The organism is Hydrogenophaga sp. A37 (genome assembly GCF_002001205.1).
Taxonomy (GTDB): Bacteria; Pseudomonadota; Gammaproteobacteria; order Burkholderiales; family Burkholderiaceae_C; genus Hydrogenophaga.
In genome coordinates this window covers 1-41,320 of the sequence record NZ_MUNZ01000114.1, presented here as the reverse complement: position 1 = coordinate 41,320, position 41,320 = coordinate 1, and the positions used below count along the sequence as shown (strand labels likewise).

37 protein-coding genes are annotated in these 41,320 nt (G+C 65.9%); 20 read left to right on the top strand and 17 right to left on the bottom strand.

Annotated features, from left to right (window positions below; all coding sequences use genetic code 11):
* Positions 1-208: 208 nt before the first annotated feature.
* The 5 genes from iolB to iolC form a co-directional block, all read right to left on the bottom strand.
* Positions 209-1,012: a 5-deoxy-glucuronate isomerase gene (gene iolB, locus B0E41_RS14080; RefSeq protein WP_077331786.1), complete on the bottom strand. Its 804-nt coding sequence runs from the start codon at positions 1,010-1,012 to the stop codon at positions 209-211.
* Between the two features lie 16 nt (positions 1,013-1,028).
* The gene (gene iolE / locus B0E41_RS14075; RefSeq protein WP_077331785.1) at positions 1,029-1,955 is read right to left on the bottom strand and encodes a myo-inosose-2 dehydratase; all 927 of its coding nucleotides are present in this window, start codon (positions 1,953-1,955) and stop codon (positions 1,029-1,031) included.
* A gap of 79 nt (positions 1,956-2,034) precedes the next feature.
* On the bottom strand, positions 2,035-3,009 hold the full coding sequence (locus B0E41_RS14070; RefSeq protein ID WP_253194847.1) for a substrate-binding domain-containing protein: 975 nt from the start codon (positions 3,007-3,009) through the stop codon (positions 2,035-2,037).
* Positions 3,009-4,886, bottom strand: coding sequence for a 3D-(3,5/4)-trihydroxycyclohexane-1,2-dione acylhydrolase (decyclizing) (iolD, locus tag B0E41_RS14065; protein WP_077331784.1), 1,878 nt, complete (start codon positions 4,884-4,886; stop codon positions 3,009-3,011). The genes B0E41_RS14070 and iolD overlap by 1 nt, the downstream gene beginning before the upstream one ends.
* A gap of 13 nt (positions 4,887-4,899) precedes the next feature.
* The gene (iolC, locus tag B0E41_RS14060; RefSeq protein ID WP_077331783.1) at positions 4,900-6,855 is read right to left on the bottom strand and encodes a 5-dehydro-2-deoxygluconokinase; all 1,956 of its coding nucleotides are present in this window, start codon (positions 6,853-6,855) and stop codon (positions 4,900-4,902) included.
* Between the two features lie 275 nt (positions 6,856-7,130).
* Between iolC and B0E41_RS14055 the strand changes: the two genes are divergently transcribed.
* The 3 genes from B0E41_RS14055 (at position 7,131) to B0E41_RS14045 (ending at position 10,706) form a co-directional block, all read left to right on the top strand.
* Positions 7,131-8,060: a sugar ABC transporter substrate-binding protein gene (locus tag B0E41_RS14055; RefSeq protein ID WP_077331782.1), complete on the top strand. Its 930-nt coding sequence runs from the start codon at positions 7,131-7,133 to the stop codon at positions 8,058-8,060.
* 70 nt (positions 8,061-8,130) lie between these two features.
* Entirely contained in the window at positions 8,131-9,669 is a 1,539-nt protein-coding gene (locus B0E41_RS14050; RefSeq protein WP_077331781.1) for a sugar ABC transporter ATP-binding protein, read from the top strand.
* Between the two features lie 14 nt (positions 9,670-9,683).
* Positions 9,684-10,706: an ABC transporter permease gene (locus tag B0E41_RS14045; protein ID WP_077331780.1), complete on the top strand. Its 1,023-nt coding sequence runs from the start codon at positions 9,684-9,686 to the stop codon at positions 10,704-10,706.
* A gap of 66 nt (positions 10,707-10,772) precedes the next feature.
* On the opposite strand, the gene B0E41_RS14040 is transcribed toward B0E41_RS14045, so the two are convergent.
* Positions 10,773-11,810, bottom strand: coding sequence for a LacI family DNA-binding transcriptional regulator (locus B0E41_RS14040; protein ID WP_077331779.1), 1,038 nt, complete (start codon positions 11,808-11,810; stop codon positions 10,773-10,775).
* Positions 11,811-11,942: 132 nt separating this feature from the next.
* Between B0E41_RS14040 and B0E41_RS14035 the strand changes: the two genes are divergently transcribed.
* The 4 genes from B0E41_RS14035 to B0E41_RS14020 are packed head-to-tail and all read left to right on the top strand — an operon-like array spanning position 11,943 to position 15,657.
* Entirely contained in the window at positions 11,943-13,031 is a 1,089-nt protein-coding gene (locus B0E41_RS14035; RefSeq protein WP_077331778.1) for a fatty acid desaturase, read from the top strand.
* 31 nt (positions 13,032-13,062) lie between these two features.
* On the top strand, positions 13,063-13,392 hold the full coding sequence (locus B0E41_RS14030) for a MocE family 2Fe-2S type ferredoxin (RefSeq protein WP_077331777.1): 330 nt from the start codon (positions 13,063-13,065) through the stop codon (positions 13,390-13,392).
* Positions 13,385-14,644 carry an FAD-dependent oxidoreductase gene (locus B0E41_RS14025; RefSeq protein WP_077331776.1) on the top strand — a complete coding sequence of 420 codons (1,260 nt, stop codon included), beginning with the start codon at positions 13,385-13,387 and terminating at the stop codon, positions 14,642-14,644. Before B0E41_RS14030 ends, B0E41_RS14025 begins: the two co-directional genes overlap by 8 nt.
* Positions 14,641-15,657: a xylose isomerase gene (locus B0E41_RS14020; RefSeq protein ID WP_077331775.1), complete on the top strand. Its 1,017-nt coding sequence runs from the start codon at positions 14,641-14,643 to the stop codon at positions 15,655-15,657. The genes B0E41_RS14025 and B0E41_RS14020 overlap by 4 nt, the downstream gene beginning before the upstream one ends.
* Before the next feature lie 48 nt (positions 15,658-15,705).
* Here the strand turns inward: B0E41_RS14020 and B0E41_RS14015 are convergent, their stop codons facing one another.
* The 3 genes from B0E41_RS14015 to B0E41_RS14005 all read right to left on the bottom strand — a co-directional run bounded on the left by B0E41_RS14015 (position 15,706) and on the right by B0E41_RS14005 (position 18,535).
* Entirely contained in the window at positions 15,706-16,497 is a 792-nt protein-coding gene (locus B0E41_RS14015) for a TIM barrel protein (protein WP_077331774.1), read from the bottom strand.
* A 106-nt stretch (positions 16,498-16,603) separates the two neighbouring features.
* Positions 16,604-17,614, bottom strand: coding sequence for a Gfo/Idh/MocA family oxidoreductase (locus B0E41_RS14010; RefSeq protein ID WP_077331773.1), 1,011 nt, complete (start codon positions 17,612-17,614; stop codon positions 16,604-16,606).
* 18 nt (positions 17,615-17,632) lie between these two features.
* Positions 17,633-18,535, bottom strand: a complete 903-nt coding sequence (locus B0E41_RS14005) for a sugar phosphate isomerase/epimerase (protein ID WP_077331772.1) — start codon at positions 18,533-18,535, stop codon at positions 17,633-17,635.
* A gap of 107 nt (positions 18,536-18,642) precedes the next feature.
* Between B0E41_RS14005 and B0E41_RS14000 the strand changes: the two genes are divergently transcribed.
* From B0E41_RS14000 to B0E41_RS13985, 4 genes are all read left to right on the top strand, one after another.
* On the top strand, positions 18,643-19,695 hold the full coding sequence (locus tag B0E41_RS14000; RefSeq protein ID WP_077331771.1) for a LacI family DNA-binding transcriptional regulator: 1,053 nt from the start codon (positions 18,643-18,645) through the stop codon (positions 19,693-19,695).
* Positions 19,696-19,796: 101 nt separating this feature from the next.
* Positions 19,797-20,669 carry a MurR/RpiR family transcriptional regulator gene (locus tag B0E41_RS13995; RefSeq protein ID WP_077331770.1) on the top strand — a complete coding sequence of 291 codons (873 nt, stop codon included), beginning with the start codon at positions 19,797-19,799 and terminating at the stop codon, positions 20,667-20,669.
* Positions 20,670-20,834: 165 nt separating this feature from the next.
* Positions 20,835-21,830: an inositol 2-dehydrogenase gene (gene iolG / locus B0E41_RS13990; protein WP_077331769.1), complete on the top strand. Its 996-nt coding sequence runs from the start codon at positions 20,835-20,837 to the stop codon at positions 21,828-21,830.
* A 19-nt stretch (positions 21,831-21,849) separates the two neighbouring features.
* Positions 21,850-22,872 (top strand): Gfo/Idh/MocA family oxidoreductase, encoded by a 1,023-nt coding sequence (locus B0E41_RS13985; protein WP_077331768.1) that lies wholly within the window; start codon positions 21,850-21,852, stop codon positions 22,870-22,872.
* Between the two features lie 57 nt (positions 22,873-22,929).
* Here the strand turns inward: B0E41_RS13985 and B0E41_RS13980 are convergent, their stop codons facing one another.
* Positions 22,930-23,847 (bottom strand): LysR family transcriptional regulator, encoded by a 918-nt coding sequence (locus B0E41_RS13980; protein WP_363351394.1) that lies wholly within the window; start codon positions 23,845-23,847, stop codon positions 22,930-22,932.
* Positions 23,848-23,941: 94 nt separating this feature from the next.
* Here B0E41_RS13980 and B0E41_RS13975 point away from each other — a divergent pair, with 94 nt between their 5' ends.
* Positions 23,942-25,111: a mandelate racemase/muconate lactonizing enzyme family protein gene (locus tag B0E41_RS13975; RefSeq protein WP_077331767.1), complete on the top strand. Its 1,170-nt coding sequence runs from the start codon at positions 23,942-23,944 to the stop codon at positions 25,109-25,111.
* Positions 25,112-25,139: 28 nt separating this feature from the next.
* Entirely contained in the window at positions 25,140-26,114 is a 975-nt protein-coding gene (locus tag B0E41_RS13970; protein WP_077331766.1) for a tripartite tricarboxylate transporter substrate-binding protein, read from the top strand.
* Positions 26,115-26,339: 225 nt separating this feature from the next.
* On the opposite strand, the gene B0E41_RS13965 is transcribed toward B0E41_RS13970, so the two are convergent.
* The 3 genes from B0E41_RS13965 to B0E41_RS13955 form a co-directional block, all read right to left on the bottom strand.
* A complete protein-coding gene (locus B0E41_RS13965) occupies positions 26,340-26,732 on the bottom strand; it encodes a GFA family protein (RefSeq protein ID WP_171984766.1) in 393 nt (130 codons plus the stop codon).
* Between the two features lie 300 nt (positions 26,733-27,032).
* Positions 27,033-27,773 (bottom strand): NAD(P)-binding domain-containing protein, encoded by a 741-nt coding sequence (locus tag B0E41_RS13960; RefSeq protein WP_077331764.1) that lies wholly within the window; start codon positions 27,771-27,773, stop codon positions 27,033-27,035.
* Positions 27,774-27,955: 182 nt separating this feature from the next.
* A complete protein-coding gene (locus tag B0E41_RS13955; RefSeq protein WP_077331763.1) occupies positions 27,956-28,714 on the bottom strand; it encodes an SDR family NAD(P)-dependent oxidoreductase in 759 nt (252 codons plus the stop codon).
* Between the two features lie 117 nt (positions 28,715-28,831).
* On the opposite strand from B0E41_RS13955, the gene B0E41_RS13950 reads away from it, so the two are divergent.
* Both B0E41_RS13950 and B0E41_RS13945 read left to right on the top strand, forming a co-directional pair.
* Positions 28,832-29,428, top strand: coding sequence for a TetR/AcrR family transcriptional regulator (locus B0E41_RS13950; RefSeq protein ID WP_077331787.1), 597 nt, complete (start codon positions 28,832-28,834; stop codon positions 29,426-29,428).
* Positions 29,429-29,593: 165 nt separating this feature from the next.
* On the top strand, positions 29,594-29,806 hold the full coding sequence (locus tag B0E41_RS13945; protein ID WP_253194845.1) for an SDR family NAD(P)-dependent oxidoreductase: 213 nt from the start codon (positions 29,594-29,596) through the stop codon (positions 29,804-29,806).
* A gap of 85 nt (positions 29,807-29,891) precedes the next feature.
* Here B0E41_RS13945 and B0E41_RS13940 read toward each other — a convergent pair whose 3' ends face one another.
* Both B0E41_RS13940 and B0E41_RS13935 read right to left on the bottom strand, forming a co-directional pair.
* Positions 29,892-30,833 (bottom strand): aldose 1-epimerase, encoded by a 942-nt coding sequence (locus B0E41_RS13940; RefSeq protein ID WP_077331762.1) that lies wholly within the window; start codon positions 30,831-30,833, stop codon positions 29,892-29,894.
* A gap of 18 nt (positions 30,834-30,851) precedes the next feature.
* The gene (locus tag B0E41_RS13935; protein ID WP_143433836.1) at positions 30,852-31,790 is read right to left on the bottom strand and encodes an SMP-30/gluconolactonase/LRE family protein; all 939 of its coding nucleotides are present in this window, start codon (positions 31,788-31,790) and stop codon (positions 30,852-30,854) included.
* Positions 31,791-31,969: 179 nt separating this feature from the next.
* Here B0E41_RS13935 and B0E41_RS13930 point away from each other — a divergent pair, with 179 nt between their 5' ends.
* A complete protein-coding gene (locus B0E41_RS13930) occupies positions 31,970-32,785 on the top strand; it encodes an SDR family oxidoreductase (protein ID WP_077331760.1) in 816 nt (271 codons plus the stop codon).
* 12 nt (positions 32,786-32,797) lie between these two features.
* On the opposite strand, the gene B0E41_RS13925 is transcribed toward B0E41_RS13930, so the two are convergent.
* Together B0E41_RS13925 and B0E41_RS13920 are read right to left on the bottom strand one after the other, a co-directional pair.
* The gene (locus B0E41_RS13925) at positions 32,798-34,705 is read right to left on the bottom strand and encodes a hypothetical protein (protein ID WP_077331759.1); all 1,908 of its coding nucleotides are present in this window, start codon (positions 34,703-34,705) and stop codon (positions 32,798-32,800) included.
* A 275-nt stretch (positions 34,706-34,980) separates the two neighbouring features.
* Positions 34,981-35,940, bottom strand: coding sequence for a LysR substrate-binding domain-containing protein (locus B0E41_RS13920; RefSeq protein WP_077331758.1), 960 nt, complete (start codon positions 35,938-35,940; stop codon positions 34,981-34,983).
* Positions 35,941-36,062: 122 nt separating this feature from the next.
* On the opposite strand from B0E41_RS13920, the gene B0E41_RS13915 reads away from it, so the two are divergent.
* From B0E41_RS13915 to mmsA, 4 genes are all read left to right on the top strand, one after another.
* Positions 36,063-37,514 (top strand): aldehyde dehydrogenase family protein, encoded by a 1,452-nt coding sequence (locus B0E41_RS13915; protein ID WP_077331757.1) that lies wholly within the window; start codon positions 36,063-36,065, stop codon positions 37,512-37,514.
* Between the two features lie 47 nt (positions 37,515-37,561).
* Positions 37,562-38,527, top strand: a complete 966-nt coding sequence (locus B0E41_RS13910; RefSeq protein WP_077331756.1) for an ABC transporter substrate-binding protein — start codon at positions 37,562-37,564, stop codon at positions 38,525-38,527.
* A 74-nt stretch (positions 38,528-38,601) separates the two neighbouring features.
* Positions 38,602-39,666, top strand: coding sequence for a multiple monosaccharide ABC transporter substrate-binding protein (gene chvE, locus B0E41_RS13905; RefSeq protein ID WP_077331755.1), 1,065 nt, complete (start codon positions 38,602-38,604; stop codon positions 39,664-39,666).
* Positions 39,667-39,770: 104 nt separating this feature from the next.
* A complete protein-coding gene (gene mmsA / locus B0E41_RS13900; protein ID WP_077331754.1) occupies positions 39,771-41,288 on the top strand; it encodes a multiple monosaccharide ABC transporter ATP-binding protein in 1,518 nt (505 codons plus the stop codon).
* Positions 41,289-41,320: the final 32 nt, after the last annotated feature.

The window sequence follows — 41,320 nt, the reverse complement described above, 5'->3', positions numbered from 1 at the left end:
GCGGCGCAGCCAAGGCTAACGACGTGCTTCAGTCGGACCCGGCTTTCGCACAAGACCTCTACGCCGCAGCCGATCGTCACGAGCTCGCGTAACCCCCCTGCGCCGCTGACGCGGCTTCCCCCCTGGGAGGGGGGACGACGCCAGTGGCCCGGCAAAGCCGGTTCCACGGCGTCTCTGGATCAAGACACGCGCGCCGGAGACGGAGCGGTCACTTCAACATCCATTCGTGTGCCGGGTCGTTCTTGAAGACCCAGAAGCGGTTCGGCCCCGCCATCACGTTCAGGTAGTACAGGTCGTAGCCGTGGGGCGCCACCACCGGGTGGTAACCGCGCGGCACCATCACCACGTCGTGGTTCTCCACCGCGCAGGCCTCGTCCAGGCTGCGGTCGTCGGTGTAGACGCGCTGGAAGGCGAAGCCCTGCGGCGGGTTGAGCCGGTGGTAGTAGGTCTCTTCCAGCAAGGTTTCGGTGGGAGGGGTTTCCTGGTCGTGTTTGTGCGGCGGGTAGCTGCTCGAATGGCTGGCCGGCGTCATCACCTCCACCACCAGCAAATGCGCGGCCGTCGGGTCGTCGTGCGGCAGGATGTCGCAGACGTAGCGCGTGTTCGTGCCCTTACCGCGCACGCTGCGCTTCATCGTCGCCGGGTCGAGCACCCGCACCATGCGGTTGCGCGCATCGGCCGGCGCGCTGCACAGCGCCACCTCGGCCGCCCGCACCGCGCGGATGTGCACCACCTTGCCGGCCGGCACATACACCGCTGCGGGCGACACCTCGTCGAACACGCTGTTGCGTGTGCCCAGGCTGGCGTGGGTTTCACCGTCGATGGTCACGTCCACCGTGCCGGTGAGCACCACCAGACACAGCTCGCGCTCACCGGATTCCACCGCTTCGGATTCGCCGGACGCCAGACGCAGGGCGCGAAAGCCCACGTGCGTCCAGCCGGCGCGCTCGGGGGTGACGTTGACGATCTCGCGCCCGGCGGGCGCGGCTTTGGCAAGCAAAGGACTGACCATGTGAAGCTCCTCGTGTTCAGTTCAGCGAGTCCACCAGGCCGCGCAGGGTCCGGTAGCCCTTCTGCGCGTATTCGTAGCTCGGCGCCACGGCCGGGTCCTGCTCGGCCTCCACCACCAGCCAGCCCTGGTAACCGTTGTCCTTGAGCGTCTTGAGCACGGTGGCGTAGTCGATGCTGCCATCGCCGGGCACGGTGAAGGTGCCGTTGATCACGCCATTCAAGAAGCTCCAGCCGTCGTTGCGCGCCTGGGCGATCACGGGGGTGCGCACGTCCTTGCAGTGCACGTGCACCACGCGCTTCACGTGTTTCTTCAGCAGGTCCACCGGGTTGGCGGCGCCGCCGAAATAGGCATGGCCGGTGTCGAACAGCAGGAAGACCTTGGCCGGGTCGGTCAGCGCCATCAGCTTGTCCACGTCGGCCGGCGACTCGACGTAGGCGCCCATGTGGTGGTGGTAGGCCAGCCGGATGCCGTAGGTCTGGAGCAGGTGTTCACCGAAGGCGTTCAGGCGCTCGGCATAGGCCTGCCACAGCGCGTCGCTGGCGAACTGCGGGCGCTTGGAGACGGGCGTCTCGATCTGCCCTTGCACGGTGCCGGCGCACTCGCCGTAGACCACGACCTTCACGCCGTTGAACTGCAGCTTGCTCATGTGGGCTGTGCAGCGCTCGGCTTCGGCGGCCACGGCCTGGGCGTTGTTCTGCCCCGGCTCCAACTCGGCCAGGAAACCGGAGTACCAGCCCGACACACAGGCCAGGCCGAACTCGTCGAGCTTGGCTTTCAGGCCCGGGCCGTCCTTGGGGAACTTGTTGCCCAACTCAAAGCCTTCGTAGCCGATTTCCTTGCCTTCTTTCAGCGCGGTCTCCAGCAGGGTTTCGCCGCCCAGGGAGGGCAGGTCGTCGTTCATCCATGACAGGGGGTTGATGCCAATGCGGACGTTCCAGCTCATGTGACAGGTGCTTTCTTGAATGGGTTGAGGGGTGAGGGGTGGACGCCAGGCGCCCAAAGGTGGGGCCTGGCGGGCGTGTTCAGTGCGTTGGGGGTCGTGCGTTCAGGCTGGCCGGCGTGACCAGCTCGAACGGCACATTCACGAAACGGGGAACCGGTTGTCTCTTGATCAGCTGGAGCGCGGTGAACACCGCGCTGGCGCCCTGCCCCGCCGCGTTCTGCAGAACGGTCACTTTCAGTTCCCCCGCCTTCATGGAGGCCAGCGCATCGGGGGTGGCGTCGATGCCCGCCACGATGAACCCGGGCGTCCACGCCTTGGCCGCTTTGAGGGCTTCGATCGCGCCGAGGGCCATCTCGTCGTTGTTGGCCACCACGGCATCGAATGTCTTGCCGGTCGCGGCGCTGGTGGCCACGAGGTTGAGGGTGATGTTCCGGGCGCGCACGCGGTCCCAGCTGCCCAGGCGCCTGTCGAGAACCTTGATGCCACGGCAGGCGGGTGTGGCCAGCACGTTGTCAATGTCCTGGGTGCGGGTCCGCGCGGCCTCGTTGGACAGCAGGCCCATCAAGACCACGATGCTGCCCTTGCCGTTCAGCAGGCGGCAAACCTCCTCGGCCTGCAGGGTGCCCGACACCTTTTCGTCGGACGCCACCAGCGCCACGCCTGGGGGCCATTGCTCAAAATCGGCCGGTTTCCGGTTCACGTACACCAGGGGAATCCGGGCCTCGTTGACCATGTGGGTGATCACCCGGGTAGCCTCGGTGTCCACCGGCACCACCACCATGGCGTCGACCCGCTGGGCGACCAAGCTGCGGATCTGGTCGAGCTGCCGGCTCTTGCTGCCCTTGGCGTCTTCGATCAGGATGCTCGCGCCGGATTTCTTGCCAGCGTCCACCACGCCGTCCCTCAACAAGCTCAGGAACGTGTCCTGTTCCGACACGGCAAACCCGATCTTCTGGGCCTGTGCGGCCAGCGGCGCGAGCAGGGCGCTGCAGGCCGCGGCCATCCACATCGCGCGCCGGACCCTGCCCAGCCCGGGAAGAAGCTGGTTGGTCATCACAGGCGCTGCCCGTTCTGCGCGACCACGTGGTTCGCGTGCGCCGCGTTGACCTCAGGGCGGGTGGACACCTCGGGGATCGCGACCTCCCACCAGCAGCCACCGTCGGTGATGCGGTGGTGGGTGGTGTCGATCACGATGACCTGGGTGCGCTTGGCCTGACGGGCCTTCACCATCGCGGCCTTGAGTTCGGCCACGTCTTTCACGTGCACCGCGTCGGCGCCCATGGCGCGCGCGTGCATCGCGAAGTCGATATTGCTGCGCTCGCCGCCTTCGGGCACGCAGTCGTCCAGCATGTTGTTGAAGCTGGGGCTGCCGGACTTGAGCTGCAGGCGCTCGATGCAGCCGTAGCCCCGGTTGTCCAGGATCACGACGATCATCTTCTGGCCCAGCAGCAGCGAGGTCGCCAGCTCGGAGTTGGCCATCATGTAGGAGCCGTCGCCCACCATGACGATGGACTCCTGCCCGGGCCGGGCCATCTTCACGCCCAAGCCGCCGGCCACCTCGTAGCCCATGCACGAGTAGCCGTACTCCATGTGGTAGTTGCCCGGCAGGCTGGCGCGCCAGAGCTTGTGCAGCTCGGCCGGCAGCGTGCCGGCGGCGCACAGCACCACGTCCTTGGTGCCGCTGTCCAGGCCCAGCTCGGTGGCCGAGTCGCGCACCGCACCGATCACCTCGGCGTCGTAGGGCAGCATGTCCTTGGGCACGTTGGTGGTCAGCTCGCCGATGCGGGCGTTGGCGGCCGCGGCCTGCTGCTTCGCTCGTGCCGTCCAGGCGGCGTCAGCGGTCCAGCCGGCGAGCCCGGCTTCCAGCTGGCCCAGGCCCACGCGGGCGTCGGCCACCAGCGCGGCGCCGCTCCATTTACCGGCGTCGTAGGGCTGCACGTTCAGGCTCAGCAATTTCGCCCGAGGGAACAGCGCGTGCGAGCCGGTGGTGAAGTCCTGCAAGCGGGTGCCCACGGCGAACACCACGTCGGCATCGCGCGCCATCTCATTGGCCCAGGACACGCCGTCCACGCCGATGGCGCCGAGGTTGAGCGGGTGGTCCCAGGGCAGGCTGCTCTTGCCGCCGTGCGACTCGACCACGGGCACACCGTGCGCTTCGACGAAGGCGCGCAACCCGGCCCAGGCCTGGCTGTACAACACCCCACCGCCGGCCACGATGAGCGGGCGTTGGGCGGTACGCAGCAGGGCCACGGCGTTGGCCAGCTCGCGCTCGTCGGCCGGCGGGCGGCGGAAGCGCAACACCTCGGGGTTCAGGAAGTCTTCGGGGCAGTCGAAGGCCATGGCCTGCACGTCCTGCGGCAGCGAGAGGCAGGCCGGACCGCAGTTGGCCGGGTCCGTCATCGTCTGAATCGCGCGCGGCAGCGCGGTGAGGATGTGCTCGGGGCGGGTGAGGCGGTCGAAGTAACGCGTCACTGGGCGGAAGCAATCGCTCGCGCTCACGTCGCCTTGGCCGAAACTTTCGATCTGCTGCAGCACCGGGTCGGGCCGGCGGGTGGCGAACACGTCACCGGGCAGCAGCAGCACCGGCAGGCGGTTCACATGCGCCACGGCGGCAGCCGTGACCATGTTGGTCGCGCCCGGGCCGATGCTGGTGGACACGGCCATGATGCGCTGGCGGAACTGGGCCTTGCTGTAGGCAATCGCCGCGTGCGCCATGGTCTGTTCGTTGTGCGCGCGGTAGGTGGTGAGCTGCTCGCGCTCGGCCGCAAGGGCTTCGCCCAGACCGGCCACGTTGCCGTGGCCGAAGATGGTGAACACGCCCCCGCAGTAGGGCTCGATGGAGGTTCGACCGTCGAGGTGCTCCACCTCCATGCGCAGGGCGGCCAGGTGCTTGACCAGCGCCTGCGCCATCGTGAGTCGTTGGGTTTTCATAGGTTCTGTCGTGTCAAGCTGCGGCGCGTTGGGCGGCGTGGCGACTGCGCCAGGCATCGACCAGCACCGCGAAGTTTCGCGCCACTTCGTCCACCAGGGTCGTGTCGTCGATCTCGCCCTTGAACCACTTCAGCGAAGCGTCCACCCACAGCGTGCGCCCGACCATGAAGCCCTTGACGATGGGGTTGGTGGCGTTGGCGAAGCTCGCCGCCAGAAAGTCCAGCGGCTGGTTGAGCCCCAGGATCACGGCGCCTCGGCAGTGGCGGTCGCGTTCGCTGATGAGGGCCTCCAGGTCGCGCCAGCCCTGCTCCTGCATGGGCGCGAGCTTCCACCACTCAGGCTTGACGCCCAGGTTGTAGAAGCGCTTGACCGCGCGCAGCACGGCGGCATCGGCGCTGCCCTCGGGCGTCATCGCCTTCGGGGGAATGATCTCCAGCAGCAGCTCATTGCCGCTCTCTCGCGTGGCTTCCCACAGCTCCAGCACGGTCTGTTCCTGCTGAAGGCGCAGCTCGAAATGATCGTCCGGGTGGTAGTGCACCAGGCATTTGACGACCTGCTCGGTCGGCCAGTGGACCAGAGCGCTGCCGATGGAGCGCGTGCCGTCGAAGCGCAGCGGGCGCGAGCCCGGCAGCTCCACCGGACGGCCCACCCACCAGCCGCGGCCGGTGGCGCTGGCCAGCGCGTCGCGGCCGTAGTCGCCGCCGTCGATCAACACCCCCGTGTGGCCCTGCAGTTGGCGGCTGCGTTCGACCTGCTCGGCCGCCTGCACCAGCAGTTTCTTGAGCGCGGGGATGCGCGCCTCGCTGCTGCCGGCGGCACGCGCGATGTCGTAGAACTGGCTGCGGTGGTCGAAGGCCATCACGCACAGCTCGTCCCAGCTCGGGCGCGCAGCGGTCACGCGGTGCAGGTGCGCCAGCTGCTCGTCGGCGTCCACCTTCGGATTGCGGCTGCCACCGAACCAGTGAGCCAGCTCGGCCGGCGTGGGCATGGCGGCGGAGCAGGCGTGGCGCGAGACCACGATGGCGCCGCAGGCGTTGGCGACCTGGGTGGCTTCGGCCCAGTCCTTGCCCTGCAACAGGCTGGCCAACAGGCCCGAGAGGAAGGCGTCGCCCGCGCCCAACACGTTGAGCACCTCCACGCGCTCGCCCCGGTAGGTGGGCGCAGCGTTGATGTCGTCCGGGATGTCGCCCTCGATCACGCAGCAACCCAACGCACCGCGCTTGACCACCAGCGTGGCCGTGGGGCACAGGGCGCGCACCGCGCGCAGGCTGGCGATGAGGTCGTCGGCCACACCGCCCGCAATGAAGAACTCCTCTTCCGTACCCACCAGCAGGTCGAACAGCGGCAGGCTCTGCTGCAACTGGCGCGTCACGCCCGCGTCGTCCACGAAGCGGTTTTCACCGGCGCCGCGGCCGGTCAGGCCCCAGAGCACGGGGCGGTAGTCGATGTCGAGCACGGTCACGGTGCCATGGCGGCGCGCAGCCTGCAGCGCCTTGTGCGCGGCGGCGCGCGTGCCTTCGGTGGACAGGTGCGTGCCGGTGATGGCGAGCGCGCGGCACTGGGCGATGAAGGCTTCGTCGATGGCGGCAGCGTCCAGCGCCATGTCGGCACAGTTCTCGCGAACGAACAGCAGGGGAAAAGTGTCGCGGTCCTTCAGGCCCAGCAACACCAGGGCCGTGAGGCGCTGCGGGTCGACCTGCACCTGGCTGGTGTCGCAGCCTTCGGCCTGCAGGCTTTCCAGCAGGAAGCGGCCCATCTGCTCATCGCCGACGCGCGAGATCATGGCGCTCTTGCTGCCCAACCGCGCCACACCAAACGCGAGGTTGGCCGAGCTGCCGCCCAGGTACATGGCCATGCTGCGCGCGTCTTCCAGGCGGGCGCCGAACTGTTCGGCATACAGGTCCACGGCCAGTCGGCCCAGGCAGGCCAGGTCGTGGCGGCGGCCTTGCGGAAATGGAAGTTGGCTCATCGGCGTTGCAGCCTCCGGCGGGAGGCATCGGTCAGGATTGAAGGACCCCATGGGGTGATTGGCGGAACGGCGGCACGGCGAAAAAGCCATGGCACAAACCGCATGGTGCTGAGTCTATGTTTTTAAGAAAATATTTTCTCTTAGTGTAAACACTTAGAAATTATTTTTCTATTTTATCTATAGTTCACCCTGCCAACCGCAGAGCCACCCCCGTTCCGGCACAGTCCGGCCGAGAGGCGACCCAGGCAAACCACCTCAATCCATTGGAGACATTCATGAAAAAACTTCTCGTCGCAGCCGCCGTGTCCACCACCCTGCTGGCCCCGCTGGCAGCTCACGCCCAGAAAGTCGGCCTGGCCATGGCCGAGCTGGACACGTTCCTGACCATCCTCAAGAACGGCACGGTGGACGCCGCCAAGAAATCCGGCGCGACCGTGCAGGTGGAAGATGCCCAGGCCGACGTGGGCAAGCAACTGAGCCAGATCCAGAACTTCATCGCCCAGAAGGTCGACGCCATCATCGTCAACCCGGTCGATACCGACGTGACGCCCAAGATCACCAAGATGGTGACCGACGCCAAGATCCCGCTGATCTATGTGAACCGCAAGCCGGTCGACTTCGCCAAGCTGCCCGAGGGCGTGGCCTTCGTGGCCTCGGACGAAAAGGTTTCTGGCACCCTGCAGACGCAACAGGTCTGCAAGTTGCTGGGCGGCAAAGGCCAGGTTCTTGTTTTGATGGGCGACCTGTCCAACGAAGCCGCACGCACCCGCACGCAAGACATCGAAGACGTGATCAAGACCAAAGAGTGCTCGGGCATCAAGATCGCCGACAAGCGCGAAGGCAAGTGGAGCCGCACCAACGGCCAGGACATCACCACCAACTGGCTGTCGTCGGGCGTGAAGTTCGACGCCATCATCGCCAACAACGACGAGATGGCCCTGGGCGCCATCAACGCGCTGAAGGCGTCCAAGAAGTGGACACCAGCCAGCATCGTGGCAGGCATCGACGCCACCCCCGACGCGCTGGCTTCCATGAAGGCTGGCGACCTGAAGGTCACCGTGTTCCAGAACGCTGCGGGCCAAGGTGCTGGCGCCGTCGAATCGGCGCTCAAGCTGATCAAGAAGCAGCCGGTGGACCGTTTCGTGAACGTGCCCTTCGAGCTGGTCACGCCTGAAAACCTGAGCAAGTACGGCGGCAAGAACTGACCGTTCTTCGCCGCAGGGCGACCCTGGTGGGTCGCCCTGTTTGTCCTTTTTGAGCCAGGAGACCGTCACCATGTCAGACCCCGCCACCCTGGAACGCCCCGCTGCGGGCGGCCAGGCCTCATCCACACCGCTGCTCGAAATCCGGGGCATCCGCAAGGCCTTCCCCGGCGTGGTCGCGCTGGACAACGTCGGTTTCCAGCTTCGGGCCGGCACGGTGCACGCCCTGATGGGCGAAAACGGCGCGGGCAAGTCCACACTGATGAAGATCATTGCCGGCGTCTACACGCCGGACAAAGGCGAGATACGCCTCAAGGGCCAGCCCGTCACGCTCAAGTCGCCCATCGATGCGCTGAGCCAGGGCATCGCCATGATCCACCAGGAACTCAACCTGATGCCGCACATGACGGTGGCTGAGAACGTGTGGATCACCCGCGAACCCAAGAACCGTTTCGGCTTTGTGGACCACGCCGAACTCAGGCGCCGCACCGAAGACCTGTTCGCGCGCCTGAACATCCACATCGACCCGCTGGTCGAGATCCAGACCCTGTCGGTGGCGAGCCGCCAGATGGTGGAGATCGCCAAGGCCGTGTCCTACAACTCGGACGTGCTGATCATGGACGAGCCCACCTCGGCGCTGACCGAGACCGAAGTGGCGCACCTGTTCGACATCATCCGCACGCTGCGCGCGCAGGGGAAAGGGATCATCTACATCACCCACAAGATGAACGAGCTGTTCGAGATCGCCGACGAGTTCTCGGTGTTCCGCGACGGCCAGTACATCGCCACCCACGCGTCCAGCGATGTGACGCGCGACGACATCATCAAGATGATGGTGGGTCGCGAGATCACGCAGATGTTCCCCAAGGAAACCGTGCCCATCGGCGAGGTCGTGCTGTCGGTCAAGAACCTGTGCCTCAAAGGCGTGTTTGAAGACGTGTCCTTCGACATCCGCGCGGGCGAGATCCTGGGCCTGGCCGGCCTGGTGGGCTCGGGCCGCTCCAACGTGGCCGAGACGCTGTTTGGCGTGACACCCGCCACCAGTGGCAGCATCAGCATCCGGGGTGAGGTGGTGAAGATCAACACCCCGGCAGTGGCCATGGGCCATGGCATGGCCTTCCTGACCGAAGACCGCAAAGACACCGGCTGCTTTTTGTGCCTGGACATCCAGACCAACGCCGAAATGGCCGTGCTCAACCAGCGCTACGTCAACAAGGCCGGGTTCGTGCAAAGCGCCCAGCTGACCAAAGACGCGATCGAGATGGCCAGGCGCTTGCGCGTGAAGACGCCCGACATGCAGGAGATCATCCAGAACCTCTCGGGTGGCAACCAGCAAAAGGTGCTGGTCGCGCGCTGGCTGTTGACCAACCCCAAGATCCTGATCCTCGACGAACCCACGCGCGGCATCGATGTGGGCGCCAAGGCCGAGATCCACAAACTGGTGAGCGAACTCGCCGGCCAGGGAGTGGCCATCCTGATGATTTCTTCTGAAATGCCCGAGGTGCTGGGCATGAGCGACCGCGTCGCGGTCATGCACCAGGGCCGCATCACCGGCATCCTTGACCGTTCCGAAGCCACCCAGGTCAGCGTGATGGACCTGGCCGCCAAGTGACCCCCGGAGTCCCCATGAACACCACCACCGCGAAGACCACCATGTCCTCCCTCGCCACCCCCTCCAAATTCAAGCTGCCGCAAGAGGCCAGCATCTTCCTCGTGCTGGCCGGCATCTGCGCGCTGTTTGAAGTGCTCGGCTGGGTCATCAACGACCAGAGCTTCCTGTTCAACCTGGACCGCCTGCAGATCATCATCCTGCAGATGGCGGTGATCGGCATCATCGCCATCGGCGTCAACCTCGTGATCATCACCAGCGGCATCGACCTGTCGTCCGGCTCGGTGGTGGCCGCCTCGGCGGTGGTCGCGGCCAGCCTGGCGCAAGTGTCCGACTTCCCGCGTGCCGTGTTCCCGGCGCTGGTGGATCTGCCCATCTTCTGGCCGATCCTGGCAGGCGCGTTCACGGGGCTGGTCATCGGCTGCATCAACGGCTCGCTGATCGCCTACACCATGATCCCGCCCTTCATCGCGACGCTGGGCACCATGGTGGCCGCGCGCGGTTTCGCCAAGTGGTTCACCGGCGGTATGCCTGTGTCGATGCTGACGGACGACTTCGCCTGGATCGGCTCGGGCGCCAACCCGGTGTACCTGTTCCTGATCATTGCCCTGATCTTCCACGTCATCCTGCGCTACACGCGCTTCGGCAAATTCACCTACGCCATCGGCGCCAACCGCCAAGCGGCCATCGTCTCGGGCATCAACGTCAACCGCCACCTGATCTGGGTCTACACCATCGCCGGCCTGCTGGCGGGCATCGCCGGCACCGTGACCGCCGCCCGCGCCATCTCGGGCCAGTCCAGCATGGGCGTGATGTACGAGCTGGACGCGATCGCGGCCGTGGTGATCGGCGGCACCTCGCTGGTGGGCGGCAAGGGCCGCATCACCGGCACCGTGATCGGCGTGCTGATCCTCGGCGTGATGACCTCGGGCTTCACCTTCATCCGCATCGACGCCTACTACCAGGAGATGGTCAAGGGCGCGATCATCGTGGCCGCTGTGGTGGCTGACCAGTACCGCAACCGCAAGCGCCGCGCCTGAGTTTCATTGGTTGTCTTCACAGCCCTTATGAGCCACCTTTGGGTGGCTCTTTTTTTCGCAGTCCGATCACACGTTCTCTGCGGTGTACAGCTCAAACGGCAACACAAAAGGCTGGCCAAAGGCCACCGGCGCGCCGGGCTCCAGCGCGCGCAGCAGCACAGACACGGCGGTCTCGGCCACCGGGCCGACAGGCGTCTGGATCACGAGGTCGATCACGCCGTCGATGAGCGCCAGCCGGTGGTCCGGCGTGAGGCCGTGGGCCACCACGACGATGCCACGCCCCGCGCCCTCCTCGCGCAATGCCCGCACGATGCCGCGCATGGCGCCGCCCCCGGTGTCGTACAGGCCCACCAGCTGCGGGTGGCGCGCCAGCAGGCCGAGCGTGGCTTCGTAGCCCAGTCGCTCGTCTTCCAGGTTCACCCGCGCGTCCAGCACGCGCAGCCCAGGGGCCTGTTCGCGCAGCGCGGCGCGGAACGCCATTTCGCTGAGTTCCTGCCCGAGGTAGCGGTGGCTGCCGATGAACACCGCCACCTCGCCCTCACCGCGCGAGAGGCGGCGCACCGCCCAGGCCGCCGTGCGCCCGCGCTGACGGTCGTCGATGCTCACGCAGCCCAGGCGCAGGGGTGAACCCAGGTCGCTGAGCAGGGCCAGGCAGGGATGGCCTTCTTCATGCAACTGGGCCACCGCAGCGTTGACATGCGGATGGTCCAACGCCACCATGCCCAGCGCGTCGCAGCGGCGCCCGAGTTCCAACAGCTTCTCGCCAATGACCGCCGGCTCCAGGTCGTCCACGAACTCGACCACGGCCGTGCCACGCCCGTCGGTCTGGCGTGCGACAGCGTCGCGCAGGGCCAGCGCGAAGGCCTGGTAGAAGGGCGACGAACGCTTCTGCAGGCAGAAGCCCAGGCGCCGGTGGGCGGCCCGCGCGGGCAGGCGCTGGCGCATCAGGTGCACCGCGTGGTAGCCCAGCCGGTCGGCCGCTTCGATCACGCGCAGGGCCGTGCCTTCGCGCACCGGCAGGCGGCTGTTTAGCACGCGGTCCACCGTGGCGGTGCTCACGCCCGCCGCCTCGGCGATGGCCTGGATGGTGACCTTGGGTTTCATGCCGGCTCCTGCCAGAAATGCAAGTTCTGGTAGCGTCATTCTGATGGATTTTGATGTCATTTGATGGCTGATGATTGGAAAATTTTTTCGAATCAATGACACTCCTGAAAATCACTCACGAGACCGTTTTCCATGACCCCCGCCCGTGCCGCCGTCGCCTCGCCCACCCCGTCCAGCCGCTCCCGGGACGACTACCGCCTGATCGGCGGCGCCGGCGGGCGCGCCGAGGCCGCCGGCCTGGTGAACGCCGCCTGGTACCAGTGCCCGGTGCCGCGCGCCGATCTCAAGGCGCTGATGAAGCGCGACGACGCCCACGCCCTGCGCGACACCACGCTCTGGTACGCGCTGATCCTGGGCGCGGGCGCGCTGTTCGTACACGGCTGGTTCGCGGGCTGGAGCGCCTGGGCGCTGCTGCCCGCCTACCTGCTCTACGCCACGCTCTACAGCAGCCCGTCCGACAGCCGCTGGCACGAGTGCGGCCACGGCACCGCCTTCAAGACGCGCTGGATGAACGACGTGGTCTACCAGCTGGCGTGTTTCCAGCTCACGCGCCGGCCCACGCGCTGGCGCTGGAGCCACGCGCGCCACCACACCGACACGCTGGTGACCGGCCGCGACCCGGAGTTCAACGTCACGCTGCCGCCCGACATCCCGGCACTGCTGCTGAATCTCTTTGCGCTCAAGAACGTGCCGACCGAGCTGTGGACCACGCTGCGCCACGCGGTGGGCCACATCAGCGCCGAAGAGAAGACCTACATCCCCGAGATGGCGTGGCCGTCGGCGGTGCGCACGGCACGGGCCTGGGTGCTGGCCGACGGGCTGATCATCGGCGCGGCGCTGGCCACGCAGAGCTGGCTGCCGTTGCTGCTGCTGGGCCCGCTGCCCAGCATGGCCGGCGCCTGGCTGATGCACCTGCTGGGCCTGACGCAGCACGCCGGCCTGCCCGAGAACGTGCTGGACCACCGGCTCAACAGCCGCACCATCCGGATGGGGCCGGTGTTGCGCTTTCTCTACTGGAACATGAACTACCACGTGGAGCACCACATGTTCCCGCTGGTGCCCTACCACGCGCTGCCGAAGCTGCACGCGCTGATGAAGGCCGACTGCCCACCGCCCTGCACCAGCACGCCGCAGGCCCTGGCCGAAGTCCTGTCCGCCATCTGGCGCCAGCGCGGAGACACCGGTTTTTTCATCGCGCGCCCACTGCCCATCCGCCCCTGAAACCCCATAACCACAAGCTGGAGACCACCCCATGAATCACTGGACCGATGTCTGCGCGCTGGACGCGATCGACGACGAAGACGTGCTGCGCTTCGACCACGCCGGCAAGACCTACGCGGTGTACCGCGTCGAAGACCGGGTCTACGCCACCGACGGCCTGTGCACCCACGAAAAGATCCACCTGGCGGACGGCCTGGTGATGGACCACGTGATCGAATGCCCCAAGCACAACGGACGCTTCGACATCCGCGACGGCCGCGCGCTGGGCGCGCCGGTGTGCGTGAACCTGCGCACCTGGCCGGCCCGCGTGCACGAAGGCCAGGTGCAGATCCTGCTGGAAGCGGTAGGCGCCCATGACTGACACGACCACACCTGGCATGGTCATCGTCGGCGCTGGCCACTGCGGCGGCCGCGCGGCCCAAGCCCTGCGCGAAGCCGGCTGGACCGGCAGCATCCACCTGATCGGCATGGAACGCCACCTGCCCTACGAGCGACCGCCGCTGTCCAAGGAACTGCTGACCGGCGAGAAGACCGCTGGGGCCTGCCAGCTGCGCAGCGCACAAGCCCTGATCGACGACGACGTGCGCCTGCACACGCAGCGCGTGTCGGCGCTGGACACCACGCGCCGCTGCATCACACTGGCCAATGGCCAGGTGCTGCCCTACCACCGCCTGCTGCTGGCCACCGGTGGCAGCGCGCGCTGCCTGGACATCCCCGGCGCCGACCTGCCCGAGGTGCTGACGCTGCGCACCGTGGACGACGCGCTGCTGCTGTCGCAACGCCTGGGCACGGGCCGGCGCCTGCTGGTGGTCGGTGGCGGCTTCATCGGGCTGGAGGTCGCCGCGTCCGCGCGCCGCGCGGGCATGGCCGTGACCCTGGTGGAAGGTGCACGGCGCCTGCTCGGCCGCGCCGTGCCGGCCGACATTGCCGCCGGTGCGCAGGCACTGCACCAGGCCCATGGCGTGGACCTGCGGCTGGGCGTGCTGCCCACCGCCATCGTGCCGCGCCAGCCCGGCGGCGTGCGCGTGCAACTGAACGACGGCAGCCAGGTGGACGCCGACACCGTGCTGGTCGGCATCGGCATGAAGCCAGCCACCGCCCTCGCGCGCACAGCGGGCCTGACCGTGGCGCAAGGCATCGTAGTGGACGCCGCCCTGCGCACCAGCGCGCCCGAGGTGTTCGCGGCCGGCGACGTGGCCGAGTTCCCGGGGCCGCTCTCGGGCCAGCCCATGCGGCAGGAAACCTGGTTCAACGCCGAGACCCAGGCGCGCGTGGCGGCGCACAACATGGTGGGCGGCCATGAGGTGGTGCACCAGCCGCCCTGGTTCTGGAGCGACCAGTACGACCACCAGCTGCAGGTCTGCGGCGAGCCGGCGATGGGCACACACACGGTGGTGCGCGAGCTGGGCGGCGGTGACCGCATCGCCTTCCACCTGGACGCGCAGGAACGGCTGGTCGGCATGAGCGCCTGGGGCCTGGCCCCCCGCTGCCTGAAAGAGGTCAAGCTCGCTCGCCTGCTGGTGGAGCGGCGCATCAACGCCCGCCCGGCCGACCTGCACGACCTGGCCGTGAAGCTCAAGGCGCTGGCCGCGGGCACGGCGGTGCTGACATGAACGTTGTGTGCCCGCCGCTGTCCATCGGCATCAACCTCGACGGCGTGCTGGTGCACGACGGCCAGCCCACGCCCGACACACCCACGCGACTGCGCTGGGTGCGCGAGGCCGGCGTGTTTGACTACATCGAGAAGAACATCGACCCGCGCGAGGACTTCGTGCCCTACCGCGACTGGGTGGCCGAACACGGCGTGCCCATCGGCGTGCTCGGCGGCATCTTCTGCGCCGGCCGCGACGAGGCGCTGATGCACTGGGGCCTGCGCACCGGCGGCGAGCTGGGCGCTCGGCTGTTCAACATGCAGCTGTTTGCGCGCCACGCCGATGGTCACGAACTGAACGACCGCGAGGTGGCGGACTGGTTTCTGGACGCAATGGAGCACGGCAGCGCCGTCGGCTGCCTGCCTTCGATGGAGGTGCACGTGGACATGTGGAACGAGCGCTTCCACCGTGTCGAGGCGGTGGGCGAACTGCTGGCGCGTGCGAACGTGCCGCTGCGTCTGACGCTGGACCACTCGCACCTGGTGTTCAAGATCGGCAACGACGAGGAGTTCGCGGCCAGCGGTCTGCAGGGCTCAGCCGATGGCGGAAGATCGCGCCTGGCGCCGGGCCAGGCGAACAGCTTCTACCGCCAGTGGCTGGCCCGCGGCTGGGTGGTGCACGCGCACACACGCAGCGTGGCCCCGGGCGTGCCGGGCAACGCTGCAATGCAGCGCGCTGACGGCCGCCCGGGCCGCGCGATCCAGTACCCCTTCACCGAACCCTCACCGGGCAGCTTCCACCTCGACTGGGACGCCCAGGCGCTCACGACCTGGAAGGACGCGGTGCTCGAACTGCTCGCCGAGATGAAGGCGCACCCCGAGCGCACCCCCCAACAGATCAGCTGCGAGTTCATTCCCTTCCCCGACTACGGCGGCGGCGGGCGCTACGACATCTGGCAGAACAACATCGCCTGCGCGCGCTGGCTGCAGGCGGAATGGCGGCGCCGCTCTGATCGCAGCACCAGCCCCCAATGAAAAAGGCCAGCGAACGCTGGCCTTTTCCGGGTCAGGGACTGAGCGGACTCAGGCGGCAACCTGCTCGCGCAGCCAGCCCATGCTGTCGGCCAGCGCGGTTTGCGGGTCGGCCAGTTCCTGCACTTCGGTGGCGAAGGGCTCGAAGCTGAACGGGCCGGTGTAGCCCGCCGCCTGCAGCGCGCGGATCTGCGGCACGTTGCCCAGGCGGTCGCGCTTGTCCACCAGCACGCGGTGGGCGTCGAGCATCTGGTCCACCGACACGTCGGCGTCGGCGACGCCGGAGATGTGCACCAGGCCGGTCCACTCGGGGAAGAACTCGGTCTCGCTCGCCAGGTGGTGGTGGAAGGTGTCGTGCACCAGCTTGAACCGGCCTTCACCGCCAGCGGCTTGGATGGCGGCGATGGCGTCGGCCTTGCGGCGCAGCGAGGACACCGGGAAGCCCAGTGGCTCCACCAGGCCCTGGATGCCACGCGATTCCAGGATGGGCTTGATGGCCTTGAGCGCGGTCACCACGTCGGCCTGCGAGACCGGCGTGCCATCGTTGAGCGGGCACATCACCAGAGCCTTGGCGCCCGAAGCGGCGGCGTAGTCGGCCAGCTTCTCGGTTTGCGCGCGGCGCTCGTCGTTCCACACGTTGAACGGGTACAGCGCGTTGATGGACAGCAGGTTCACGCCAGCGGCTTCTGCCGCGGCTTTCACGTCGGCCGGCAGCAGGGTGCCGACCACGTTGGGCGTGTCGTTGCGGATTTCGACGTCGGTCACGCCCAGGGCGCGGGCCATGGCGAAGAACTCGGCGGGCGATTGGCGGGGGGCCAGGATGTGGCTGAGGGAAAAGCGCATGGTGTTCTTTCTTGAATCGGTTGAGGGGTTTCGCCGCCGGGCCGCCCCAAGGCGGAATGCACCCCTTGGGGGGCAGCGACCCGCGAAGCGGCGGAGCGTGGGGGCTTTATGCGTAGAGAGCCGGACGCGTTGGCAGCTCGATGGCGACGGCCTGGCCATCGCTCTCTTGCGCCTTCACGCAGGCATCGGACGTGACCGCGGCGGCATAGCCGTCCCAGGCGCTGGGGCCGGTGGCGCCGCCCTTGGAAGCGGCACCGATGAAGTCGTTCAGTTCCACGTCGTAGCTGGCCACGAAGCGGTCTTTCCAGTCGGTCAGGATGGTGCTCTGGCGTTGGGCACCCAGGCGCATGTCGATGGCCATGGGCTCGGGCAGCCTGGCGGTGCCGTCTTCACCGACCACCTCGCACTGGATGTCGTAGCCGTAGGCGCAGTTGACGAAGATCTCGATGTCGATCAGCACACCCTTCTGCGTTTCCAGCACCACGACCTGCGGGTCGCGCAATTTGCTGTGGCTGCGCGCGGCGTTGCGCGGGTAGAGCACGCGGGCCGACACATAGTCGTCATTCAGCAGCCAGCGGAACACATCGATCTCGTGAATCATGGTGTCGTGAATCGCCATGGACGTGATGTAGGCCTCGGGCACGGCGGGGTTGCGGTGCGCGGCGTGCACCAGGATCGGCGCGCCGGTGTGCTGCTCCACCGCCTGCTTGAGCGCGACGTAACCTGCGTCGTAGCGGCGCATGAAGCCGACCTGAACCAGGCGGCGGCCGAACTTCACTTCGGCATCGACGATGCGGCGTGCGCCTTCGGCTGTGGTCGCCAGCGGCTTCTCGCAGAACACCGGCTTGCCGGCGGCGATGGCGGCGAGCACATAGGGCTCGTGCGTGGCGCCCCAGGACGTGACCAGCACGGCCTGCACCTCGGGCGCAGCGATCAGGGCTTCGCCCGTGTCGTACAGCTTCGCGTTGGGGGCCAGGTCTTTGCGGACGGCTTCGGCGCTGGCCGTGTTCACGTCGGACAGGGCCACCACTTCGGCACCCGCGAGCACCTGTTGGATGCGACGCGTGTGGTCGCGGCCGATCATGCCGGTGCCAATGACACCAATGTTCAAAGTCATGAAATATCTCCGTAGGGGTTACTTGTTGGAAAACTTGTCGATGTGGCGCTGCATCTCGGCGCGCATGAAGCGGCTGGAATCATTGGCCCGCTCTTCCCAGGCGAACACGCAGGACGAGAGCACGCCGTCGAACTTCACCTCGGCCAGGGTCTGGAAGAAGACGTTCCAGTCGATCTCGCCCTGGCCCATGTCCAGGTGCTGGTGCACCCGGACCTGCGTGGAGCCCGGCGGGTTGACGATGTAGCGCAGCTGGCTGCTCTTCTTGTGGTTGAAGGTGTCGGCCACCCGCACATGGGCCAGCACCGGGGCGGCCTCCTTGATCATGGCGGCCATGTCGTCGCCGTAATAGAAAGTGTGCGGCGCGATGTAGCTCAGCTTCAACGCTTTCGACCCGATGTTCTTCACGATGTCGGCCGCCGGCTGCATGGTCTCGATCCAGTCTTCCGGATGCGGCTCCACGGAGAGGGTGAGGCCTTCCTTCTCGAAGATCGGCAGCAGCTCGTCCATGCTGCGGAACCAGGCGGCTTCGCACATTTCCCTGGTGTTCGCGCCGGGGCGTTCACCCACTGAACGCTCAGGCGACGAACCCCGGCCGAACTCGGAGATCATGAGTTCACAGCCCATCTCGACCGAGACTTCAATGGCCTTCTTCCAGCAGCGCACGGCCCAGGTGCGCTCGTCTTCGAAGGGGCTGGCCCAGCGGTACATGGGTTGCAGCGTGGCCAGGCCGACGCCGGCGGCGCGCATCGCGGCCTTGAAGCCGGCCATGCGCTCTTTGGTGGCGCGGGGCATGACCCACCAGTCCAGGAAGTCCGAGCGGGGCGAGAGTTCGATCTGGTCGTAGCCCAGATCGGCCACCGCGCCGGGCAGTTGCTCCAGCGACAGGTGCCGGATCATGTACGGGTCGAGGGCGATTTTCATGGAGTCTCCTGATGTTCTCGTTGCCGCACCCACATGGCGCGGCCAGCGCAATGTAGGTTCGCCGCCCGCCAGCAGTGGCGGGATAATTGACGAAAAATCGTCAAATCATGGAAAACCCCAAGCGCCGAAAAAAGACCGCCCGCTTCGCTGAAATCGCCGAACTCGCGGGCGTGAGCGTGGCCACCGTGGACCGCGTGCTCAACGAGCGCGACACGGCCTCCGTCAAGACGCGCGAGAAGGTGGTGCAGGCCGCGCGGCAGCTGGGCATCCCGCGCGTGCTGCCCGACACGCGCCACGGCCTGGTCCACATCGACATCGTGCTGCCCGACAATCCTTCGCCGTTTTTCCAGCGGCTGAACCTGGCCATGCAGCGCGGCGTGGCCATGCTCGACAAGCGGCTGGTGATCCACCGCGTCACCACCCCCGAAGAGGACGAAGCGGCCCTGGTGCGCGCCATCGGGCCGCGCCGCTACCAACGCCAGGCGCTGATCGTCTCGGCGCCGGACACGCCCGCCGTGCGCCAGGCACTGCAGGCGGCGCGCGCGCGCGGCGAACACGTGGCGATGGTGGTGACCAACGTCGCGGGCGTGCCGCAGGCCGACTACGTGGGCATCGACAACCACGCCGCCGGCCGCACCGCGGGCTACCTGCTCGGTCGCCTGTGCCACAGCGAAGGCCGCGTACTGATCCTCTCCAGCCGGCTCGACTACCTGGGCCACATCGAACGCAGCGGCGGCTGCCGCGAGGTGCTGGCCGCGCAGTTCCCGCAGCTGCGCTGCGACGTGGAGGTGGCCGAGACGCACGACGACCCGGACCGCTGTTACCTCGCGCTCAAGAAGGCCCTGCAGGGCCGGGGCGACGTGGTCGGCCTCTACAACACGGGCGCCGGTTCGCCCGGCATCCGGGCGGCCCTGCAGCGTTTTGCCGAACACAAGGTCTGCTGGGTCACGCACGAGATCTCGGACGACCACCGGCAGTACCTGCAGCAGGGCGTGCTCGACGTGGTGATCGACCAGGACCCGGACACGCAGGCCATCCGCGCACTGCAGCACACGCTGGCCGCGCTGGGCATGGCACCACACGCCACCACGCCGGACACGCCGGGTGAGTTCCGGCTGTACTTCGCCGAGAACATGGACCGGCGGCCGTACTTGGCGTAAGCCCCTGCATCCGGGAACTGGGTTTTCATTCAGAATGCTCGGAGAAATCCTTTTCCACATCGCGCGGGCCCACCCACGCGGCACATGAAAGACTCGGGGCAATGGCATCCAAGGGCAACGGCAAGACCAGCGTCGATCAGTTCATCGCACGCATCTCGACGGAATACGACTCGCTGAGCAAGCAACTCAAGGTCATCGCCAAATATGTCGAGCAGCACCGGGACCACGTGGGCCTCGATGGCATCCAGCAACTCGCCACCCACTGCCAGGTGCAGCCCTCGGCGGTGGTGCGCTTCGCCAAACACTTCGGCTTCTCGGGCTTCTCCGAGATGCAGGCCGTCTTCCGCGAGGGGCTGACGCGCCAACTCGCGCCCAGCCGCAACTACCGCACGCGCATCCGCGACATCATCGAGTCCGGGTCCGGCAGCCTGTCCAGCGTCGAGATCGCGCGCGAATTCCTGGCCGGCAGCCAGGCCGGCATGCACGAGCTGGAGGCCAACCTGGACGCGGCCACGTTCAAGAAGGCGGTGGACATGCTGCGCGAGACCGACTGCATCTGGATCGCGGCCTCGCGCCGCTCTTTCCCGGTGGCCGTGTACCTGGACTACGCGTTCCAGCACACCGACAAGCGGGTCTGCCTGATGTCGGGCCTGGGCAGCATGCACCAGGGCCAGATGCGTTCGGTGCGCAAGGGCGACGTGATGGTGGCCATCTCCTTCGCGCCCTACGCCGAAGAAACGCTGGCCGCTGTGGACCTGGCGGTGGAGCGCGGCGCCCGTCTGATCGCCATCACCGACAGCCGCATGAGCCCGCTGGCCAAGGTGGCCACGGCCGCCTTGCTGGTGCAGGACAACTCCACCTTCGGCTTTCGCGCCCTCACCAGCACCATGGGCCTGGCGCAGAGCCTGTTCATCGCGCTGGCCTACGCGCTCGAACTGCCCTACCGCCCCACATCGCCCAAGGCGGCGGCTTGACATGGCGGCCCCTGCGGCTGCCTGAAACACCCGTCGAAAATTCATTCGACTTGAAAAATATTTTGGAAATTTATTTCCAAAATCAAGAAAGCTCTTTATAGTTCCGTTGCCCGCGCGCCTGATGGAATTCGCGCGCTGAGCCCCACAAACGGAGACAGGACTTTCATGAAAAACGCCGCCGTGTTCGGTGCGGGTCGCATCGGCCGCATCCATGCCACCAACCTCGCCGCCCAGTCGGGTGTGCAACTCAAATACGTCTGCGACGCCGTGCCCACGGCCGCCGCCGACCTGGCCCAGGCGCTGGGCGCCCAGGTCTCAACCATCGACGCCGTGTTCGCCGACCCGTCCATCGACGCGGTGGCGATCTGCTCGCCCACCAGCACGCACTGCGAGCTGATCGCGCGGGCCGCTGCCGCGGGCAAACACATCTTTTGCGAGAAGCCGGTGGACCTCTCGGTGCCGCGCGCCGAAGCCGTGGCCCAGGCCGTGGCCGCGGCGGGCGTGGGCTGCATGATCGGCTTCCAGCGCCGCTTCGACCCCACCTTCAACGAAGCCCGCCGCCGCATGGACGCGGGCGAGATCGGCAATCCCGAGATGCTGGTCATCACCAGCCGCGACCCGGGTGCGCCGCCGGTGGAGTACATCCAGCAGTCCGGCGGCATCTTTCGCGACATGCTGATCCACGACTTCGACGTGTTCCGCTGGATCCTCTGCGCCGACGGCGACGAGGCCGCCTGGCTCAGTGCCACCGGCTCGGTGCTGACCGACCCGGCCGTGGGCGCGGCGGGCGACTTCGACTGCACCGCCGTCACCATCCGCACCGTCAAGGGCCGCCTGTGCCAGATCAACACCACACGCCGCGCCGCCTACGGCTACGACCAGCGCTTCGAGGTGCTGGGCTCGGCCGGCCTGCTGCAGTGTGGCAACCACACACCGAGCGAGGTGGTTCAGTGGGACGCGAACGGCGTGAAGGCCGACAAGCCCGAGGCCTTCTTCCTGCAGCGCTACGCCGCCGCCTACCGGCTGGAAATCGAGCACTTCTTCGCCTGCCTGCAGTCGGGCCAGCCCTTCAAGACCACGGTGCAGGACGGCGTGCTGGCGCAGAAGCTGGCCGACGCGGCCACCGAAAGCGCCCGCACTGGTCAAGCCATCGTTTTCTGATCGCTGCCGAGCCACCCCCATGAGCCCATCGATCCTCAATGTCGGCATCGCCGGCCTCGGCCGCCTGGGCAAACGCCACGCCGAACAGCTCGCCCGCCACACACCTGGCGCCCGCCTCGTGGCGGCCTGCAGCCCGGTGCGCGCCGAGCTGGACTGGGCGCGCGCCGAGCTGGGCGTGACCCGTTGCCACGACGACCTCGCTGCGATGCTGGGCGACCCGGGCATCGACGCCATCGTGCTGGTGACGCCCACCACGCTGCACGCCGATCAAACCATCGCTTGCCTGCGCGCCGGCAAACACGTCTTCGTCGAAAAGCCGCTGTCGCTGGACGTGGCGACCTGCGAAGCCGTGGAGGCCGTCGCCAATGACTTCCCCCAGCTCGTGGCCATGGTCGGCTTCGTGCGCCGTTTCGACCCGAGCTACGCCGAGGCCAAGGCCGCCATCGACAAGGGCGAGCTGGGCCGGCCCTTCCTGGTGCGCTCGCAGACCTGCGACCAGAACGATCCCGACGGCTTCTTCGTGAAGTTCGCGCCCAGCTCGGGTGGCATCTTCATGGACTGCAGCGTGCACGACATCGACCTCGCGCGCTGGATGCTGGGCAACCCCAAAGCCACGCGCGTGTTCGCCAGCGGCACCATCGCCCTGCACCCTGGCCTGGCCGAGTGCGGTGACGTGGACAACGGTCTGGCGATTGTGGAATTCGATGGCGGGCAACGCGCCGTGTTCTACGCCAGCCGCACCATGCCGCACGGCCACGAAACCACAACCGAAGTGATCGGCACCACCGGCACGCTGCAGGTGGGCGTGGGCGCGCACCTGAGCCGCGTGCAGTACCGCGACGCCTGCGGCGTGGGCCACCGCGCCCTGCCGGACTTTTTCGCGCGTTTTGGCGACGCCTTCCGGTTGGAGATGGAAGCCTTCGTCTCGGCCTGCCGCGGCGAACAGCCTTCGCCACTCACACTCAACGACGCCACCGAAGCCACCCGCATCGGTCAGGCGATCACGCAGTCGCTGCGCAGCGGGATGCCGGTATTGCTCTGACGTCGCGCGAAGGCCCATCGGCCGCCGGCGAAGCGGTGCCCCAGGGATTGCGCGCTGTCAGACACCGATCTCAAAGTGGCTGGCCGTGTTCCAAAAGGCCTCGGCAGCTTTGCCAATGCTTGTGCGATGGCGGTGTAGACGAATCTCCAGATCGACATGCCACTCGGCTGGCGCGGCAATCACCAGTCGTCCCCGCTCAAGATCGTCACCCACCAGCAGCCTTGGTAGCCAGGCGAGACCTCTTCCGTTCAAAGCCATGGTGCGCAACACCGACGCCAGGTGAGCCGTCATGACGTTCTGCACATGCAGATGTTCCAGCTCAGGTCCTTTGAGCTCTTTGAGAATGCGCCCCAGCCCCGACTCCAGGTTGTAGCCCAGCAACATCACCACGTGATGCTTGCCTCCCATCAGTTGATGAAGCGCCTGCCCGGACGCATCGGGCGCAGACACGGGTACCAACTGATCCGTTCCCACAACCAGGTTCGGAAACTCCTCTGCGTCCAGACGTCCACGCACCCCCGGATGGCCATGGGCCAGCATGAAATGCACCTGGCTCTGTGACAACAGTGCCTCGCACTTCTGCTGAACATCCGACACCAGTTGAAGGGGGCCCATGGATGACTGCGCTTCCAGCGCCTGCAGCCAACGCGGAAAGAAGGTGAACGAGAGCGCATGCGTAGAAGCAAAGCGCAGCGTGGTCGAGCTGGCTTCGGCCTTTTCCCGTGCCTCTCCAGGAATCGCAGTGACCCGCGCCTGCAAGTCCTGTGCGACCGTGCGAAACCATTCACCCACCTCGGTCACCCGCGCGGGCTGGGAACTCCGGTCAAACAGTTCGACGCCGAGCCACTCTTCCAGCGCCCGAATGCGCCGACTGAATGCTGGCTGCGTCATGTGGCGCTCTTCAGCTGCGCGCGAGAAATTGCCGGTGGAAGCCAGCGCAGTGAAGTCGTCAATCCAGGACAGGTTCATCGTCATGACGGTGCTTTCAAAGCATCAAAGACAAGAAAAACAGCATTGGTCAGCACGACCAGATTTCGAAATCATAGGCGCTCCCTTCACGGAGACTCCCATGAAAATCGTTGAAATCAGAGAACAGACCCTGCCCATCAGCTCGCCCATTCGCAACGCCTACATCGACTTCAGCAAGATGACGCTGAGCCTGGTGGCCGTGATCACCGACGTGATGCGCGATGGCAAACCGGTGGTCGGCTACGGCTTCAATTCCAACGGCCGCTACGGCCAGGGCAAGCTCATGCGCGAGCGCTTCATCCCGCGCGTGATGGAGGCCAACCCCGACACGCTGATCGACGACAGCGGCAGGAACCTGGACCCGCACAAGATCTGGAACACCATGTTCACGAACGAAAAGCCGGGCGGTCACGGCGAGCGTTCGGTGGCCATCGGCACCATCGACATGGCGGTCTGGGACGCCGTGGCCAAGATCGAAGGCGTGCCCCTGTTCCAGCTGCTGGCCAACCGCTACGGCAACGGCCAGGCCAACCGCAAGATCTTCGTCTACGCCGCCGGCGGCTATTACTACCCGGGACAGGACCACAACAAGCTCAAGGACGAGATGCGCAGCTACATCGACCGTGGTTACACCGTGGTCAAGAAGAAGATCGGCGGCGCCTCGCTCGACGAGGACCTGCGCCGCATCGACTCGATCATGGAGGTGCTGCAGGACGGCCAGAAGCTCTGCGTGGACGCCAACGGCCGCTTCGATCTGGACAACGCGATCCAGTACGCCAAGGCCCTGTCGCAGTACGACCTGTTCTGGTATGAGGAGCCGGGCGACCCGCTCGACTACGAGCTGCAGGCAGCCCTGCGCAACTACTACAAGAACCCCATGGCCACGGGCGAAGACCTGTTCTCCATGCAGGACGCGCGCAACCTGATCCGCTACGGCGGCATGCGCCCCGACCGCGACTGGCTGCAGTTCGACTGTGCACTGAGCTACGGCCTGGTGGAGTACCTGCGCACGCTGGAGATGCTAAAGGAACACGGCTGGTCGCCCAGCCGCTGCATCCCGCACGGCGGGCACCAGATGTCGTTGAACATCGCGGCCGGTCTGGGCCTGGGTGGCAACGAAAGCTACCCCGACCTGTTCCAGCCCTTCGGCGGCTTCCCGGACGGTGTGAAGGTCGAGGGCGGTTACGTGACCCTGCCCGACCACCTGCCCGGCATCGGCTTTGAAGGCAAGGCCGATCTGTTCAAGGAAATGCAGGCGCTGTCTGCTTGAGCACCCTCACCACAACTGGAGACAAACCATGAAAATTCACCCACTGTGTGCCGTCGCCGCGCTCGCGACCCTGTGCACCGCCGCCCTGGCCGAGTTCCCCGACAAACCGGTGGTGCTGGTGGTGCCCTTCGCCGCCGGCGGCCCCAGCGACAAGATCGCCCGGGACCTGGCCGAGGCCATGCGCAAGACACTGCCGCAACCCGTGGTCGTGGAAAACGCAGCGGGCGCCGGCGGCACCATCGGCGTGGCCAAGGTGGCCCGTTCCACTGCCGACGGCCACACCCTGCTGGTGCACCACATCGGCATGGCCACCGCGCCCGCGCTGTACCGCAAGCTCAGCTACCAGATGCCGGACGACTTCGAGTACCTGGGACTGATCAACGAGTCACCGTCCACGGTGATCACGCGCCCGACCATGGAGGCCAAAAACTTCGGCGAGTTGCGCCAGTGGATCGCGGCCAACCCGGGCAAGGTGAACCTGGCGCACGCGGGCCTGGGCTCGGCCTCGCACCTTTGCGGCCTGATGCTGCAGAGTGCGCTCAAGGCGGACATGACCACCATTGCCTACAAGGGCACGGCCCCGGCGATGACCGACCTGCTGGGCGGTCAGGTGGACATCATGTGCGACCAGGCCACCAACGCGGTGCCGCAGATCGAAGCCGGCAAGGTGAAGCTGTATGCCGTCACCAGCGCACAGCGTTCGAAGCAGCCGGCCATCGCCAACGCACCCACGCTGAACGAAGCGGGTCTGCCCGGTTTCAACGTCTCGATCTGGCACGGCCTCTACGCCCCCAAGGGCACGCCCGCTGCGGTGTTGAGCAAACTCAACAGTGCCCTGCGCGCGGCCCTGAAAGACCCGGACTTCGTCAAGAAGCAGGAGGCGCTGGGGGTGTCGGTGGTCAGCGACGGCCGTCTCGAGGCCAGCGGGCACAAGAAGTTTGTGGAAGACGAAATGGCCCGCTGGTCCGTCGTCATCAAGGCCGCAGGACAGTACGCCGATTGATGACCGTCTCTGAGTCTTGTGGCCTCCGCAATGGCGCCTTTGGGCGCCATTGCTTTTTCAGCAGCACGAAGCCGCGTAGGCGAGGACATTGTTGAATGCCTCGATGACAGGGCGCCCGATCTGCCGGGACACCCACACGCTTTCGGGCATTCCTTCGTCAATGTCCGGGATGTGCGGGTCGCGTATGCCGGTAGTTGCCGGGGTCGAAGACGATCGCGTCAGCCGCTAGCGTTCCGCGAACTGCGGCAAGTCGTCGCGGATCTCGTCCCACTCGGCCTTCGAGGCGACGAAATAATGCGCAATCGGCGGCGCCGGCAACGGCGTATCGAGCGTCCCCAGCCGCAAGCGCACGACATCGGGCATCGCATCGCGGCGACTGATGATCGGCGAACCGCAGTTGGAGCAGAAGATGCGATGAACGCCTGGCGAAGAATCGAAGGCCTTCAGCGCCGACTCGCCCTCGATGACGACGAAGTCACTGGCCGCGACGGGCGCATTGGTCGCAAATGCGGTAGCGGTTGCCTTGCGACAGAGAGAACAGTGGCAATAGATCGCCGCGCCAAGCTTGCCGCGAACTTCGTATTTCACTGTGCCACAGAGACAACTGCCTTTATGCATAAAAGCTCTCTTTCTTGAATTTGAGAAAACGTGAATAGGCCACCGCTGTCGGCTACCAAGCCGTTCACGGCAGCGGCGTTGGCGCCGCTCTCTTCGAATGGCAGCAGCACGACCTGACACGGAGGCCTGCTGCGTGCAGATCGTTGACCGCCCTTTAGGAGGCAACAAGCAGATTGAATGCTGGGCTGCTTCAGCCTCTCAACCAGTCGTCGATCTGGTGGAAGCCGATGCGCAGAGCGCACCGGCTTCCACCCATGAAGTGCTATGTTTGTCCTCGACTCGCGTGGCCCGTTCATCGCTTCAGTCGTGGAGCGCACGATTGATGCGCAGTATGTCGTCATTCGTCATCGTCGACCCCAGTTGCATCCATTGCTGAAACGCCAAGTCGCGCAAACCGGGGGCCTTGTCTTTCACCGCCCGAGCCAGCGCATCCATCAGCGCCACGCTGCCTACGATGTCGGTGCAGTACGCGGGCGTCCCGGGCTGCTGGCGCCACGACTCGCCGAGCGTGCCCGTATCGACGCCCTCGAAGCCGGCATCGTCGACAAGGCCGATGACGATCTTCTTCGCGTCAGTCTCATCGCCTGCCACCGGCAGCGCGATGCGGCCCGGCGAGCCAGCGGGTTGGCCCTTCGTCGCCAAGCTGTGCGCCAGGATGCTGTTGAACGCCTTCACGACAGGGTGGCCAAGTTGCTCAGTCACCCACTGGCTCTCGGGCATCCCGCTTTCGATTGCTGCAACCGGCTCGTCGCGCATCGGATAGTAGTTGCCGGTGTCGATAACGACCACATGCTTCGGCAGCTTGGCGAAGAGATCCTTCGGCAACTGCGGGATCGCCTTCTCCGGAATGGAGACCACCACCACGTCGGCGCCCTTGACCACGTCTGCCAGTGCAACCGCGGTCGCATTGGCCTCTCTCGCGATCTCGCGGATGCTTTCGGGCCCGCGCGAGTTGGCAAGCGAGACCTGGTGCCCCACTGCGCTGAATTTGCGAGCGAGCGTTGCGCCGATGTTGCCGGCGCCGATGATTCCAATTTTCACAATTACTCCTGATTCGTCTTGGGGGTACCTGAGCTCCGTGCAATCAGGCTGAGCTGCGACAGGTCATACGCGACTGATCGGTCCTGGAATCGATCAAGGCGGGCATCACCCGGTCACTGGCAACGACCGCGCCGTGCAAGGGGCCCGGCGCTCGGGCCTTGCGGGAAGTCCGATACGATCGGTCAACTGCGCGGGCCTTTCATGGTCGAGAACATGGTCAGCAGATTGCCGTACGCGCCGCTGGCTGCCGCGTCGCGTATGGGCTTGGCGTGCTCCACGACAATTTCTTGCGCCTGCGGAGTGGCTTGCAGAAGGGTCATGGCCTCCGAGAGGAAGTCCTCCAACGGCATGGCCTGTTCGTTTTCCTGCTGGCCCAAGAGCGTTGTCCGAACGCCCGGCGGCACGATCTCTATCACCTGGACCGAGGCGTCGGCAAGCTGGACACGCAAGCTCTCGGTGAACGAGTGGATGGCGGCCTTGGTTGCGCTGTACGTCGGCGTGGCGGGAAAGGGGACGAAGGCCAACGCCGAGGAAACGTTCAGGATGGCTGCGTCGGCCTTCTTCGACAGTTGTGGCAAGAAGGCGTACACCATGCGAATCGTGCCGAGCAGGTTGGTCGCGATCGTGTCCTCGGCGATCTGGAGGCCGGCGGAATCGCGTACATCTTCCCAGTGCATGATGCCGGCGTTGTTGATCAGGACGTTCAGTGCCGGGTAGCGTGCGGCGATCGCTTCGCTTGCGCGAATGATCGAAGTGCGGTCTGCCACATCGAGCACGACCGCTTCGATTCCCGGGTGGTCGGTCGAGATGCGGTCGAGCAGTTCCTTGCGTCGGCCGGCGACGATCACCTTGTTGCCAGCCTTGTGCAAGCGCAGCGCCAAGCCGAGTCCAATGCCAGAAGTGCCGCCGGTGATCAGGATGGTGTTGCCTGAGGTTTTCATGTGTTTCTCCAGATTGACGTAAAGGGTAAAATGCTAAACGGACAAATATCCGTTAAGACAAATGATACCGGACAATTGTCCGTTAGCAAAATTTAGCCCTTCAGAGGAGGAGGATTGGTGGGACAGGAACAAAAGAAGGATCTCCCTGCACGTGCCGACGCGCTACAGAATCGCGAACGCATCCTGACGGTCGCACTTGAGGAGTTGATCCGCTCAGCAGAAGTGCCGCTGAGCGCAATTGCCAAGAAGGCTGGCGTCGGACAGGGAACCTTCTATCGGCACTTCCCGACCCGGGAGGCGTTGGTCATGGAGGTCTATCGCTACGAGATGGTGCAGGTCGCAGAGTTTGCAGAGCATCTGCTTAAGACTCGACCTCCCGACCAAGCATTGCGGGAGTGGATGCATCGCCTTGCCGAGTACGCCATGACCAAGGCTGGCTTGGCCAATGCAATCCGCGAGGTATCGTTCATGGGGGACTGTCAGGCAAAGTCGGGTTATGCCCCTGTGATCGCTGCGGCCCAATTGCTGCTCGATGCCAATGAGAAAGCTGGAGCCATCCGCGCCGGCGTCACCACGGACGACTTCTTTCTGGCAACTGCTGGTATTTGGCAGATTGATTTCAATACCGAGTGGCAACCGCGACTTACTTGGCTCATAGACTTCGTTATGGCGGGACTACACGCGGGTGCGCCGCTACCGCCTGATTCTCAGTAGGCGTTCCGACTTCAGCAACCACTTGCACAGCCCAACCTTCGCCCGGTTGGCCAGCCCGCAGCCCCGATCACCCCAAGGCTTTCGCCCGAGCACGCAAGCTGTCCCTGCCCACCCTGATCGCCGCCTTGCTCAGCTTTCGCGGTGGCAGCGTGCAAAGCGAGCTCGATGCCTTCTTTGACCACCTGGATGCTGAGGGCGCGGCCGCCCTCATCTCACAGCGCCACCAAGGCGGCCGTCCATGCGTTCACCGAAGGCTTGCGCGTTCAACTCGCCGACACTTCCGTGCGCGTGATGGAGTTGGCGCCCCCCAGGGTGCGCACCACGTTGTTCGGTCAGGAAAGTGACGAACAAGCCATGCCCGTGGAAGCTTCTGACTGAGTCAGTCAATGGCTGTTTTGGCGCCGACCGCAATCACTGTGCAGAGGCATACCGGTGACGTTCTAAGCGGCTGAGCGTCCTCTGCTCAGCCACCACTGGCAGACGCTGACGACAGCAACGGACCGAACCGCCACCGCACGTTGAGCGCACACGCCTCACCCTGCGCCAGCACACGCAGCCCCGGCTGGCCGGGCAGGTGGAAGGCGTCGATGGGCTGGGTGATGGGCTCGAAGCAGAAGGCCGGGCCCACCGGGGGGCGGTAGATCAGGCAGTAGTGCTGCGCGGTGCCGCCGTCGCGCTCGAAGTCGGGCATGGTGGCGGTGAGCTGCAGGCCGCGCTCGGGCCATTCGATGAGGGCGCTGCCGCCCCAGCCGGTGTAGCCGTTGTCGATCAGGTCGCCGTGGGCCGACACGCCTTCGTTCAGGTTCCAGCCGGGCGGGAACTGCGTGGTGTGCGCCACCGGCATCGGGTCGTCGCCACAGAGCCACACGCCTTGCACCGCCGCGCTGATGCGGGTGGCGGGCGTGCGCAAAAACCAGGGGTGCACGCCGATGCCGTAGGGCAGTGGCTGCGCGCCCAGGTGGCGCACCTGCACGTGTTGGTCCAGCCCGCCGTCCACCAGCCGGAAGGTCTGCACGGCTTCGTAGTCGTGGGGGTTGCCCTGGAAGCCCTGCGAGCGCAGTGTCATGACCAGGGTGTCGTCGGCCGGCTGCGTGAGCGCCCAGGGCTGCAGCCAGCCGTCGCCGTGGATCGGGTAGGGCTCGCCCGCTCGGTTGTTCTGCATGGGGTGGAAGTGCCCGCCGTGCGTGAAACCGCCGCCGCTGATGCGGTTGGACCAGGGCACCATGGGGAACGAAGCGAGCCGGTACAGGTCGGGGGTGACGCCGTCCCAGGGGCGCCAGAGGTCGAGGGGGCCTTCGGGTTGGTCGGTCTGCCACGCGGCCACACTGCCGCCCAGCGAAGGGACCAGGCCTAGGTGCTGCCCCGCGTGGTGCAGCCAGACGATGGGGTGAGCGGTCTCGGTCATCGGTGTGCTTTCAAAACGTCAACCACCAAAGAGATTGGCTGGCAGGCCCGGGCTGTCAACGGAAACGGCGAACAGGCCCCCGGCCAGGGGCTCGGCGGCGAGCTGCTCGGGCGTGAGGCCGGTGCGCGCGGTGGTGATGAACAGGGTGTGCAGGTCGGGTCCGCCGAAGGTGCAGGTGGTGACGTGGCTGGTGGGCAGCAGCACGCGGCCGAGCTCCCGGGCGGTCACCGGGTCGTGGCAGCTCACGCAGGCGCTGCCCCAGTGGGCGATCCACACCCGGCCCAGCGCGTCGGTGGTCATGCCGTCGGGCAGGCCGTCGCCGGGCGCCATGCGGTGCCACAGCTGTTTGTTCGACAAGGTGCCGGCGGCGGGATCGACGTCGTAGCGGTAGGTGCTGCCTTGGAGCGTGTCGTTGAAATACAGGCACAGGCCGCCTGAGTCCATCGCCCAGGTGGGGCCGTTGGTCACCACGAAACCCTCATCGTGGCGCGTGCATTGGCCGTCGGGGTCGTAGCGGTAGAGCGCGCCTGTCGGCACTTCGCAGGCGAAGTCCATGGAGCCGGCCCAGAAGCGGCCTTGCGCGTCGCACTTGCCATCGTTGAAGCGGTTGCCGGGCAGCTCCGGCTCGGGCTGGTGCAGGTAGCGGGGCTCGCTGTCGGTGGCGGGGTCGAACAGGGCAAAGCCCCGGCGCAGGGTCACGATCAAACCCGGCGCCCCGGTGCGCTCGGCCAGCGCCGAGATGGTCTCGGCAAAGGTCCATTCGCGCAACGCGCCGGTCGTCAGGTCCAGCCGGTGCAGGCGGCAGCCCAGGATGTCCACCCAGTACAGCGCCTGCTCGCGCATCGACCAGAGCAGACCCTCGCCCAGCTCGGCACCGCCCTCCCACACACAGTGCACCGGCCCGCACACAGGACCGAGGTGATCGGCCGCGGGCGCGCCGTCTGAGAGGTTTTCCATGGTGTTCATTGAGATGCCTTCTCCCCCTGCGGGCTGCGGTGCGGCGCAGTGCCTCACGCGGGGTTTCGATTGTTGTTTCTGTCGCTGTCCGATGAAAGTCACTTGACGCTGCGCATCTTATCGTCGCACAGTGATGCCTGTATCCGATATTTTTCTCATCAATTGATACCCATATTGCAATGACAATTTCTTCCTCTCCCCGCCCGTCAACCGCCAGCGTTCCGGAAGTGGCCGGGTTCTCCCGCTACCCCAGTTTGCGCGACCGCGCGGTGTTTGTCACCGGTGGCGGCAGCGGCATTGGCGCGGCCATGGTCGCGGCGTTTGTCGAACAGGGCGCACGCGTGGCCTTCGTGGACGTGGCCCGGGAAGCCAGCGAGGCCTTGGCGCAGCGCCTGGTGGACGCGGGACATGAGCGCCCGTGGTGGCGGGTGTGCGACGTGCGCGACATCGCCGCGCTGCAGACGGCGATCACCGACGCCGCGGGCGCGCTGGGCGACTTCTCGACACTGGTCAACAACGTGGCGAGCGACGACCGCCACACTCTGGAGTCGGTGACGCCGGCCTATTACGACGAGCGCATGGCGATCAACGAGCGCCCGGCCTTCTTCGCAATCCAGGCGGTGGTGCCAGGCATGCGCCGGCTCGGCGCGGGTTCGGTGATCAACCTGGGCTCCACCGGCTGGCAGACCAAGGGCGCGGCCTACCCCTGCTACGCGATCGCCAAGTCGTCGGTGAACGGCCTCACGCGCGGGCTGGCCAAGTCGCTGGGGCAAGACCGCATCCGCGTCAACACGGTGTCGCCCGGCTGGGTCATGACCGAGCGCCAGATCGCGCTCTGGCTCGACGCCGCGGGCGAGCAGGACATCCAGCGCAACCAGTGCCTGCCCGACAAACTGCGGCCCCACGACATTGCCCGCATGGTGCTGTTCCTGGCCTCGGACGACGCGGCCATGTGCACGGCGCAGGAGTTCAAGGTGGACGCCGGCTGGGCTTGACGGTCACGCCCTTCAGCGTGCGCAAACCCCGGTGGTGGCGGCCGAGCCGGTCACGGTGACGTTGTCGGTGACCACGCTGTTCGGCGCAGTGACGTTGACCGCAGGCCCGGTGGCGCCACCGCTTTGGCAAACCGTGTTGTTGCGTACCGTGGCGTTGCCGTCAGGCACGTCGCCGTTCTGGTATTCGTTGTGGCCTACGCCGATGCTGGTTTGGTACCTGTTCTGCGTATTGATGACGATGTTGCCCTCAATCACGATGCCCGGCGCCGACTGAACCGCCATCCCTGTGTTGCCCGCATTGATGAGTTTGTTGTTTCGCACCACGAAGTTGCGGAACCACTCGGCGGTGCCGTAGCCCTGGGTGATCGACATCTCCCAGCAGCCATCCGCTGCGGCATCCTGTTCAATGCGGTTGCCCTCGATCAGCACCCCATCCATCTGACCGTGGAAAGTCATGTTCCCCCCGGTACACACTCCGTTCACATTTGAATTTCTGTTGTAGTGATTGTTGCGAATGACAATGTTGTATCCGCTGTACCCGGTCTTGCCTGACAGGTAGGTGCCATGATCAAGCCCCGACCCCCTGAAATTGTTCGCTTCGAATACATTGTTTTCAATAACGGAATTTGAGAATTGACCCAAAATGCCCATGGCCGTATTTCTGCTGATACTGCTGTTGACAATGCGAAGGTTGTGCACCCCTGGGCTGCGATCTGCCTGCGATTGAATGGCAATTCCGTAATTGGACATCTCTACACCATCAAGCGTCACATGGTGCACGCTTTGCAGGAACATGCCTGTACCTGAGCCAGGCCCAATGAAGCGAACATTCCGGAATGTGTATCCACCGTCAAATGACGTATTTTGATAGTTGCCGAAAAAAATTGCATCGCCGGTCGTATTGAAAACGGGCTTCGTTCCCGTGCCATAGTCCCCGATCAAAATAGGTTGAGTCTCCGTGGCGTTCAGATTTTCCAAAATTACAAAAGGCCACGAATAACTGCCACCTCTCTCGAATAGAAGCAGGGTTCCTGCCGGCAATGTATTGATGTCAACACCCACGCGATCCCTCTTGGGCAGCGCTGCTGTTCCTGGGTTTGTATTGACCCCTGCAGGACTGAAATAGAGCGCATGGGCGGCCGGCTCAGGTACCAGAGAGTCATCGCCCAGCACGTAGTACCCAATGCCTTCGTAGCGGTAAGTGGCGCTCAGGTTGGCGATGATGTTGTCCTTCTCCGCTTCGCTGGCCGTGTAGAAGTGAAAGCCTCCGCTGGGCACATAGAAGCGGTAGAACGGGAGCAGCCCCGCGCCCGACACCTGACTCGCGTGGTAGGCCACGCCTTCGTAGTTGAAGTGGGGCAAGGTGGCGACCACGTTGGCGCGCTCGCTCTCGCTGATGGTGTAGAAGTGCACGCCGGTCCGCGTGTTGTAGAAGCGGTGCACCGGCGAGAGGCCGGGCGAGAAGTCGCTGGCCACCGAGAACGCCGCGCCTTCCAGGTTGAAGGGCGGTGAGAGGGTGTTGACGATGTGGTCGCGCTCGGCCGTGCTGGTGGTGAAGAAGTGCGCGCCGGTGCGGGCGTTGTAGAAGCGGTAGGCCGGAATGCGCACCGCATCGGCTTTGCGAGCGATGGCGCCAGAGACGTACGCCGCTTTGGCGGCGATGCGGCCCGGCAGCAGGCGCTCAAGCGGTTGCGAAGCGTCTGCCTTCTGTGCCTGGGTCTCTGCCCGGGCCAGCGTCTGGGCCGTCAGCTGGGCGTCGGGTTGGGCGTTGACCGCAGATGACGCTTCGGCTGGCGTCGAACGGGCCTGCGCCCCGTTGGCCGATGTATCGGCGGAGCCGACTCCGCCGCAGGCCGTCAGCAACAAGGACAAGGTGCCGGCAAGGCCAGCCCGCACCCAGCGGTTGTCATGTGTTGTCATATTTTTTTCAAGGAATGCGTTGACCGGCCGTGTCGCCGACATGGGTACAAAGTGATTGCAGTTGTCTCAACCCAGACGAACTAAAGGACTATTCCATCTTGACTTCACCGCGAGCACGGAGACCGGACGGACGGACGATTCCACCTGACGAGAAGCGAATTTGCCCTGCGAGAGCGTCGCAGGCACCTTGACAGCCTTCCGGCTGCCCGTTTCGGGATCGGGGTGATGCTCCCGGGTTTTCCGTTGCGCGCCAGGTATCGGGCGGGTGGCAGGCGCTAATCGAGTTCCAGCCGTCGCCCGTACTGCACCATGCTGATCTGCTTCAGCGCTTTCATCATCACCTTGGCCGCGGGCGAGAGCAGGCGGTCGGTGCGGGTGATGAGGCCGAAGGCGTCCATGTGGCAGGGCATGTCCATCGGCAGGATGGCCATGAGGCCGTGCGAGGCGTAGTAGTTGGCCACTTCGGTGGCGAGCACGCCGACCATGTCGCTCTGCTGCAGCATGCGGGTCATGAACAGCAGGGCCGAGGTCTCGATGGTGTTGATCGGCGGAGGCAGCCCCTCTTGCTGGAACATCAGATCGAAGCGGTGGCGCAGCACGCTGCCGGCCGGGGGCACGATCCAGCCCGCGCCGTGCACATCCCGCAGGCTCAGGCGGCTCACCCCCATGAGCGGGTGGCCCGGGCGTGTCACCGCCGACACCTTTTCTTCGGTCAGCGACTCGTAGCGCAGGTGGGTCTTGTCGTGTTCGGCAAACAGGCGGCCCACCACGATGTCGAGCTTGCCCTGATCGAGCCGGTCGAGCAGCACCGGGCTGGTCTCGATGTCGAGCGAGATGCGCAGGCTGGGGTGCGCCTGCTTCACCTGGGCCACCGCCGGCGGCAGCAGGCTCAGGCCCGGCGAGGTGATGGCGCCGACGCCCACCTGGCCGAAGTGGCCGGTCTTGAGCGCGTTCAGTTCGTCGTGCGCCTGGTTCAGGCTGGCCAGCGCCATGCGCGCGTGGCGGATCATGGTTTCGCCATACCAGGTGGGCCGCATGCCCCGGGGCAGGCGCTCGAACAGCGGCACCTCCAGCACGTCCTCCAGGTCTTTCAGCAGCTTGGACGCGGCCGGCTGCGTCATGCTGAGCACCTGGGCCGCGCGGTGGATGTTGCCCTCCTCGGCCAGCGCCACCAGCAGCAGGAGCTGGCGGGTCTTGAGACGGGCGCGAATGAACCAGTGGTTGTAGGTGCTCATGGGTGACGGGGGCTGGGGGTTTTCCAGAATCCTAAGACAGATATGTATTTTGTCTAAAAAACGATTGGATTGATATGAAAAACAATCCTAGACTGCAGCCCGGCACATCAACAGGGACCTCCATGAAGCTCGGCGACATGCAGCAGAACCCCCGGCACCTGATCAACGGGCGCTGGGACATCGGCACCACCACCGGGGTGAGCACCAACCCGTCGGACACCCGCGAGGTGGTGGCCGAGTACGCCCGGGCCGACCGCAACCAGACCGAGCTGGCCATCCGCGCCGCCGCCGACGCCCTGCCCCACTGGAGCCACAGCACCCCCCAACGCCGCGCCGACGCACTCGACCAGATCGGCAGCGAGTTGCTGGCCCGCAAGGACGAGCTGGGCGCGCTGCTGTCCCGCGAAGAGGGCAAGACCCTGCCCGAGGGCGTGGGTGAGGTGGCACGCGCCGGCCAGATCTTCAAGTTTTTCGCCGGCGAGGCGCTGCGGGTGCAGGGCGAGCTCATGGCCTCGGTGCGCGCGGGCGTGCAGGTGGACGTGACCCGTGAACCCGTGGGTGTGGTGGGCATCATCGCGCCCTGGAACTTTCCGTTCGCCATTCCTGCCTGGAAGATCGCGCCGGCCCTGGCCTATGGCAACACCGTGGTCTTCAAGCCGGCCGAGCTGGTGCCGGCCTGTGCCTGGGCGCTGGCCGAAATCATCAGCCGCAGCGGCCTGCCAGCCGGTGTGTTCAACCTGGTCATGGGCAGTGGCCGCGAGGTCGGCCAGACGCTGGTCGACCACCCGCTGGTCAACGCGCTGAGCTTCACCGGCTCGGTGCCCACGGGCGAACGCATCCTGCAGGCGGCCACCGCGCGGCGCGCCAAGGTGCAGCTGGAGATGGGCGGCAAAAACCCGCTGGTGGTGCTGGCCGACGCCGACTTCGAGCAGGCCATCGAGTGCGCGCTGCAAGGCTCGTACTTCTCGACCGGCCAGCGCTGCACGGCATCAAGCCGCCTGATCGTGGAAGCCAAGGTGCACGACGCCTTCGTGGCCCGGCTGCGCCAGCGCCTGGAGGCGCTCAAGGTGGGCCACGCGTTGGAGCGCGGCATCGAGATGGGCCCGGTGGTGGACGCCGGCCAGCTCGACCAGAACCTGGCCTATGTGGAGATCGCACGCAACGAAGGCGCGGAACACGTCTGGGGCGGCGAGCGGCTGGAGCGCCCCACGCCCGGCCACTACATGAGCCCGGCGCTGTTCCTGGCCCGGCCCGAGCACCGCATCGCCCGCGAAGAGGTGTTTGGCCCGGTGGCCTGCGTGCTGCGCGCCGACGACTACGAACACGCGCTGGCGCTGGCCAACGACACCCCCTTTGGACTGTGCGCGGGCATCTGCACCACCTCGCTCAAGCACGCCATGCACTTCAAACGCCACGCCGAGGTCGGGATGACCATGGTCAACCTGCCCACGGCGGGCGTCGATTTCCATGTGCCGTTTGGTGGGCGCAAGGACTCGAGCCACGGCTCGCGCGAACAAGGCCGTTACGCGGCGGAGTTCTACACCACCGTCAAGACCGGCTACATGCTGGCTTGAACGCACCGTCAGTCACTGCTTTTCCCATCCAACCAGGAGACAACACCGTGAAATTGAACCGCAGAACCCTCGCCGCCGCCATCGCCTGTGCCCCGCTCGCCGGTTTGCTGCCCGCAGCCGCCTGGGCACAAAAGCCCATCGTGCTGGGCTTCAGCCAGGTCGGTGCCGAAAGCGAATGGCGCACCGCCAACACCGAGTCGATCAAGTCGGCCGCCAAGGAAGCCGGCATCGACCTCAAGTTCTCCGACGCACAGCAAAAGCAGGAAAACCAGATCAAGGCGATCCGTGCCTTCATCGCCCAGAAGGTGGACGTGATCGCGTTCTCGCCCGTGGTCGAGTCGGGCTGGGAGCCGGTGCTGCGCGAGGCCAAGGCCGCCAAGATCCCGGTGGTGCTGACCGACCGCGCGGTCAACACCAAGGACACCTCGCTCTACGTGTCCTTCATGGGCTCGGACTTCGTTGAAGAAGGCCGCAAGGCCGGCCGCTGGCTGGTGGAGAAGATGAAGGACCAGAAGGGCGAGGTCAACATCGTCGAGCTGCAGGGCACGGTGGGCTCGGCCCCGGCCATCGACCGCAAGAAAGGCTTCGAGGAAATCATCAAGGCCGACCCCAAGTTCAAGATCATCCGTTCGCAGACCGGCGACTTCACCCGCGCCAAGGGCAAGGAAGTGATGGAAGCCTTCCTGAAGGCCGAGGGCAAGAAGATCAACGTGCTGTACGCACACAACGACGACATGGCCATCGGCGCGATCCAGGCCATCGAAGAAGCCGGCATGAAGCCCGCGAAAGACATCACCATCATCTCGATCGACGCTGTCAAGGGCGCCTTCGAGGCCATGATCGCGGGCAAGCTCAACGTGTCGGTGGAATGCAGCCCGCTGCTGGGCCCGCAGCTGATGGCCGCCGTGAAAGACATCAAGGCCGGCAAGGCGGTGCAGAAACGCATCGTGACCGAAGAGGGCATCTTCCCGATGGAAGTCGCCGCCAAAGAGTTCCCCAAGCGCAAGTACTGATCCGGCCCCCGGATCGCCCTCAACCCGCGCGCCCTGAGCGGCGCGCGTTTTTCCAAGAAGACGGAGACAGTTCCATGAAACGTGCAACCCTCAAGACCCTGCTGGCGGCCCTGGCGCTGAGCGCCGTCGGCGCTTCGGCGCTGGCGCAAGACAAAGGCAGCATCGGCATTTCGATGCCCACCAAGTCCTCGGCCCGCTGGATCGCCGACGGCGACAACATGGTCAAGGTGCTCAAGGAGCGCGGCTACAAGACCGACCTGCAATACGCCGACGACGACATCCCGAACCAGCTGGCACAGATCGAGAACATGATCACCAAGGGCGCCAAGGTGCTGGTGATCGCCTCCATCGACGGCACCACGCTCTCGCGCGTGCTGCAGAGCGCCGCCGACAAGGGCGTCAAGGTCATCGCCTATGACCGCCTGATCAAGGGCTCGAAGAACGTGGACTACTACGCCACCTTCGACAACTTCCAGGTCGGTGTTCTGCAGGCCGGCTCCATCGTCGACAAGCTCGGCCTGAAGCAGGGCAAGGGCCCGTTCAACATCGAACTCTTCGGCGGCTCGCCCGACGACAACAACGCCTTCTTCTTCTACGACGGCGCAATGAGCGTGCTGCAGCCGTACATCGACAGCGGCAAGCTGGTGGTGCGCAGCAAGCAGCTGGGCATGAACAAGGTCGGCACGCTGCGCTGGGACGGTGCGGTGGCACAGGCCCGCATGGACAACCTGCTCTCGGCCTTCTATGGCAAAGACAAGGTGCACGCCGTGCTCTCACCCTACGACGGTCTGTCGATCGGCATCCTGTCCTCGCTCAAGGGCGTGGGCTACTGCACGGCACAGCAAGCGTGCCCCGTGGTCAGCGGCCAGGACGCGGAAGTGCCCTCGGTCAAGTCCATCCTCAAGGGCGAGCAGTACTCGACCGTGTTCAAGGACACGCGTGAGCTGGCCAAGGTCGCGGCCAACATGGTGGATGCCACGCTCTCGGGCAAGCAGCCCGAGATCAACGACACCAAGACCTACAACAACGGCGTGAAGGTCGTGCCCTCCTACCTGCTCAAGCCGGTGGCCGTGGACGCGTCCAACTGGAACAGCATCCTGATCGGCAGCGGTTACTACAAGGAATCGCAGATCAAGTAAGCCGACCCGCCGGTTGAACCCCGCCGCCCGCGAGCCCACACGGCCTCGCGGGCGGCGGATCTTCCGCGCGGGATGTTCCTGGCCCCCACGGACACGTCCAGACCATGTTGCTAGAAATGCGGAACATCCGCAAAACCTTCCCCGGGGTGGTGGCGCTCAACCAGGTGAACCTGCGCGTTCGCGCGGGCGAGATCCATGCCATCGTCGGCGAAAACGGCGCCGGCAAATCGACCCTGATGAAGGTGCTCTCCGGGGTCTATCCCCACGGCAGTTACAACGGCGAGATCGTCTTCGAAGGGCAGGAACGCCGCTTCGACGACATCCGCGACAGCGAACACCTGGGGGTGATCATCATCCACCAGGAGCTCGCGCTGGTGCCGCTGTTGTCGATCGCGGAGAACATCTTCCTGGGCAACGAACCGGCCCGCTTTGGCGTGATCGACTGGATGGTCGCGCACAGCAAGACGCAGGCGCTGCTCGCCAAGGTGGGCCTGAAAGAATCGCCCGAAACCCTGATCACCCACCTGGGTGTGGGCAAGCAGCAGTTGGTGGAGATCGCCAAGGCGCTGTCGCGCCAGGTCAAGCTGCTGATCCTGGACGAACCCACCGCCAGCCTGAACGAAAACGACAGCCAGGCGCTGCTCGACCTCTTGCTCGAACTCAAGGGCCAGGGCATCACCTGCATCCTGATCTCGCACAAGCTCAACGAAATTTCCCGCGTCGCCGACTCCATCACCATCCTGCGCGACGGCAGCACGGTGGAGACGCTCGACTGCCGCGCCGGCGCCGTCAGCGAAGACCGCGTGATCCAGGCCATGGTGGGCCGCGAAATGGCCGACCGCTACCCGCGGCGCCAGCCGGCCATCGGCGAGACCGTGTTCGAGGTGCGCGACTGGCGCGCCTACCACCCGCACCACAACGACCGCGAGTTCATCAAGGGCATTGACCTGCAGGTGCGGCGCGGCGAGATCGTGGGCATCGCCGGGCTCATGGGCGCGGGCCGCACCGAGCTGGCGATGAGCATCTTCGGCCGCTCCTGGGGCCGCCGCATCAGCGGCCAGGTGCTGCTGCACGGCCAGCCCATCGACGTGAGCACGGTCGAGAAGGCGGTGCGCCACGGCCTGGCCTACGTCACCGAAGACCGCAAGGGCAACGGCCTGGTGCTGAGCGAAGACATCCAGTTCAACGTGTCGCTGGCCCACCTCGACGGCGTGTCGTCCGCGACCGTCATCGACAACGGGCGCGAGCACCGGGTGGCCGAGGGCTACCGCGAGAAGCTGCGCATCCGCTGCTCGGGCGTGGACCAGAAGACCCTCAACCTCTCGGGCGGCAACCAGCAGAAAGTGGTGCTGAGCAAATGGCTCTTCACCAACCCCGAGGTGCTGATCCTCGACGAGCCCACGCGCGGCATCGACGTCGGCGCCAAGTACGAGATCTACACCCTCATCGCGCAGCTCGCCGCCGAGGGCAAGTGCGTGATCGTGATCTCGTCGGAAATGCCCGAGCTGCTCGGCATCACCGACCGCCTCTACGTGATGAACGAAGGCCGTTTCATCGCCGAAATGCCCACGGCCGAAGCCTCCCAAGAACGAATCATGCGAGCGATCGTGAAAGCCAGTTGATATGAGCCAGATGACCCACACCCCAACCGCCA

Excerpts from the sequence above, each read along its gene's own strand:
- B0E41_RS13975 (WP_077331767.1), top strand. The coding sequence starts at position 23,942 with ATGAAAATCGTTGAAATCAGAGAACAGACCCTGCCCATCAGCTCGCCC.
- B0E41_RS13935 (WP_143433836.1), bottom strand. The coding sequence starts at position 31,790 with ATGGAAAACCTCTCAGACGGCGCGCCCGCGGCCGATCACCTCGGTCCT.
- B0E41_RS14015 (WP_077331774.1), bottom strand. The coding sequence starts at position 16,497 with ATGCGCTTTTCCCTCAGCCACATCCTGGCCCCCCGCCAATCGCCCGCC.
- B0E41_RS14070 (WP_253194847.1), bottom strand. The coding sequence starts at position 3,009 with ATGACCAACCAGCTTCTTCCCGGGCTGGGCAGGGTCCGGCGCGCGATG.
- B0E41_RS13940 (WP_077331762.1), bottom strand. The coding sequence starts at position 30,833 with ATGACCGAGACCGCTCACCCCATCGTCTGGCTGCACCACGCGGGGCAG.
- B0E41_RS14025 (WP_077331776.1), top strand. The coding sequence starts at position 13,385 with ATGACTGACACGACCACACCTGGCATGGTCATCGTCGGCGCTGGCCAC.
- B0E41_RS14055 (WP_077331782.1), top strand. The coding sequence starts at position 7,131 with ATGAAAAAACTTCTCGTCGCAGCCGCCGTGTCCACCACCCTGCTGGCC.
- B0E41_RS14005 (WP_077331772.1), bottom strand. The coding sequence starts at position 18,535 with ATGAAAATCGCCCTCGACCCGTACATGATCCGGCACCTGTCGCTGGAG.
- B0E41_RS14035 (WP_077331778.1), top strand. The coding sequence starts at position 11,943 with ATGACCCCCGCCCGTGCCGCCGTCGCCTCGCCCACCCCGTCCAGCCGC.
- B0E41_RS14010 (WP_077331773.1), bottom strand. The coding sequence starts at position 17,614 with ATGACTTTGAACATTGGTGTCATTGGCACCGGCATGATCGGCCGCGAC.
- B0E41_RS14020 (WP_077331775.1), top strand. The coding sequence starts at position 14,641 with ATGAACGTTGTGTGCCCGCCGCTGTCCATCGGCATCAACCTCGACGGC.
- B0E41_RS13920 (WP_077331758.1), bottom strand. The coding sequence starts at position 35,940 with ATGAGCACCTACAACCACTGGTTCATTCGCGCCCGTCTCAAGACCCGC.
- chvE (WP_077331755.1), top strand. The coding sequence starts at position 38,602 with ATGAAACGTGCAACCCTCAAGACCCTGCTGGCGGCCCTGGCGCTGAGC.
- B0E41_RS13965 (WP_171984766.1), bottom strand. The coding sequence starts at position 26,732 with ATGCATAAAGGCAGTTGTCTCTGTGGCACAGTGAAATACGAAGTTCGC.
- B0E41_RS13995 (WP_077331770.1), top strand. The coding sequence starts at position 19,797 with ATGGCATCCAAGGGCAACGGCAAGACCAGCGTCGATCAGTTCATCGCA.
- B0E41_RS14050 (WP_077331781.1), top strand. The coding sequence starts at position 8,131 with ATGTCAGACCCCGCCACCCTGGAACGCCCCGCTGCGGGCGGCCAGGCC.
- B0E41_RS13945 (WP_253194845.1), top strand. The coding sequence starts at position 29,594 with ATGCCTTCTTTGACCACCTGGATGCTGAGGGCGCGGCCGCCCTCATCT.
- B0E41_RS13915 (WP_077331757.1), top strand. The coding sequence starts at position 36,063 with ATGAAGCTCGGCGACATGCAGCAGAACCCCCGGCACCTGATCAACGGG.
- iolC (WP_077331783.1), bottom strand. The coding sequence starts at position 6,855 with ATGAGCCAACTTCCATTTCCGCAAGGCCGCCGCCACGACCTGGCCTGC.
- B0E41_RS13930 (WP_077331760.1), top strand. The coding sequence starts at position 31,970 with ATGACAATTTCTTCCTCTCCCCGCCCGTCAACCGCCAGCGTTCCGGAA.
- B0E41_RS14040 (WP_077331779.1), bottom strand. The coding sequence starts at position 11,810 with ATGAAACCCAAGGTCACCATCCAGGCCATCGCCGAGGCGGCGGGCGTG.
- iolG (WP_077331769.1), top strand. The coding sequence starts at position 20,835 with ATGAAAAACGCCGCCGTGTTCGGTGCGGGTCGCATCGGCCGCATCCAT.
- B0E41_RS14030 (WP_077331777.1), top strand. The coding sequence starts at position 13,063 with ATGAATCACTGGACCGATGTCTGCGCGCTGGACGCGATCGACGACGAA.
- iolD (WP_077331784.1), bottom strand. The coding sequence starts at position 4,886 with ATGAAAACCCAACGACTCACGATGGCGCAGGCGCTGGTCAAGCACCTG.
- B0E41_RS14045 (WP_077331780.1), top strand. The coding sequence starts at position 9,684 with ATGAACACCACCACCGCGAAGACCACCATGTCCTCCCTCGCCACCCCC.
- B0E41_RS13970 (WP_077331766.1), top strand. The coding sequence starts at position 25,140 with ATGAAAATTCACCCACTGTGTGCCGTCGCCGCGCTCGCGACCCTGTGC.
- B0E41_RS13985 (WP_077331768.1), top strand. The coding sequence starts at position 21,850 with ATGAGCCCATCGATCCTCAATGTCGGCATCGCCGGCCTCGGCCGCCTG.
- B0E41_RS14000 (WP_077331771.1), top strand. The coding sequence starts at position 18,643 with ATGGAAAACCCCAAGCGCCGAAAAAAGACCGCCCGCTTCGCTGAAATC.
- B0E41_RS13955 (WP_077331763.1), bottom strand. The coding sequence starts at position 28,714 with ATGAAAACCTCAGGCAACACCATCCTGATCACCGGCGGCACTTCTGGC.
- B0E41_RS13925 (WP_077331759.1), bottom strand. The coding sequence starts at position 34,705 with ATGACAACACATGACAACCGCTGGGTGCGGGCTGGCCTTGCCGGCACC.
- iolB (WP_077331786.1), bottom strand. The coding sequence starts at position 1,012 with ATGGTCAGTCCTTTGCTTGCCAAAGCCGCGCCCGCCGGGCGCGAGATC.
- mmsA (WP_077331754.1), top strand. The coding sequence starts at position 39,771 with ATGTTGCTAGAAATGCGGAACATCCGCAAAACCTTCCCCGGGGTGGTG.
- iolE (WP_077331785.1), bottom strand. The coding sequence starts at position 1,955 with ATGAGCTGGAACGTCCGCATTGGCATCAACCCCCTGTCATGGATGAAC.
- B0E41_RS13980 (WP_363351394.1), bottom strand. The coding sequence starts at position 23,847 with ATGACGATGAACCTGTCCTGGATTGACGACTTCACTGCGCTGGCTTCC.